The organism is Micromonospora sp. NPDC047740 (assembly GCF_043204735.1).
Taxonomy (GTDB): Bacteria; Actinomycetota; Actinomycetes; order Mycobacteriales; family Micromonosporaceae; genus Micromonospora.
In genome coordinates this window covers 57,672-114,089 of record NZ_JBIDCT010000009.1, presented here as the reverse complement: position 1 = coordinate 114,089, position 56,418 = coordinate 57,672, and the positions used below count along the sequence as shown (strand labels likewise).

Annotated in this window: 52 protein-coding genes, 1 pseudogene and 1 riboswitch (2 of these 54 running past the window's edge); of the genes and pseudogenes, 38 read left to right on the top strand and 15 right to left on the bottom strand. The window is 72.9% G+C overall.

The annotated features are described in order from the left end of the window. Positions 1-495: the 5' portion of a hypothetical protein gene (locus ACGF4F_RS18265; RefSeq protein ID WP_393078586.1), read on the bottom strand. It extends 165 nt beyond the left edge of the window; 495 of the gene's 660 nt are visible here — the first part of the coding sequence; it begins with the start codon at positions 493-495; its stop codon lies beyond the left edge, outside the window. A gap of 406 nt (positions 496-901) precedes the next feature. Here ACGF4F_RS18265 and ACGF4F_RS18260 point away from each other — a divergent pair, with 406 nt between their 5' ends. Together ACGF4F_RS18260 and mqnP are read left to right on the top strand one after the other, a co-directional pair. After that, positions 902-2,362, top strand: a complete 1,461-nt coding sequence (locus ACGF4F_RS18260) for a menaquinone biosynthesis decarboxylase (RefSeq protein WP_393078584.1) — start codon at positions 902-904, stop codon at positions 2,360-2,362. Then, the gene (gene mqnP / locus ACGF4F_RS18255) at positions 2,362-3,276 is read left to right on the top strand and encodes a menaquinone biosynthesis prenyltransferase MqnP (RefSeq protein WP_073834153.1); all 915 of its coding nucleotides are present in this window, start codon (positions 2,362-2,364) and stop codon (positions 3,274-3,276) included. The genes ACGF4F_RS18260 and mqnP overlap by 1 nt, the downstream gene beginning before the upstream one ends. 8 nt (positions 3,277-3,284) lie before the next feature. Here the strand turns inward: mqnP and ACGF4F_RS18250 are convergent, their stop codons facing one another. Beyond that, on the bottom strand, positions 3,285-4,301 hold the full coding sequence (locus ACGF4F_RS18250; RefSeq protein ID WP_393078580.1) for a terpene synthase: 1,017 nt from the start codon (positions 4,299-4,301) through the stop codon (positions 3,285-3,287). Between the two features lie 147 nt (positions 4,302-4,448). Between ACGF4F_RS18250 and ACGF4F_RS18245 the strand changes: the two genes are divergently transcribed. Next, entirely contained in the window at positions 4,449-5,093 is a 645-nt protein-coding gene (locus ACGF4F_RS18245) for a UbiX family flavin prenyltransferase (RefSeq protein WP_073834152.1), read from the top strand. A gap of 30 nt (positions 5,094-5,123) precedes the next feature. Here ACGF4F_RS18245 and ACGF4F_RS18240 read toward each other — a convergent pair whose 3' ends face one another. Beyond that, positions 5,124-5,390 (bottom strand): BldC family transcriptional regulator, encoded by a 267-nt coding sequence (locus ACGF4F_RS18240; RefSeq protein WP_073834151.1) that lies wholly within the window; start codon positions 5,388-5,390, stop codon positions 5,124-5,126. 270 nt (positions 5,391-5,660) lie between these two features. Here ACGF4F_RS18240 and ACGF4F_RS18235 point away from each other — a divergent pair, with 270 nt between their 5' ends. The 3 genes from ACGF4F_RS18235 to ACGF4F_RS18225 all read left to right on the top strand — a co-directional run bounded on the left by ACGF4F_RS18235 (position 5,661) and on the right by ACGF4F_RS18225 (position 8,134). Further along, positions 5,661-6,119: an Lrp/AsnC family transcriptional regulator gene (locus ACGF4F_RS18235; protein ID WP_357434683.1), complete on the top strand. Its 459-nt coding sequence runs from the start codon at positions 5,661-5,663 to the stop codon at positions 6,117-6,119. 70 nt (positions 6,120-6,189) lie between these two features. After that, on the top strand, positions 6,190-7,020 hold the full coding sequence (locus ACGF4F_RS18230; RefSeq protein WP_357434684.1) for an SDR family oxidoreductase: 831 nt from the start codon (positions 6,190-6,192) through the stop codon (positions 7,018-7,020). A 22-nt stretch (positions 7,021-7,042) separates the two neighbouring features. Beyond that, entirely contained in the window at positions 7,043-8,134 is a 1,092-nt protein-coding gene (locus ACGF4F_RS18225) for a PLP-dependent cysteine synthase family protein (protein ID WP_357434685.1), read from the top strand. A gap of 16 nt (positions 8,135-8,150) precedes the next feature. Here the strand turns inward: ACGF4F_RS18225 and ACGF4F_RS18220 are convergent, their stop codons facing one another. From ACGF4F_RS18220 to ACGF4F_RS18205, 4 genes are all read right to left on the bottom strand, one after another. Beyond that, complete coding sequence (locus ACGF4F_RS18220) at positions 8,151-8,771, bottom strand: putative glycolipid-binding domain-containing protein (RefSeq protein WP_357434784.1); 621 nt, start codon at positions 8,769-8,771, stop codon at positions 8,151-8,153. A 149-nt stretch (positions 8,772-8,920) separates the two neighbouring features. Continuing rightward, positions 8,921-10,825 carry a DEAD/DEAH box helicase gene (locus ACGF4F_RS18215; RefSeq protein ID WP_393078574.1) on the bottom strand — a complete coding sequence of 635 codons (1,905 nt, stop codon included), beginning with the start codon at positions 10,823-10,825 and terminating at the stop codon, positions 8,921-8,923. Between the two features lie 184 nt (positions 10,826-11,009). After that, positions 11,010-12,245, bottom strand: a complete 1,236-nt coding sequence (locus tag ACGF4F_RS18210; protein WP_393078571.1) for a hypothetical protein — start codon at positions 12,243-12,245, stop codon at positions 11,010-11,012. 112 nt (positions 12,246-12,357) lie between these two features. Further along, entirely contained in the window at positions 12,358-13,923 is a 1,566-nt protein-coding gene (locus ACGF4F_RS18205) for an NlpC/P60 family protein (protein ID WP_393078568.1), read from the bottom strand. Positions 13,924-14,165: 242 nt separating this feature from the next. On the opposite strand from ACGF4F_RS18205, the gene mqnE reads away from it, so the two are divergent. The 17 genes from mqnE to ACGF4F_RS18120 all read left to right on the top strand — a co-directional run bounded on the left by mqnE (position 14,166) and on the right by ACGF4F_RS18120 (position 33,491). Continuing rightward, positions 14,166-15,335, top strand: coding sequence for an aminofutalosine synthase MqnE (gene mqnE / locus ACGF4F_RS18200; RefSeq protein WP_393078565.1), 1,170 nt, complete (start codon positions 14,166-14,168; stop codon positions 15,333-15,335). Positions 15,336-15,453: 118 nt separating this feature from the next. Beyond that, positions 15,454-16,203 carry a hypothetical protein gene (locus ACGF4F_RS18195; protein ID WP_393078562.1) on the top strand — a complete coding sequence of 250 codons (750 nt, stop codon included), beginning with the start codon at positions 15,454-15,456 and terminating at the stop codon, positions 16,201-16,203. Between the two features lie 334 nt (positions 16,204-16,537). Beyond that, positions 16,538-17,050, top strand: coding sequence for a hypothetical protein (locus tag ACGF4F_RS18190; RefSeq protein ID WP_393078559.1), 513 nt, complete (start codon positions 16,538-16,540; stop codon positions 17,048-17,050). Further along, complete coding sequence (gene pstC / locus ACGF4F_RS18185; protein WP_393078556.1) at positions 17,047-18,093, top strand: phosphate ABC transporter permease subunit PstC; 1,047 nt, start codon at positions 17,047-17,049, stop codon at positions 18,091-18,093. The genes ACGF4F_RS18190 and pstC overlap by 4 nt, the downstream gene beginning before the upstream one ends. 10 nt (positions 18,094-18,103) lie before the next feature. Next, complete coding sequence (gene pstA / locus ACGF4F_RS18180; RefSeq protein ID WP_393078553.1) at positions 18,104-19,369, top strand: phosphate ABC transporter permease PstA; 1,266 nt, start codon at positions 18,104-18,106, stop codon at positions 19,367-19,369. 4 nt (positions 19,370-19,373) lie between these two features. Beyond that, positions 19,374-21,086, top strand: coding sequence for a phosphate ABC transporter substrate-binding protein PstS (gene pstS, locus ACGF4F_RS18175; RefSeq protein WP_393078550.1), 1,713 nt, complete (start codon positions 19,374-19,376; stop codon positions 21,084-21,086). After that, complete coding sequence (locus ACGF4F_RS18170) at positions 21,083-23,710, top strand: hypothetical protein (protein ID WP_393078547.1); 2,628 nt, start codon at positions 21,083-21,085, stop codon at positions 23,708-23,710. The genes pstS and ACGF4F_RS18170 overlap by 4 nt, the downstream gene beginning before the upstream one ends. Positions 23,711-23,897: 187 nt before the next feature. Then, positions 23,898-25,067, top strand: coding sequence for a hypothetical protein (locus tag ACGF4F_RS18165; protein WP_393078544.1), 1,170 nt, complete (start codon positions 23,898-23,900; stop codon positions 25,065-25,067). 97 nt (positions 25,068-25,164) lie between these two features. Continuing rightward, positions 25,165-27,111: an Ig-like domain-containing protein gene (locus ACGF4F_RS18160; RefSeq protein ID WP_393078541.1), complete on the top strand. Its 1,947-nt coding sequence runs from the start codon at positions 25,165-25,167 to the stop codon at positions 27,109-27,111. 79 nt (positions 27,112-27,190) lie between these two features. After that, positions 27,191-28,138 (top strand): sortase, encoded by a 948-nt coding sequence (locus ACGF4F_RS18155; RefSeq protein WP_393078538.1) that lies wholly within the window; start codon positions 27,191-27,193, stop codon positions 28,136-28,138. A 183-nt stretch (positions 28,139-28,321) separates the two neighbouring features. After that, on the top strand, positions 28,322-29,095 hold the full coding sequence (locus ACGF4F_RS18150; RefSeq protein ID WP_393078938.1) for a phosphate ABC transporter ATP-binding protein: 774 nt from the start codon (positions 28,322-28,324) through the stop codon (positions 29,093-29,095). A 156-nt stretch (positions 29,096-29,251) separates the two neighbouring features. Beyond that, a complete protein-coding gene (locus tag ACGF4F_RS18145; RefSeq protein ID WP_357434698.1) occupies positions 29,252-30,442 on the top strand; it encodes an Ig-like domain repeat protein in 1,191 nt (396 codons plus the stop codon). Between the two features lie 114 nt (positions 30,443-30,556). Next, positions 30,557-31,654, top strand: a complete 1,098-nt coding sequence (locus tag ACGF4F_RS18140) for a WxL protein peptidoglycan domain-containing protein (RefSeq protein ID WP_393078535.1) — start codon at positions 30,557-30,559, stop codon at positions 31,652-31,654. Further along, the gene (locus ACGF4F_RS18135) at positions 31,651-32,088 is read left to right on the top strand and encodes a hypothetical protein (protein WP_393078532.1); all 438 of its coding nucleotides are present in this window, start codon (positions 31,651-31,653) and stop codon (positions 32,086-32,088) included. Before ACGF4F_RS18140 ends, ACGF4F_RS18135 begins: the two co-directional genes overlap by 4 nt. Before the next feature lie 56 nt (positions 32,089-32,144). After that, a complete protein-coding gene (locus ACGF4F_RS18130; protein WP_393078530.1) occupies positions 32,145-32,567 on the top strand; it encodes a hypothetical protein in 423 nt (140 codons plus the stop codon). Between the two features lie 36 nt (positions 32,568-32,603). Further along, positions 32,604-32,882, top strand: a complete 279-nt coding sequence (locus ACGF4F_RS18125) for a DUF4229 domain-containing protein (RefSeq protein WP_357434702.1) — start codon at positions 32,604-32,606, stop codon at positions 32,880-32,882. A 123-nt stretch (positions 32,883-33,005) separates the two neighbouring features. Continuing rightward, complete coding sequence (locus tag ACGF4F_RS18120; RefSeq protein WP_357434703.1) at positions 33,006-33,491, top strand: hypothetical protein; 486 nt, start codon at positions 33,006-33,008, stop codon at positions 33,489-33,491. A gap of 72 nt (positions 33,492-33,563) precedes the next feature. On the opposite strand, the gene ACGF4F_RS18115 is transcribed toward ACGF4F_RS18120, so the two are convergent. Continuing rightward, on the bottom strand, positions 33,564-34,907 hold the full coding sequence (locus ACGF4F_RS18115) for a C39 family peptidase (protein WP_393078527.1): 1,344 nt from the start codon (positions 34,905-34,907) through the stop codon (positions 33,564-33,566). Between the two features lie 27 nt (positions 34,908-34,934). Further along, positions 34,935-36,272: a C39 family peptidase gene (locus ACGF4F_RS18110; RefSeq protein WP_393078524.1), complete on the bottom strand. Its 1,338-nt coding sequence runs from the start codon at positions 36,270-36,272 to the stop codon at positions 34,935-34,937. A 205-nt stretch (positions 36,273-36,477) separates the two neighbouring features. Here ACGF4F_RS18110 and ACGF4F_RS18105 point away from each other — a divergent pair. The 4 genes and pseudogenes from ACGF4F_RS18105 to ACGF4F_RS18090 all read left to right on the top strand — a co-directional run. Beyond that, positions 36,478-37,794: pseudogene (locus tag ACGF4F_RS18105) on the top strand (M14 family metallopeptidase); the annotation flags it as partial. A gap of 119 nt (positions 37,795-37,913) precedes the next feature. Then, positions 37,914-38,007, top strand: a riboswitch (cobalamin riboswitch). 112 nt (positions 38,008-38,119) lie between these two features. Next, a complete protein-coding gene (locus ACGF4F_RS18100; RefSeq protein WP_393078522.1) occupies positions 38,120-39,058 on the top strand; it encodes an ABC transporter substrate-binding protein in 939 nt (312 codons plus the stop codon). Positions 39,059-39,200: 142 nt separating this feature from the next. Continuing rightward, positions 39,201-40,289, top strand: coding sequence for an iron ABC transporter permease (locus ACGF4F_RS18095; protein ID WP_357434787.1), 1,089 nt, complete (start codon positions 39,201-39,203; stop codon positions 40,287-40,289). Beyond that, positions 40,286-41,125, top strand: coding sequence for an ABC transporter ATP-binding protein (locus ACGF4F_RS18090; protein WP_357434707.1), 840 nt, complete (start codon positions 40,286-40,288; stop codon positions 41,123-41,125). The genes ACGF4F_RS18095 and ACGF4F_RS18090 overlap by 4 nt, the downstream gene beginning before the upstream one ends. 44 nt (positions 41,126-41,169) lie before the next feature. Here the strand turns inward: ACGF4F_RS18090 and ACGF4F_RS18085 are convergent, their stop codons facing one another. The 3 genes from ACGF4F_RS18085 to ACGF4F_RS18075 form a co-directional block, all read right to left on the bottom strand. Then, entirely contained in the window at positions 41,170-41,943 is a 774-nt protein-coding gene (locus ACGF4F_RS18085; RefSeq protein ID WP_357434708.1) for a VOC family protein, read from the bottom strand. Between the two features lie 94 nt (positions 41,944-42,037). Next, a complete protein-coding gene (locus ACGF4F_RS18080) occupies positions 42,038-42,775 on the bottom strand; it encodes an ABC transporter permease (RefSeq protein ID WP_393078518.1) in 738 nt (245 codons plus the stop codon). Positions 42,776-42,787: 12 nt separating this feature from the next. Next, entirely contained in the window at positions 42,788-43,675 is an 888-nt protein-coding gene (locus ACGF4F_RS18075) for an ABC transporter ATP-binding protein (protein ID WP_393078515.1), read from the bottom strand. Positions 43,676-43,860: 185 nt separating this feature from the next. On the opposite strand from ACGF4F_RS18075, the gene ACGF4F_RS18070 reads away from it, so the two are divergent. The 4 genes from ACGF4F_RS18070 (at position 43,861) to ACGF4F_RS18055 (ending at position 46,165) form a co-directional block, all read left to right on the top strand. Further along, entirely contained in the window at positions 43,861-44,181 is a 321-nt protein-coding gene (locus tag ACGF4F_RS18070) for a type VII secretion target (RefSeq protein WP_073834123.1), read from the top strand. Positions 44,182-44,271: 90 nt separating this feature from the next. Further along, on the top strand, positions 44,272-45,198 hold the full coding sequence (locus ACGF4F_RS18065) for a WXG100 family type VII secretion target (protein ID WP_357434711.1): 927 nt from the start codon (positions 44,272-44,274) through the stop codon (positions 45,196-45,198). Positions 45,199-45,207: 9 nt separating this feature from the next. Beyond that, positions 45,208-45,561 carry a YbaB/EbfC family nucleoid-associated protein gene (locus ACGF4F_RS18060; RefSeq protein WP_357434712.1) on the top strand — a complete coding sequence of 118 codons (354 nt, stop codon included), beginning with the start codon at positions 45,208-45,210 and terminating at the stop codon, positions 45,559-45,561. Between the two features lie 4 nt (positions 45,562-45,565). Beyond that, a complete protein-coding gene (locus ACGF4F_RS18055; RefSeq protein WP_393078511.1) occupies positions 45,566-46,165 on the top strand; it encodes a hypothetical protein in 600 nt (199 codons plus the stop codon). Between the two features lie 125 nt (positions 46,166-46,290). Here the strand turns inward: ACGF4F_RS18055 and ACGF4F_RS18050 are convergent, their stop codons facing one another. Then, the gene (locus ACGF4F_RS18050) at positions 46,291-48,498 is read right to left on the bottom strand and encodes an AAA family ATPase (RefSeq protein WP_357434714.1); all 2,208 of its coding nucleotides are present in this window, start codon (positions 48,496-48,498) and stop codon (positions 46,291-46,293) included. Positions 48,499-48,681: 183 nt separating this feature from the next. Between ACGF4F_RS18050 and ACGF4F_RS18045 the strand changes: the two genes are divergently transcribed. The 3 genes from ACGF4F_RS18045 to ACGF4F_RS18035 are packed head-to-tail and all read left to right on the top strand — an operon-like array spanning position 48,682 to position 51,558. Then, the gene (locus tag ACGF4F_RS18045; protein ID WP_393078508.1) at positions 48,682-49,263 is read left to right on the top strand and encodes an ArsR/SmtB family transcription factor; all 582 of its coding nucleotides are present in this window, start codon (positions 48,682-48,684) and stop codon (positions 49,261-49,263) included. 42 nt (positions 49,264-49,305) lie between these two features. Continuing rightward, a complete protein-coding gene (locus ACGF4F_RS18040) occupies positions 49,306-50,673 on the top strand; it encodes an MFS transporter (protein ID WP_393078505.1) in 1,368 nt (455 codons plus the stop codon). Between the two features lie 33 nt (positions 50,674-50,706). After that, the gene (locus ACGF4F_RS18035) at positions 50,707-51,558 is read left to right on the top strand and encodes a menaquinone biosynthetic enzyme MqnA/MqnD family protein (RefSeq protein ID WP_073834117.1); all 852 of its coding nucleotides are present in this window, start codon (positions 50,707-50,709) and stop codon (positions 51,556-51,558) included. A 72-nt stretch (positions 51,559-51,630) separates the two neighbouring features. Here the strand turns inward: ACGF4F_RS18035 and ACGF4F_RS18030 are convergent, their stop codons facing one another. Then, entirely contained in the window at positions 51,631-52,575 is a 945-nt protein-coding gene (locus ACGF4F_RS18030; RefSeq protein WP_393078502.1) for a hypothetical protein, read from the bottom strand. Next, complete coding sequence (locus ACGF4F_RS18025; RefSeq protein WP_357434718.1) at positions 52,575-53,528, bottom strand: hypothetical protein; 954 nt, start codon at positions 53,526-53,528, stop codon at positions 52,575-52,577. The genes ACGF4F_RS18030 and ACGF4F_RS18025 overlap by 1 nt, the downstream gene beginning before the upstream one ends. 368 nt (positions 53,529-53,896) lie before the next feature. On the opposite strand from ACGF4F_RS18025, the gene paaA reads away from it, so the two are divergent. The 4 genes from paaA to paaD form a co-directional block, all read left to right on the top strand. Beyond that, complete coding sequence (paaA, locus tag ACGF4F_RS18020) at positions 53,897-54,967, top strand: 1,2-phenylacetyl-CoA epoxidase subunit PaaA (protein WP_393078499.1); 1,071 nt, start codon at positions 53,897-53,899, stop codon at positions 54,965-54,967. A gap of 76 nt (positions 54,968-55,043) precedes the next feature. Beyond that, positions 55,044-55,331, top strand: a complete 288-nt coding sequence (gene paaB, locus ACGF4F_RS18015) for a 1,2-phenylacetyl-CoA epoxidase subunit PaaB (protein WP_357434720.1) — start codon at positions 55,044-55,046, stop codon at positions 55,329-55,331. A 67-nt stretch (positions 55,332-55,398) separates the two neighbouring features. Continuing rightward, entirely contained in the window at positions 55,399-56,124 is a 726-nt protein-coding gene (gene paaC / locus ACGF4F_RS18010; protein ID WP_357434721.1) for a 1,2-phenylacetyl-CoA epoxidase subunit PaaC, read from the top strand. A gap of 55 nt (positions 56,125-56,179) precedes the next feature. Next, positions 56,180-56,418, top strand: partial view of a 1,2-phenylacetyl-CoA epoxidase subunit PaaD gene (gene paaD / locus ACGF4F_RS18005; RefSeq protein ID WP_393078495.1) — the 5' portion only. The gene runs 238 nt beyond the window's last position; only the first 239 of its 477 coding nucleotides appear in the window; the start codon lies at positions 56,180-56,182; its stop codon lies off the right edge, out of view.

The following is a 56,418-nucleotide window of genomic DNA, read 5'->3' as shown; positions in this document are numbered from 1 at the left end:
CGCCACCATGTAGGGCATGTCGAGCCCGACCCCGGCCGCGCCGCCGGTGAAAGCCCGCTCCTTGACCCACCTGGCGGCGGGCGTGCCGGGAACCGCTACTGGACGGACCAGCGGCCCGGGGTCCTTGGCCCAGAAGAACTTTTCCTCGAGGACGGGCTCGGCCTCGTCAAAGGAATCGAGCACGATGACCGCGACGGTCGCCGCTGTGTCCCCGCCGATGTGAATGTAGGTGGCGCGCAGTGCGGTCTTGCAGTTCTCTGCCGTGAGGGCCTCGGCGAAATCCTTGCGGAGCGCCTCCTTGCAGGACGTCTCCTCGACGATCCCCTGTCGCGACCACGCGCGGGTCTCCTCGTCGCGGCGGGGCCAGCCGAGGTGGTCGGGGAAGATCTCGTCGGTCTTCAGGTTGTGCCAGGCCACCGGGTTGAAGGCGTCGTTCGAGACCTGGATCTGGTGGTTCTTGTATGCCTGTAGGACGACGACACCGCCGATCAGCATGGGAAAGATGCTGAGCGCCGCGATCAGGATGCCGAAGACCTTGCGCTTCGTGCCCTTCCGCTTGACCGGCGGTGCCGGAAGAAGGCCGGGTGGCGCCCCGGGCAGGGGCGGTCCTGCGTGTGGATGCGGGTGTGGCACCGCGGGATAGCCCGGCTGGGGCGGCGGCCCCGGGAACGACTGGGGTGGCTGAGGGTATGACAAAACGATCCTTCCTGCATGCAGGGAGCACGCTATGACGCGGCATCCTGCCGGAGCTACCGTGCACGATGCTCAGATTTCCCATCGAGGTGTGCACGGTGCCCACCCACGGCGCGGAGGAGGTTGATCAGGGTGGCCGGCGGCCAACCGTGCCATCCAGGGACCCCGGCGGGGCCGGGCCGGTGGCCGGTGGGGGACACTGGCGGTCATGGCGGCTCGTGGCTTCCCGTACACCGATCTCAAGGACTTCCTCGCGGCGCTGGAGCGCGCGGGCGAGTTGCGGCGGGTGAGCGTCCCGGTCGACCCGACGCTGGAGATCAGCGAGGTGGTCACCCGGACCGTGCGGACCGACGGCCCGGCGCTGCTCTTCGAGCGGCCGACCCGGGGCGAGATGCCGGTGGCGATCAACCTGTTCGGCACCGAGAAGCGGATGGCGATGGCGCTCGGCGTCGACTCGTTGGACGAGATCGGCGAGCGGATCGGCGGGCTGATCAAGCCGGAGCTGCCGGTCGGCTGGTCCGGCATCCGCGAGGGCCTCGGCAAGGTCATGCAGCTCAAGTCGGTCCCGCCGCGCAAGGTGAAGACCGCGCCCTGCCAGCAGGTGGTCTACCGGGGCGACGACGTCGACCTGAACCGGCTGCCGGGCCTGCAGGTCTGGCCGGGGGACGGCGGGATCTTCCACAACTTCGGGCTGACCCACACCAAGCACCCGGAGACCGGCAAGCGCAACCTCGGCCTCTACCGGCTCCAGCAGCACAGCCGGAACACCCTGGGCATGCACTGGCAGATCCACAAGGATTCCACCGCGCACCACGCCGTCGCCGAGCGGCTCGGCCAGCGGCTCCCGGTCGCCATTGCGATCGGCTGCGACCCGGTCGTCTCGTACGCGGCCACCGCGCCGCTCCCCAGCGACATCGACGAATACCTGTTCGCCGGCTTCCTGCGCGGTGAGCGGGTGGAGATGGTCGACTGCCTGACCGTGCCGCTGCAGGTGCCGGCGCACGCCCAGGTGGTGCTGGAGGGCTACCTGGAGCCCGGCGAGCGGCTGCCCGAGGGGCCGTTCGGCGACCACACCGGCTTCTACACCCCGGTCGAGCCGTTCCCGGTGCTGCACATCGAGGCCATGACCATGCAGCGCGACCCGGTCTACCACTCGATCGTCACCTCGAAGCCGCCGCAGGAGGACCACGGCCTGGGCAAGGCCACCGAGCGGATCTTCCAGCCGCTGCTCAAGCTGCTGATCCCGGACATCGTCGACTACGACCTGCCGGCCGCCGGGGTCTTCCACAACTGCGCGATCGTGTCGATCCGCAAGCGCTACCCGAAGCACGCGCAGAAGGTGATGAACGCGATCTGGGGCGCGCACCTGATGTCGCTGACCAAGCTGATCGTGATCGTCGACGAGGACTGCGACGTGCACGACTACAACGAGGTCGCCTTCCGGGCCTTCGGCAACGTCGACTACGCCCGCGACCTGCTGATCACCGAGGGGCCGGTGGATCACCTCGACCACGCGTCGTACCAGCAGTTCTGGGGCGGCAAGGCGGGCATCGACGCGACCCGCAAGCTGCCCGCCGAGGGCTACACCCGGGGCTGGCCGGAGGAGATGACCATGTCGCCCGAGGTGGTCTCGCTGGTCGACAAGCGCTGGAAGGAGTACGGGATCTGATGGCCGCCGTCGCCGAGGCCCCGGTGGCACGCCCGGGCAAGGTCAAGTCGTTCCTCAAGCTGGTCACGATCGAGCACTCGGTCTTCGCGCTGCCGTTCGCGTACCTGTCCGCGCTGACCGCGATGCAGGTCCACGGCGGCCGGGTCCGCTGGGTCGACCTGCTGCTGATCACCGTGGCGATGGTCGGGGCGCGGACGTTCGCCATGGCCGCCAACCGGATCCTCGACCGACGGATCGACGCGCGGAACCCGCGTACCGCCAACCGGGAACTGGTCACCGGGGCGGTGAGCCTGCGGACCGCCTGGACCGGCGCGGCTGTCGCGGTGGTGGTCTTCCTCGCCGCCGCCGCCCTGCTCAACCCGCTCTGCCTGGCGCTCGCGCCGCTCGCCGTGATCCCGCTGGTCGTCTATCCCTACGGCAAGCGGTTCACCAACTGGCCGCACGCCATCCTGGCGGTCGCCCAGGCGGTCGGGCCGGTCGGCGCCTGGCTGGCGGTCACCGGCACCCTCGCCGGCTCGGGACCGGCCTGGCTGCTCGGCGCGGCCGTCGGCCTGTGGATCGGCGGCTTCGACCTGATCTATGCCTGCCAGGACGCGGACGTGGACCGGACCATCGGCGTGCACAGCGTCCCGGCGCGCTACGGGCTGCGCTTCGCGCTGCACGCCTCCACCGTCGCGCACGTGGTGACCTTCGCGCTGTTCATCTGGTTCGGCGCGCTGGTCGGCTTCGGCTGGCTCTGGTGGATCGGGCTGGCGTTCACCGCGCTCGCCTTCGGCTACCAGCACCTGGTGGTCAGCCCGACCGACCTGAGCAAGGTCAACCGGGCGTTCTTCACCGCCAACGGATTCGTCGGCATCGCGCTGTTCGTGTTCGCCCTGCTCGACCTCGTGGTCCGCCTCGGCCTGCGGGCCTGAGTCGAAGGTCAGCGGGCGGCGGTGCCCGTGAGCCCGGGTCGGCGGGTGGAACCGGCCGGGTAACGGGCGCTCTCCAAGGTCCAGTCGACCGTGCCGCGGACCGCGTTCGAGAAGCCGTCGAGGTGGACGGCGACCGACCCGTCCAGCGCCGGGCCGAACGACGGTACGGCGGCGCGCAGCGCCATGAAGCGGGCCATCTCGGCCCGCCAGCGGTCGGCGACCAGCGCCACCGCGTCCGCCGCCGGCACGCCCCGCTCGGCGGCCAGCGCCAGCACCAGGTTGTGGCCGCCGGCGGTGGCCCGGTCGCGGTCCAGCGAGGCCAGGTCGTTGAACCAGGAGAGCAGGTCGTTGGCGAGCTCGGCGAGGCGGCGCAGCGCCGGATGGTGGTAGACCGGGTCGGGCAGCGGCCGGCCGGTCGCGAACTCGATCAGCGGGTACGACACGTACGCGGCCGAGGTGGCCCGGCGCAGCGCCACGTACTCCTCGATCCCGGGCGGGCGGCCGGCGGCCTTGGCGGCCGCCTCCCGCCAGGCACCGTCGAGATGGTCGGCGACGGCGTCGGAGAAGCGCAGCCGCCAGCGGGCCGGCATCCGCCGCCGGGGCTCCCGCCACGCCTGCACGAGCAGCCGGCGCAGGGGACCGGAAAAGCCGGGGTGGCGGGCCCGGGGGCCCTCCCGGAGCAGGGCCAACGTCCCATCCCGCAGCGCCCGGATGCCCGCCGGGTCGGGCCGCCCCGGCCCGTCGCACAGATCGTCGACCAGGAAGAACCAGGCGAACAGAGCGGCCAGCGCGCGCAGGTCGGGCTCGGTGGCGTCCGGGTAGAGCCGGCCGGCGTACCGGGCGAAACCGGCCCGGGCCAGCCGCTCCCGGGCGGCGGCGTCCCGGAGCAGGCCGAGCTGGTCGAGCTGGTCGCCCAGCCACTCCTGCACCCCGTCCGCATACGGCGAGAGCCGGGGCCGGATCGGGCAGTCGGACCGCAGCGAGCGGAGCACCGCCTCCGTCATCACCGATCCCTTCATGGACATGAATGATCGTCGGAAGCATGGCAGGTCGACGAGGCGCCCGCCGCCCCGGTCGGACAACCGCGCTTGTCGTGGGACAAGCAGGACGGCCCAGGCGTGCCGTGGGGGGTCCCCGCCCGGTCGCCCGGCCGACCAGGCACGCTTGACGGTATGCGCGAACCATGGGTGGTCGGCGTCTCCGGGGCCTCCGGCACGCCGTACGCGGCCGCGGTCGTCCGGGGCCTGCTCGACGCCGGCGAGGCCGTGGACCTGATCGTCTCCCGGGCCGCCCGGCTGACCATCCTGGACGAGACCGGCCGCGCCTTCCGGGACGCGCACTGGGCCGACGACCTGGCCGCCTGGCTGGGCCGCGACCTCGCCGACGCGGACCTGCGGCACTGGCCCGCCGGCGACCTGGCGGCCGGCCCGAGCAGCGGCTCCTACCGGGTACGCGGGATGGCGGTGGTCCCGGCGAGCACCGCGGCCTGCGCGGGTATCGCGATCGGCCTCTCCAAGGACCTGTTGCAGCGCGCCGCCGAGGTGAACCTCAAGGAACGGCGGCCGGTGGTGGTGGTGCCGCGGGAGACTCCGGTGACCCGCAGCCACCTGGAGCACCTCATCGCCCTGCACGACGCCGGTGCGGTCGTGCTGCCGGCCAGCCCCGGCTTCTACGGTGCCGGCGCGGCGGCCTCCGCCCAGCAGTTGGTCGACTTCGTGGCCGGCAAGGTGCTGGACGCGCTCGGCGTACCGCACACGCTCTTTCGTCGTTGGTCAGGTGAGCTGGCCGCGGCCCGGCGGGACGCGGACCGGGCCTGACGGCCGGCCCGCGTGCCGATCGTTACCGACTCAGTACATGCCGGCGTTCGCCGGTCCGGGGCCGGTCGAGGCGGTCGGGCCCATGTTGCGCGACTTGCCCATGTCCTCCGCCTCGTCCAGCATGCCCTCCCCCTCGAGCAGAGCTCGTACCTCCGATTCCCGAAACCGGCGATGCCCGCCTGGAGTCCGGATGCTGCCTATCCGGCCGGCCGCTGCCCATCTCGTCACGGTCTTCGGGTCAACCCGAAACAGCGCGGCGACCTCACCCGGTGTCAGCAGGCGATCTCCAGTGTCCACAGCCCCCTCCTCGCATCGACGAAGCCCCCGGCTGAACACACTGCCCCCGGCCGGTGCGAGCCCAGAGCCGTCATGAGGGACGTATGGCAATTACAGCACCAGCGACCTGGCCTGTCCGCCAAAACGCGAAAAACGCACGGAAGTGAGAAGTTAGTAAATGGTACCGGCCGAGAACTGCCCTGACTGCTGGTTTGTGAACCGTTACATGACGTCATGTTCAACTGTTGCCGACCGTCGGGCGTTACGCCCGAACGGATAGGGTGACACTCCGTGGACGCGATCGACCTGAGCCTCGTGGAGCTGCTGCGCGGCAACGCCCGTTTGTCGTACGCCGAGCTGGCCCGCCAGGTCGGGCTCTCCGCCCCGGCCGTGCACGAGCGGGTCGGCAAGCTCGAGTCGAGCGGGGTCATCCGGGCGTACCGGGCCGAGGTCGAGCCGGAGGCGATCGGGCTCAGGGTCACCGCGCTGATCGGCATCGTTGAGGACTCCAACGCCGACACCGACGACGTGCTGGAGGCGTTCCGGCAAATGCCCGAGATCGAGTCCTGCTACTTCATGGCCGGGGTCGAGTCCTTCCTGCTCAAGGCCCGGGTAGGCACCATCGCCGAGCTGGAGCAGCTCATTGTCCGGCTGAACCGGACGCCCGGGGTGGCCTCCACCCGTACCGGGATCGCCCTGTCGACCAAGTGGGAGAACCGGCCACAGCCGATCGAGCCTTCCGCCTCCTGACCGGCTCGCACCGGCCGGCCGGTCCCTGAGACCTCTGGTCCTGACCTGGCTGCGGAGATACGGTGCGCCGATGACGATCTCGGCGCGGGGAGCGGCCGTGGTGACCGGGGCGGCCGGCGGGCTCGGCCGGGCCATCGCCGCCGCGTTGCACGCCGACGGATGGCGGGTCCTGCTCACCGATGTGGCCGCCGAGTCGGTGGCCGCCGCCGCGGCACCGCTCGGCGGCTGGTCCCGACGGCTCGACGTCCGGGACGCGGCCGCCTGCGCCGAGGTCGCCGCCACTGCGGCAGGGGCGGCCGGCGGGCTCGGGCTCTGGGTGAACAACGCCGGCCTGCTGGCCACCGGACCCGCCTGGACGCACGACGCGGCGACCCGCCGGCGGCTGGTCGAGGTGAACGCGCTCGGCGCGATGACCGGGACGCTCGCCGCGCTGGCGGTCATGCGCCGACAGGGCCACGGGCACGTGCTCAACGTCGTCTCCCTGGCCGGGCTGGTCGCCGCCCCCGGCGAGACCGTCTACGCGGCCAGCAAGCACGCCCTGCTCGCGTTCAGCCTGGGCACCCTGGCCGACCTGCGGATGGCCGGCATCCGGGACGTACACGTGTCGTGCCTCTGCCCGGACGGGATCTGGACGCCGATGCTGCACGACAAGCTCGACGACCCCGGGGCCCTGGCCTCCTTCACCGGGTCGCTGCTCACGCCGGAGCGCGTGGCCGCACGGGCGGCGCGGCTGGCCCGCCGCCCGCGCCCGGTGGTCAGCCTGCCACGCTGGCGCGGTGCCCAGGTCCGGCTCCTCGACACCTTCCCCCGGCTCGCCCTGGCCCTCACCCCGGTGATCCGGGCCGCCGGTCGGGCCGGCCAGCGCCGGCAGGCGCGCCGGGTCCCCCCGGGCGTGAGCTGACCTCGCTTGTAACGTTGCCGGCGTGACTCATCTCGACCGGTGTGACGAGGCCAGCCGAGCCTGGGTGACCGAGGCGATCGCCACGGTCGAGGCGGACGCCAACCGCTCCGCCGACACCCACCTGCTCCCCTTCCCGCTGCCCCGCGAGTGGGGCATCGACCTCTACCTCAAGGACGAGTCGGTGCACCCCACCGGCTCGCTCAAGCACCGGCTGGCCCGCTCGCTCTTCCTGTACGGGCTGTGCAACGGCTGGATCGGGCCGGCGACCACGATCATCGAGGCGTCGTCCGGCTCGACCGCGGTCTCCGAGGCGTACTTCGCGCGGATGCTGGGGCTGCCGTTCATCGCGGTGATGCCGGCCAGCACCTCGCCGGAGAAGATCGCCCAGATCGAGTTCCAGGGCGGGCGCTGCCACCTGGTCCCGGATCCGGCCAAGGTGGTGATCGAGGCCCGCTGGCTGGCCGAGGACACCGGCGGGCACTTCATGGACCAGTTCACGTACGCCGAGCGGGCCACCGACTGGCGGGGCAACAACAACATCGCCGAGTCGATCTATGCGCAGCTCGCGCTGGAGCGGCACCCCGTACCGGCGTGGATCGTGGTGGGCGCCGGGACCGGCGGCACCAGCGCCACCATCGGCCGGTACGCCCGCTACCGCCGGCTGCCCACCAAGCTCTGCGTGGTCGACCCGGAGAACTCCGCGTTCTACCCCGCCTGGCAGGCCGCCGACTGGTCGGTGCGGACCGGCCGGGGCTCCCGGATCGAGGGGATCGGGCGGCCCACCGTCGAGGCGTCGTTCGTGCCCTCGGTGGTGGACCGGATGGTCCAGGTGCCGGACGCCGCGTCGCTGGCCGCCATGCGGGCCGGTTCGGCGGTGCTCGGCCGCCGGGTGGGCGGCTCCACCGGCACCAACCTGTGGGGCGCGTTCGGGCTGATCGCGGAGATGGTCGCCGCCGGGCGGACCGGGTCGGTGGTGACCCTGATCTGCGACGCCGGCGACCGGTACGCGGACACGTACTACGCCGACGACTGGGTCGCCGGGCAGGGCCTCGACCTGGCCGCGCACCACGCCACCATCGACCGCTTCCTCGCCACCGGCGCCTGGCCGGCCTGACGGACCGCGGGGCAGGTCAGCGGGGGAAGACCCGCTCGGCCAGCCCCGGGTAGCGCACCACGAAGCCGTTCGGGTCGAGGTCCAGGTCGGCGGTGTAACTGTCGCTGGCGAAGCGGATCCGGGCCGGCCCGAGCGAGGTGTAGATCTGCTCGGCGGGGATCACGGCCAGGCCCGGCACCAGCACCCAGGCGACGGCGATCCGCCGGGCCTGCTCCGCCGGAGCCCGGCTCAGCCCGAGCCGGCGGATCGGAAGGGTGTTGAACAGCGCGGCACCGCCCAGGTCGACGTCGAGCGCCGCGGCCAGCCGGTCCGGCTCGTCGGTGCCGGGCAGCCCGGCGGGCGGATGCCCGGCCGCGGCCAGCACCGCGTCCAGGTCGCCCTCCTCGCCGGTGCGCACCCGCCACCCGTCCCCGTCGCGTTCCAGGCGTACGCTCCGCGCCCAGCCGGCGCCGTCGGCCTCGACCTCCAGCCGGGTCGTCGACCAGTCCGCGCCGGCCGTCAGTCGGTACCGGCAGGTGTAGGGGATCGGGTCCACGGCCAGCATCACGCCCTGCGCGGTGAGGCCCTGGCGGTCGTCGAGGACGGCGTGCTCCGAACCGGCGGTGTCGGTCCTGGACCAGAAGAACGACTTCGGCATCGTGGGCATGAACCGGACGTTACGCCACCCGACCGACGCCGTCGCGGGATGCGGCGACGCCGCCGCCGAGCAGTCGCTCGACGGCGGCGTCCATCAGGCTGGTGGTGCCGGCGGGCGGGATTCCCGTCTGGCCGGCGATTCTCGCCCGGTCAGTGGGTGCGGGCCGGCGGCCGCCCGCCGAAGCCGCGCCGGTCGTCGCGCGACCGGTCGTCGCGGCCCCGGCCCTCCGGCCGGAACCCGCCCCGGCGGTCGGTCGGCCGGAAGTCGCCCCGGCCGTCGCGGTCGCCGAAACGCCGCTCGCCCCGCCCGTCGCGGTCGCTGAAGCGTCGCTCGCCCCGGCCGTCGCGGTCGAAAGCGTCCCGGTCCCGGTCGCCGAAGCGCCGGTCCGCGGCGGGCTCGCGCCGCTCCCACGAGGGCCGGCCGGAGCGCTGGTCACCACGGTCGCCGTACCGTTGCTCGCCGCGCCCGTCGCCGGAGCCCCGCTCGCGGCGCTCGCCCCGGTCCGTGAAGCTGCGCTCGCCGCGGTCCGTGAAGCTGCGTTCGCGGCGCTCGCCCCGCTCCGGGTAGCCGCGCTCGCCCCGGTCTTTGAAGCTGCGCTCGCCCCGGTCCGCGAAGGTGCGCTCGCGGCGGTCGCCCCGGTCCGTGAAGCTGCGCTCGCCCCGGTCCGCGAAGGTGCGCTCGCGGCGGTCGCCCCGATCCGCGAAGCTGCGCTCGCCCCGGTCCGGGTAGCTGCGCTCGCGGCGGTCGCCGAAGCGGCGCGGGCCGGACGGGCGGTCGCCGTGCCGGCGCGGCTCGGGTTCGTCGCGGACCGGCACCCCGCTCGGCTCGCGGGCGCCGGTCAGCTCGGCCAGCGCCGGGTCGCCAGCGCGGACCCGGGTCTGGGCCGGCTCGACGCCCGCCTTCTCCAGCATGGCCAGCGTGGTCCGGCGCTGCTTCGGCAGCACCAGGGTCGCCACCGCACCCGACTCGCCGGCCCGGGCGGTACGCCCCGCCCGGTGCAGGTAGTCCTTCGGGTCCTTCGGCGGGTCCACGTGCAGCACCAGCGACACCCCGTCGACGTGGATGCCCCGGGCCGCCACATCGGTGGCGACCAGCACGTTCATCCGGCCCTCCCGGAACTCGGCCAGGGTCCGGGTACGCATCCGCTGGGTCTTGCCGCCGTGCAGGCCGCCGGCGCGCACGCCGACCGCGGCGAGCTGTTCGACCAGCCGGTCCACACCGAGCTGCGTACGCGCGAAGAGCATGGTGCGGCCGTCCCGGGCCGCGATGGAGGCCGCCACGGCGAACTTGTCGTGCGGCGGGATCAGCAGCAGGTGGTGGTCCATGGTGGACACGGCAGCGGTGGGCGGCGCGGTCGAGTGGGTGACCGGGTCGGTCATGAACCGCTTGACCAGCGTGTCCACGTCGTTGTCCAGGGTCGCCGAGAAGAGCAGCCGCTGGGCGCCCGCCGGGGTCTTCGCGAGCAGTTCGGTGACCTCGGGCAGGAAGCCCATGTCGGCCATCTGGTCGGCCTCGTCCAGCACGGTGATCTCGACGTCGTCGAGGCGGCAGACCCCGCGCTCGATGAGGTCGCCGAGCCGCCCCGGGGTGGCCACGATGATCTCCACGCCCCGACGCAGCGCGTCGATCTGGCGGTCGTACGGGACGCCGCCGACGGCGGTCTTGAGGAAGATGCCGACGGACTTGCCGAGCGGCACCAGCGCGTCGTTGACCTGCATGGCCAGCTCGCGGGTGGGCACCAGGACCAGCGCGCGGGGGTGCAGCGGCCGGGCCCGGTTGCGCTCGGCGAGCCGGGCGATCACCGGCAGGCCGAAGGCGAGGGTCTTGCCGGAACCGGTCTGGCCCCGGCCCAGCACGTCCCGGCCGGCGAGGGCGTCCGGCAGGGTGGCCCGCTGGATCTCGAACGGGGTGGTGATGCCCTGGCGGGCCAGCGCGTCGACCAGTTGCCGGGGCAGGCCCAGGGCGGCGAAGTCGGGGGTCTCGGTGGCCGGAAGCTCCGGCATGGGGGTGAAGTCGGCGGACGGGGACGTGCCAGGGGCGGCGAAGGTGGTCAAGAAATGCCTTTCGAGCGGGGCGCATCTTCGCGATGGCCTGCCGCAGCGCTGCACGCCGCCGAATCGCCCGCAAGATCGCCCATGGGCGCGCAACGGCGCGCCGGGTCAGTGATCTCCACAAGTGTACGGCGGGACGACGGGTACGGCGCGGTGCCGCGAGGCGGTAGTGGGCGGGCTCACCCCGTCACTTGCTCACCGCAGCGTCGGTCAACCCGCTCAGCGCGTCGTTGGCCAGGAACACCACCAGCAGGCTGATCGCGATCAGCAGGGCGAGCGAGGCGGCCAGCACGATCACCACCCTGGTGTTGCTGGACCGGGTCGCCGGGGCGTCCTCGGCCCAACCCTGAGCCAGGATGTGCCCGGTCAGCGAGCCGGAGTTCTCCAGCGGGCTGCCCTGCGGGAACGACACCGTGGTGAAGCCGGGCCCGTCGGTGCCGCCGTACGCCGTGCCGGCCAGGTCGGGACCGCCCTGGTAGGGAGGCCGGCTCGCCGGGTACGCCGGGGCGCCGCCGCGATCGGCCGGCCCGGTCGCGGTGGTCGAGGGCGGCCAGGTCGGCAGCGCGGGTGCCGGCACCAGCGGCGGGGCTGCCGACGCGGGCGGCGCCGAGACCGACGCGCTCGCCCGGGCGGTCGGCGCGGACGGGGACCCGAGGACACCGGCAGTCGCGGGCGGTGGCGGGAACGGCGGGGCCGGCATGGGGCCGGGCGGCGGCGGGGGCGCGGGCACCGGCGGGGCCGGTGGCGGCGCCGGCGGCGTCGGCATCGGCGGGACCGGTCCCGGCGGGGTGGGCCCGGGCGGCGGGTTGGGCACCGGCGGCGCCGGGCGGAACGGCGGCTCCGGTTCTGGTATGGGCGGGGCCGGCGACGGTGGGGTCGGGCCCGGTACGGGGGTCGGCGCCGGCTCGGGTTCCGGCGTGGGCGGCGTCGGTGGTTGAGCCGGCTCCGGTGGCTGTGCCGGCTCGGGCGGCTCCGGGTTGACCGGATTTCCGCGGTAGACCTTGGCCACCCCGGCCTTCGCCACCACCGCGTCGGCGACCTCGCCCGGCGAGACCCGGTTCAGCCCCGGTACGGCGGCGCTGGCCCGGGCCTGTTCCGCCTCGGCGCGCGGCGCGGGCGGCACCGGTGCCGGCGACTTTCCCTCGGGGACGGGCACCCGTGCGGAACCGGAGACCCGTGGCGCGGGTGGGGCGCTCGTCGGCGCCGGTCCGGGACCGCCGGCCGCCGCGCCGTCCTGGCCGGACGGGCGGTCCGGGTCCGCCGGGCCCGCCGCCGGGGCGGGGACACCCACCCGGGCCCGGGCCACCACGACCGCGGCGGGCGCAGCGCCGGCCCGGCCGGTCTCCGTCCCGGCCGGCCGGTCGGTGCGGTTGGGCTCGGATCCGGGGTGGACCGTCTCCGCCGGAACTTCGTGCTCGCCCATGCTCGCCCCTCCGCGCCCGCGCTCGCCCCCGGGCCGTGGCGCCGGCCGGGAGTGCCTGAGTCTCACCGTGCCACATTCCGGCCCGGCCGCACAGCCGGAGTGGACGGTTGGGTCAGCTCCCGGTGCTCGGGCTGGCCGACCTGCTCTCCACCGCGCTGTTGGACGGATCGGCGGCGTTCGTCGTCGAGGCCGGCGCGCTGCTGGCCGCGTCGCTCGGCGCGGTGCTCGGCGAGCCGCTCGTCGCCGAGGGGGACGGCGAGTCGGACGGACTGGGCGACGGCGAGGTGCTCGGCGAGGTCGACGGGCTGGGGCTGGGCGAGGTGGGCTGCGGCGTCGGCGGCTTGGTCGGCTTCGGGGTGGCGGTCTGGGTGGGCTTCGGGGTGGCCGTCTGGGTGGGCTTCGGCGTCGCCGGAGTGGTCGGCTGGGTCGGGGCCGGCGTGGGGGTGGCCGGGGCGGGGACCGCGCCGACCACCCGGGTGGCGGCGTAGAGCCGGCTCCAGCGGACCACCGAGATCTTGACGACGTCCCCGGTCCGCGGCGCCTCGACCATCTTGCCGTTGCCGATGTACATGGCGACGTGGTGGATGGTCGTCCAACTGCTCCCGGAGGCGAAGAAGAGCAGGTCACCCGGGAGAAGCGCGTTCGGGTCGACGGTGCGGGAGCGGGTGGCGTAGTACTGGTCGCGGGAGACCCGCGGCAGGCCACGGTAGCCGGCCGACCGGTACGAGGCGAGCACCAGCCCGGAGCAGTCGAAGCGGTCCGGCCCTTCCGCCGCCCAGAGGTACGGGTCGCCGAGCTGGGCGAGGGCGTACCGCACGGCGGCCAGCGCCGTCGGGTGGGCGACCATCCCGCTGACGCTCTGGTTGCTGACGTACGAGCTGCCGATCTGCTGTTCGGCGGCGTCCTCACGCCGGGCCGCCTCGAGCAGCAGCGCGGCGTTGTCCTTCCGCAGCTTGAGCAGCGCGGCTTCCTGCTGGCGCAGGTCGGCCTCGGCCTTGGTGTACGCCGCGGCGGTGTCGGTGGCGCGCTGCTGCGCGGCCGTGTACGCCTCCCGGGCGATCTTCTCGGCGGCGGTGGCCCGGGCGACCTCGCCGTCCACGGCGCCGGTGGCGCCCTCGGCCTTGTCGCCGCGGATGATGCGCTGCAGGGCGTTCAGGTCGCGCAGGTCGGTGCCGAAGTCGCCGGGCGGGAGCGCGGCCGCGGCCTTGACCGCGTCGGCGGCGGTCGTCTCGGCCTTCCGCTGGGCCTGGGCGAGCGCGTCCTCGGCTTCCCTGAGCGTGGCGGTGGCGGCGGCGAGCTGGGCCTGCGCCGCATCGCGGTCGCCCTTCAGCCGGATCAGGTCCTCGCCGAGTTGGGCGACCCGCGTGTCGGCCTGGTTGATCTGGGCGATCAGCGGGCCGTCGGCCGGGTTGGTGACGCCGGGGGTGACGCCGAGCCCGCCCGAGGGGGTGACGCCGGGTATGCCGGGCACCGAGGCGGGCAGCTGGAAGGTGCCCGTGACCTCCGGCCGGGAGCCGGCGTTGGGGATGGTGTCGGGAAGCGGATCGGCCCAGACCGGGGTGGCGAGCGCCGCGGCCGCCACCACGCCGAGCAGAGCGGACCAGAGCTTCGGCCGCAGCACCGGAGAGATCACCGGGCTCCTGCGTCGTTGCCGTCGGCCCTGCTTGCTGTAGCCCATTCCGCTCCCCGTCCGGTGTGGCGTCTTCCGCGCGAGGTGGGCGCGGTGAACCGGGACGGTGCCAGTGTGTGTTCCGCCCCATCCTGTCTTACCTCACCGGCGCAGCTATGTCGATGTGCGGAGGGTGACGGCCGAACGGGCGGCCGGTGAACTTGGTCGCTGCGGTTGACCGCGTCGCCGGTTCGTCGGAGGGCCGACGTACGCTCGACCGGGACAGCGGGTGGAAGGGACGTGGCTTTCGGATGGACGCCGGACTCAAGCGCGAGCTCGAAGCGAAGGTCTACGCGGGAGAGCGGCTGAGCCGCGAGGACGGTGTCGCCCTCTACGCGTCCGACGACCTCGCCTGGCTCGGGCGACTGGCCCACCACAAGCGCAGCGAGCTGAACGGCGACCGGGTGATGTTCAACGTCAACCGGCACCTCAACCTCACCAACGTCTGCTCCGCCTCGTGCGCGTACTGCTCGTTCCAGCGCAAGCCGGGTGAGAAGGACGCCTACACGATGCGTATCGACGAGGCGGTCCGCAAGGCCAAGGAGATGGAGGACGAGCAGCTCACCGAGCTGCACATCGTCAACGGGCTGCACCCGAGCCTGCCCTGGCGCTACTACCCGAAGGTGCTGCGGGAGCTGAAGGCCGCACTGCCCAACGTCAACCTCAAGGCGTTCACCGCCACCGAGGTGCAGTGGTTCGAGAAGATCAGCGGCCTGAGCGCGGACGAGATCCTGGACGAGCTGATGGACGCCGGCCTGGAGTCGCTGACCGGCGGCGGCGCGGAGATCTTCGACTGGGAGGTCCGGCAGCACATCGTCGACCACGCCTGCCACTGGGAGGACTGGTCGCGGATCCACCGGCTGGCCCACTCGAAGGGCATGAAGACCCCGTCGACCATGCTCTACGGCCACATCGAGGAGCCCCGGCACCGGGTCGACCACGTGCTGCGGCTGCGTGAGCTGCAGGACGAGACGGGCGGCTTCCAGGTCTTCATCCCGCTGCGCTACCAGCACGACTTCGTCGACTCCGCGGACGGCAAGATCCGTAACCGGATCCAGGCCCGCACCACGATGGCGTCCCCGGCCGAGTCGCTGAAGACCTTCGCCGTCTCCCGCCTGCTCTTCGACAACGTCCCGCACGTGAAGTGCTTCTGGGTGATGCACGGTCTCTCGGTGGCCCAGCTCTCGCTGAACTTCGGGGTGGACGACCTGGACGGTTCGGTCGTGGAATACAAGATCACCCACGACGCCGACGCGTACGGCACGCCGAACACCATGCACCGGGACGACCTGCTGCACCTGATCTGGGACGCCGGCTTCCGCCCGGTCGAGCGGAACACCCGCTACGAGACCGTCCGCGATTACGACCCGGCCCCGTCGCTGGCGGAGCGCCGGGCCGAGCCGCAGCAGGTCTGGGCCTGACCTCGGCGCCGGCCCGTGCGGGCCGGTGCAGTTGTCGCCGTCGCCTGTTCACCTGCTGGCTGTCCGGCGCGTGGCTTCCGGTGTCCGGGCGGTTCCACTGTGGGCCTAGACCGGCGGTGTGCTTCGAAAACTGTCTGTCCTCGCCGCGGCCGCGAGCACTCTGGCGGCCGGCCTCGTCCTTCCCACGCCGGCCCGGGCCGCCCCGCTCGGCGGGGTGCAACTCTCGGCGACCAGCGGGAGCGTCGACGCCGCCCCGGTCTTCGCCAGCGCCACCACATCGGCGCCCTGCCCGGCCGGGTTCGGCCGTAACGCCCAGCTGCGGGTGGGGCCGCCCGGCGGGCCGTACAGCAACCTGGCCCGGCCGCTGACCGCCGGCGGGTACGACCGGCAGCCGGTGACCGCGACGCCGAACCGGTCCTTCGCCACCGCGTTGGGCGGTGCGCCGGTCGATGGGGAGTGGTGGGTCGTCGTCGAGTGCGTCAGCGACACCCAGGGCGTACACCCGGAGCGGTTCATCACCCCGATCACCGTCTCCGGGCGGCAGTGGCGCGCCGGTCGCCCGGCCGGCGCGCCCCCGGCGACGCCTCGCGCTGCCGGGGCTCCGCTGGTGGTGCCCGGGTCGACCGGGGCGGCCGGCGCCTCGCCGGTGGGCCCTCCGCCGGCCGCCGCGCCGGCTGCCGGTGCCCCGACCCACGGCAGCGCCGGGCCGGAGACCGGCGTGGCCCGGCGGCTGACCGGCAACGGCGGTGTCGGCGGCGCCTCGGTGGCCAACATCTGGTGGATTCTCGCCCTGCTCGGGGCGCTGGCCCTGGTCGGCACGGCCTGGCTCACGACGCGCCGCGGGAAGCCGGGCGGCACCCGCCGCTGAACCGACCCAGACCGGTGCGATGGCCGGCCGCGTCCACCCGGACGCGGCCGGCCATCGCCGTTCCCGGTGATGATCGAGCCGGCGGCCGTCGCCGTTCACCACCGGATCCGGGTGACGAATCGGTACGAACCGATGTCGGGTCAGCCCCGTGGCGGCTCGGTGTATCCGAACGGTGGATGCCTCGGTACTCGCTGTTCACATGCTGCACGTCTGGCGTGAGCGGATGGCTGCGTACCGAGTCACCGATGCTGCCGACGCTGATCCCGTCAGTCCGGAAGTCCTGGGGAAGCGGCAACCAGCGCGCGTAGGCGCGCCGAAAGGGAAGGGAATCGAGGTGCAGCGTTCACGGTTCGTGTTCCTCGCCGCGCCGATGCCCGGGGCGCCGCAGGGACAGCCGAACGACGGCGTCCTGTGGATGCTCGTCTCACCGAACAACCGCCCGCTGGGGCGGGGCGCGGTCTACCACGCGGCCTACGCCGGGTGCCGGGAGTCGGTACTGGCACTGCAGGCGAGCATGGACCGGATCGTGCCGGTCGAGGGCACGGTGCCGGCCAGCGGCCAGTGGACCTGGCGGATCGAGCTCGACGAGGTGGCGGTCGCCCTGTCCAGCCGCTCCTACCTGCGCGCCCGCGAGTGCCGCTACAACCTGGACCGGTTCCTCGAGGCGTTGCCGCACGCGGAGGTGGTCCCCGGCACCCGTGCCGTCCGGCGCGGCCGGCGGGCCGCCTCCGAGCCCACCACGCCGTCGTCCGGCGGGACGCTCGCGGCACCGCTGGTCCCGCCGACGCGCCTGGCGTACCGGCCGGCGTCGGGCATCGAGCCACGAAGGCGGGATGCGAGCCGATGACCGTCGTCGTTTCGCCGCCCGACCCGGCGGAGACCGCCGCGCGGCCCGCGGCCCCGCGCCGCGTACGCCAGCGCCGGACCCCTTCCGACCTGGTCTTCCGTGGCGTGATCCGGGTCGGCGGCATCGTCGTGCTCGCGGTGATGCTGCTGGTCGGGATCTTCCTCACCCTGCGGGCGGGGCCCGCCCTGCGCACCATGGGCTGGCGCTTCCTCACCGCGCAGGAATGGGACCCGGCGGGCGGCGACTTCGGCGTCGCGGGGGTGCTCATCGGCACCCTGCTGATCGCCGCGGTGGCGGTCGTCATCGCGGTGCCGCTGGCCACCGGCGCCGCCCTCTACATCGCCGAGTACGCGCCCCGGCGGATCGCCCCGGTGCTGGTCAACCTGGTCGACCTGATGGCCGCGGTGCCCAGCGTGGTGTACGGCATCTGGGGTCTCTACCTGCTCCAGCCGCACCTGCTCGTCCAGGGTGAGCACGGTGCGGGCCTGCCCCGCTGGCTCGCCACCTACCTCGGCTGGTTCCCGCTGTTCCGGGTGGACGGCTTCGACCCGAGCGACCCGTTGGGCAGCAACAGTTCCCTGACCAGCTCCACGTTCATCGCCGGGATCATCGTCGCGATGATGGTCACGCCGATCATCTCCTCGGTGATGCGGGAGGTCTTCTCCCAGGCCCCGGTCGGCGAGCGGGAGGGCGCGTACGCCCTGGGCGCGACCCGCTGGGGGATGATCCGCTCGGTGGTGCTCCCGTTCGGCCGGGGCGGGATGATCGGCGGCACCATGCTCGGCCTCGGCCGGGCGCTCGGCGAGACGATCGGGGTCTATCTCGTCATCTCGTTCGTGTTCGTCATCCAGCCGCACATCCTGCAGGTCGGCGGCGGCTCGATCTCGTCGCTGATCGCGCTGCGCTACGCCGAGTCCAACCCGATCGGCATCGCCGGTCTGATGGCCGCCGGCCTGGTGCTGTTCGGGATGACGCTGCTGGTCAACTTCGGCGCCGGCCTGATCATCAACCGCAGCCGCTCCGGCGCGACCAGTGACGCGTGAGGAGCCGCAGGTGACGCCGAGACCCAACGCCTACGCCGAGGACCTGGCCGCGCCGCCGGCGCCGGAGCAGCCCCCCGCGCCGCCCAGGCCGATCACCACCATCCCGGTACGCCCGGACCACCCGGGCGCGGAGCGGCGCCGCACGACCAGCACGGTACGCCGTACCGACGTCTTCGCGGTGCTCGGCGCAGCGGTGGCCGCGGTGTGCCTGACCGCGCTGCTCTTCACCGCGCTGACCCCCTTCGACGGCGCGCTCGGTTTCCTGGTCGTGGCGTACCTCCTCTTCCTGGCCTGCTATCTGGTGCTGGTCCGGCTGGACGAGGCCGGCCCGGTGGTCCGGGACCGGCTCGCCGGGGTCCTGGTGCACAGCCTGGCGGTCACCATGCTGGTGGCGCTGGTGGTGGTGATCGGGTTCACCCTCTTTCGCGGGCGGGAGCCGCTGGCCTGGGCGAACTTCTACACGCAGGACATGCGGTCGGCGGGGCCGCTCGACCCGTTGAGCGTCGGGGGCATCCGGCACGCCATCATCGGCACGCTGGAGCAGATCGGCATCGCACTGGCGATCACCATCCCGCTCGGCCTGCTCTGCGCGGTCTTCCTCAGTGAGTTGCCCGGCGCGTTCAGCCGGTTCGTCCGGATCGTCGTGGAGGCGATGACGGCGCTGCCGTCCATCGTGGCCGGCCTGTTCATCTACGCCACGGTGATCCTCGCGCTCGGCCGGCAGAAGTCCGGGTTCGCCGCCGCGCTCGCGCTGAGCGTGATGATGCTGCCGATCATCATCCGCGCGGCGGACGTGGTGCTGCGCCTGGTGCCCGGCACCCTGCGGGAGGCGAGCCTGGCGCTGGGCGCCTCGCAGTGGCGGACCATCTGGCACGTGGTGCTGCCGACCGCCCGCTCCGGGGCGATGACGGCGATCATCCTGGGCACCGCCCGGGGCATCGGCGAGACCTCCCCGGTGCTGCTGACCGCGGGCTTCACCCAGTTCACCAACGCGAACCCGTTCCAGGCCAACCAGGTCTCCCTGCCGCTGTTCGTCTTCGACTCGATCCGCCGGCCGGACGCCACGATGGTGGCCCGCGGCTTCGGTGCGGCAGCTGTGCTGATGGCGCTGGTGCTGCTGCTGTTCGTGCTGGCCCGGCTGCTCGGCGGGCGGGCCCCCGGCCAGCTGAGCCGGGCCCAGCGCCGCCGCCGGGCGCTGGCCTCGCGCCGGGACGCCATGCGCTTCGCCCGGCGAGCCGCCGCCGGCTCCCCGCCCGATCACCCGAACCAGAGGTAGCGACATGTTCAAGCAATGGATCCGCCGTCGACCCCGGACGACCTCCCGCCTGGCCCGGGTGGTCGCTGCCGCAGCCGCCGCGGCCGTGTTGCTGACCGCCGCGCCGCCGGCGTCCGCCGCGCCGCGGCTGGTGCCGATCGTCGGGATCGGCTCGACCTGGAGCGCCAACGCGATCACCGCCTGGGCGCGCAACGTGCAGGCCAGCAACATCCAGGTGGAGTACGAGGCTGCCGGCTCGACGCAGGGCCGGGTGCAGTTCCGGGAGGGCAAGGCCCACTTCGGCGTCTCGGAGATCCCGTACGGGATGAAGGACATCTTCAGCGGCACCGACAGCAAGGGCTCCCGGCAGTCGGCGTACATGCCGATCGTGGCCGGCGGCACGGCGTTCATGTACAACCTCAAGATCGGCGGCCGGCGGGTCACCAACCTGCGGCTCTCCGGCGAGGTGATCGCCAAGATCTTCACCGGCGTGATCCGGAAGTGGAACGACCCGGCGATCAAGGCGGACAATCCCGGGCTGGCCCTGCCGGCGCGCTCGATCATCCCGGTGGTGCGGCAGGACGGCTCCGGCACCACCGCCCAGTTCACCCTCTGGATGAGCAAGCAGCACCAGGCCATCTGGGACAACTACTGCCGCAAGTGGAACAAGCCGACGCCGTGCGGCATCACCTCGGTCTACCCGCGCCAGTCCGGGTCCGGCTTCGTCGGCGCGACCGGCTCCGACGGGGTGTCGGGCTACGTCCGGCAGGAGAACGCCGAGGGCGCGATCACCTACGTCGAGTACTCGTACGCGATCAACGCGAAGTTCCCGGTGGTGAAGGTGCTCAACGCCGGCGGCTACTACGTCGAGCCGACGGCCAGCAACGTGGCGGTGGCACTGACCCGGGCGCGGATCAACAAGGACCAGAAGTCCGACGACTACCTGACCCAGATCCTGGACCACGTCTACCGGTCCAGCGACCCGCGCGCCTACCCCCTCTCCTCGTACTCGTACATGATCATTCCGACCAGGCTCGAGTACAACCTGACCGCCGACGCCGGATACACCCTCAGCAAGTTCGCCTACTACTTCCTCTGCGAGGGGCAGCGGCAGGCCGAGGTGCTGGGCTACTCACCCCTGCCGATCAACCTGGTGCAGGCCGGCATGGAGCAGGTCCAGAAGATCCCGAGCCATGAAACGATCGACATCGCACAGAAGCTGCGCAGCTGCAACAACCCGACCGTCTCGGCGGACGGCGGCAACGCGCTGGCGAAGAACGCCCCGCAGCCGTCGCCCTGCGACAAGCGGGGGCCGACCCAGACCGGCACCGGCACGGCCGGCGCGCGCCAGGAGACGCCCGTGCTGGCGGCAGCCCGGTGCGGCGCGGCCGGGAACACCGCCGGCGGCGGGAACACCGCCGCGGGCGGCGGCACCACCGGCGCCGGCACCCCCGGCGGCACCGCGGCGACCGCGGGCCCGACCGGCGGAGTTCCGGTGCCCGGCGCCGCTCCCCAGGTCGACCCGGACACGGGCGAGGTGGTGGGCGGCACCGCGGGTGTGGCGGCCGGCGAGCAGGTGGCGGCGGTGCCGGTGGCGCTGGACGGCACGGACGGCTGGCGGCTGCGGCACACCCTCATGCTGCTCGCAGCGGTGCTGCTGGTCGCACTGATCGTCGGGCCGCCGCTGGTCTCCCAGGCGCTGCAGGGCCGCCGCGACGACCACCGGGGCGACCGGTGAACCCGCGCCGCTGGCTGGCCGGGACCGCCCTGCTGCTGGCCGTCGGGGCGCTCGCCCCGGTGCCGCCGGCCGCCGCCCCGGCCCGCGCCGACGACACCGGCTCCACCGCGATGACCGTGCACGGCGTCAAGGTGGACGGTGGGTACGAGGACTTCACCGGCCTGTCCGTGACGGTCGACCAGACGAAGGACCTGGTCAACCAGGCCGTCGTGGTGACCTGGACCGGCGGGACCCCGACCCCGCGCAACCGTCCAATCGGGGTGGACTTCCTCCAGGTCATGCAGTGCTACGGCGACCCGCACGCGTCCGACGACCCGGACGGGTTGAAGTTCCGGGAGACCTGCCAGTTCGGCACCAAGCTGGACACGCCGGTGATGCCGTTCGAGGTGACGGCCGCCGCCGCGGCCAACGCCAACTCCCGGGAGCTGCACCTCGACGCGCCGGGCTACCCGGCGAAGGATCCCCGGGAGACGCTGCCGGAGGACGCCCGGATGGTGCCTTTCCGGCCGGTCTCCTGCCCGGTGGGGACCACCTCCTGCGAGCGTCCGCGTACGCCGGACGGCAGCCAGGCGCAGCCGTTCCCGGTGATCGCCGACCCGCAGACCGGCGCCGAGCGGGAGGCGTACCCGGACGAGGTGCTGTCCGGCTACTTCAACAAGTCGGTGACCAACGAGTACCCGTACGCGCTGACCGCGGCGAACGGCACCGGCCGGATCTCGTTCGAGGTGCAGAACTCCGCCCTGGCTCCCGACCTGGGCTGTGGCGATCCCTACACCGACGCCACCGGCGCGATGCGCCCGTCCCGGCCGTGCTGGCTGGTGATCGTGCCGCGCGGTCACCACCACCCCTACACGGGCCAGGACGTGTCGGCCACCGGCTCGCCGCAGGGTTCCCCGCTGATCGTGCCGAACTGGCAGTACCGGATGGTGGTGCCGCTGGAGTTCGAACCGGTCACCGGTTACTGCGCGAGCGACCAGCAGGAACGGCTGACCGCCGGCACCGAACTGGCCGCCGAGGCGGCCGCCGCCTGGCGTCCCGCGCTCTGCGCGGCGGCGAGCGGCCCGTCGATCAGCTACTCGCCGATCGGCGACGACGAGGCCGCCCGTCAACTCCTCTCGACCTCGCCGAACGCGCCCGGGCTGATCTACAGCTCGGACCCGGTGACCGCCACCGCCGACGACCCGCCGGTGGTGCACGCCCCGGTCACCCTGAGCGGCCTGGTCATCGCGCTCAACATCGACGTCAACCTGGAGAACGTGCCGCTGCCACAGCAGGTGGCCGAGCTACGTGGCACCGCCCTGAACGAGCTGAAGCTCACCCCCCGGCTGGTGGCGAAGCTGCTCACCCAGTCCTACCGCCGGGACGTGCCCGGCGGTGGCGGCCAGGCGTTGGCGACGAACTACGACAGCATCAAGCAGGACCCGGAGTTCCTGGGCCTCAACCCGCTGTTCAAGGACTGGGACCGGCGGGCCGGGGTGACCTTGAACGGCCTGATGGTGCCCAACGGCAGCTCGGTCGCGGCCCGCGCGCTCTGGCAGTGGGTCCTCGCCGACCCGGCGGCGAAGGAGTGGCTCAGCGGTACGCCCGACAAGGACGAGGCGTCCGGCAAAGAGATGATGGTGAACCCCGCCTTCAAGCCGCTGTTCACCGGCGAGACCCCGGACTACTTCCCCAAGGCGGACCGCTCCTGCTACGAGGAGACGTTCGCGGGCGAGACCTACCAGCTCTGCTCGCAGGAGCTGCGGCCGTACACCGGCGGTTTCGGGCGGGGCGCGGCGCAGACCCTGCGCGGCGACACCGGGGCGTTCGGGCAGTCGCTGAACACCAATGTGACTCCGCCCCGGTTCGACCGGCTGCCCCGGGAGCAGCCGGGCTTCCGGTTCACCATGGCGGTCACCGACTCCGCCTCCGCCGCCCGGTACGGCCTGTTCACCGCCCAGCTCTGCAAGGCGGCGAAGGGCACGGACGGGGCGTGGACGGCCAGCGACTGCCGGGGCGCGACGGACGAGGCGATCAGCGCCGCGGCCGGCACCGCCGCGCCGAGCCAGGTGGCCGGGGTCTCCGTGATCGACCCGGCGAAGGCTTGGGCGACGGCGGGTGCGTACCCGCTGTCGCTGCTCACCTACGCGGTGGCGGACCGCACCGACCCGGCGGACGCCCGCCGCGACTACGCCAAGCTGCTGCGGCACGCCGCCGACCAGGGCCAGCGGCGGGGCGTCGGCCGGGGCATGCTCCCGGAGGGCTACGTGCCGCTGCCGCCGGCCCTGCGGGAGCGCACCAAGGCCGCCGCCGCCCTGCTGGAGGTGGACCTGCCGGCCCCGTCAGCCTCGGCGTCGTCCGACGGGTCGGGTGCCACGGAGCCGCCGCCCGCGGCGCCGCCCGCCCCATCCGTCCCGGCCCCCGGTGCGGTGCCCTCCGTGGGTGCCACGCCGTCGCCCGGTGGTACGGCGCCGTCGCCGCAGCCGCCGGCCCGGCAGGCGTCGAACGCGACTCCCGGCAGCCCGGTGGGTGCCCTCCGGTACGTGCTGGTCGTCATTTTCGCGGCCGGCCTCGTGGGCGGGGTGATCGGGCCGGTGTTGCGCCGGTTCGGCACTCGAAATAGGCCGGCGGGTGGCGCGGAATGAACCCGGAAATGGCGCTGGATTCGATTGTCGACTGTTGTTCATTCGGCCTACGTGTTGGCGAGAAGTCGCACGTCGAAACGTTTGTCTACGCGCGGTTTCGAATGCCCGCTCGACGCCGCGACGATGACTGCGGCTCACCCGCCCATCGGGTGGGCGGAACTGTCATGCCCCGCAGAAAGGGAGCAGCATGAAGGTCAGATCCATCAGCAAGGTGGCCGCGGTCGGCTTCGCCGCCGTGGTCGCCGCTGGCCTGGTGGCCGCGCCGGCCGCGGCCGACCCTTCGCCCGTGACCGAGTACCGCACGCTGGCCGGCGTCGGCTCGGACACCACCCAGGACGTGATGAACGGCCTGGGCAACGCCATCACCAGCGGTGGCAACAAGGTCATCGCCTCCTGGGACGCCCGCGGCACCGCCAACGTCCGGACGAAGGCCGCGAACTGCGACTTCCCCCGGCCGAACGGCTCCAGCAACGGCCGCCGGGCGCTGCGGGCCTCCGAGGGTGAGGACATCGGCCAGGGCGGTCCCGGCTTCTGGTCCAACGTCAACGTGGTGGGCTGCGTCGACTTCGCCCGCTCGTCGAGCTACGGCGGCGGCAGCACCCCGTCGAGCACCGGCAACTACACCTACATCCCGTTCGGGGTGGACGCGGTGACCCTCGCCCGCAACGTCACCGGCGACCTGCCGGTCAACGTGTCGTTCGCGCAGGTGCAGCGGGTGTACCGGTGCTTCGACCGGACCATCGCCGGCAATCCGGTGAGCCCGGTCATGCTCCAGGCCGGCTCGGGCACCTGGGACTTCTGGTCCTCGAAGGTCGGCATCACCGAGGTCGAGATCAACCTCGGGGACTACCCCTGCCTGGCCGCGGACACCGACAGCAACCCGGCCACCGCGGCCGTGCCGCTGATCCCGCGGGCTCAGGAGCACGACGGCACGGTGCTCACCGGCTTCCCGACCCGGGTGGCCCCCTTCTCGGCCGGGCAGTTCATCGCCCAGGGCAACGCCGCGAAGATCGCCAGCCTGACCGGCGTCACGGTGGCCGACCGGCGCGGGGAGGCGGCGCTGTCCGGCATCCGCCCGACCGGCGGCGCGGTCCAGCAACCGGTGGTCAACGGCGTCCTGAACATCAACTTCCCGCTCCGCCGGGACGTCTACAACATTGTGCCGACCGCGGACCTGACCAACCCGACCGTCGCCGCCACCTTCGTCGGTGGCAGCTCGGCCGTCTGCACCGCCACCGTCAACGACGGCGGCACCCAGCGATCGGTCGTCGAGCTGTTCGGGTTCGGCGTCCGGAGCACCCTGGTCTCGCCGCTCGACGCCAACTGCGGCTACACCAACCTCCGGTTCGGCAACTGACCTCCCATCCGGTGGCCCGGGCCAGCGCCCGGGCCACCGGCCCCGTTCCCATCCACCGGCGTTCGCGGACGCCGACGACCAGCAGAGGACGACGCAGATGAGCAGGCCCGGCTTCGCCCGCGCGATGGCGGCGGCTGCGGTGTTCGCGCTCTCGGTGAGCGCGTTCGTCACCGGGGTGGTGCTGACGCTCAGCGGACCGGCGCAGGCCGCGTCGCTCGGCACGCTCACCCTTTCGCAGACCAGCGGCAGCGTCACCGACAAACCGATGTTCCTCAGAGCCACCACCCCCACCCCCTGCCCGAAGGGGTACGGCGAGAACGCCAACCTGCGTATCGGGCCGGCGGGTGGGCCTTACACGAACCTGGCCGTCGCGCTGGGTGGTGGCGGGTGGGATCTGGAACCGTTCACGATCGATCCGAACCGCTCGTTCGAAACGGCCGCCGGCCGCGTCCCTGAGGACAAGAGCAAGTGGTGGGTCATAGTCGACTGCTACAGCCTCACCGAGGGCCGCCACGCCGACGAGTTCCGCGCCCCCATCCAGGTCTGCGGCAGCACCTGGACAACGGAGGCGACCTGCCCCAGCGCCGCGCAGACCAGCACCATGCTGACCGTGACGCCGACCGGCACCGCGTACGCCGGTGCGCCGGTGACCCTCACCGCCACCGTGACGCCGGCCGCCGCCGGCACGGTGCTGTTCCGGCGTACCACCGGGACGGAGACGGCCGACGTCGGCAGTGCCCCGGTCAGCGGCGGGCAGGCCGTGCTGACCACCTCCGATCTGCCGGGCCCGGCCGGTGCCGAACTGGAGAAGGCGCACAAGTTGACCGCCACCTTCCAGCCGGCCGACCCGAACGCCTTCCTGACCTCCACCTCCGCGCCGGCAGACCTCACCGTGGTCCCGGCCGGTTCGGTCACCGTCACGTTGAAGACAGACAAGGTCAGCCCGCAGCCGCCCGGCACCGCCCTGGCGCTGACCGCGGAGGTCAAGCCGCGGGTCGAGGGCGAGCAGCCGGCCACCGGCTCGGTGTCGTTCGTCCGGTTACCCGCTGGGGGAAGCAACGGCGAGCAGGCCATCGGCTCGGCCGAGCTGGCCGCCGGCGCGGCGACGGTCACCGTCGCTGACCTGCCGAGCGGGGCCTACGACCTCAAGGCTGTCTTCACCCCGGCGACCGGCTCCGGCTGGCAGGCCGCGGAGTCGGCCCGGACCCGCTTCGTGATCGGTACGCCGACGCAGACCACCACCACCCTGGCCGTCACGCCGGACGGCCCGAAGCCGCAGGGCACCGAGTTGACCCTGACCGCCAGGGTCACGCCGACCGACGCGACGGGCAGCGTGCAGTTCATGGACGGCTCCGCCGCGCTCGGCGGCGCCCAGCCGGTCGCAAGCGGGGTGGCCAGCCTGAAGACGACTCAGCTGGCGGCGGGCAGCCACCCGCTCAAAGCGGTTTTCACTCCACAGAACGAGGTGGACCACTCGGGCTCCACCTCCCAGGCGGTGACCTACCAGGTCACCGCGCCCGGCCAGGTGGACGGCCTGGAGGTGACCGACGCCGACGGCAACAAGCTGGGCGTCAACCCGACGCTCAGCCCGGGGCAGAAGGTCACCGTCGTGGCCCGTGGCTTCGCCGGCAACGAGACGATCACCGTCACCTTGAACGACGCCGAGCCGACGACCGTCACCGCCGCCGACGGGACCGCCCGGTACGAGCTGACCGTCCCGGCCGACGCGCCGGACGGCGCCGCCCGGCTCACCCTCGCCGGCGCCGCGCACCGGGTCGTCTTCGATTTCACCGTGGTCGGCAACGGCGATGACGACGGCGACGGGGACGGTGATGGCGACGGGAACGGCGACGGTGGCGACGGGAACGGCGACGGCGGGACCGGCGGCGGTCAGCTGCCCCGGACCGGCCTGCCCCTGATCGGCATCGGGCTGACCGGGATGGCGTTGGTCGGGGCCGGCAGCGGCGCCGTGGTGTCCACCCGCCGTCGGCGCCCCGAGCCCGCGCCGGTGGTCTGGCCGGACAACGAGAACCCCACCGACTGAGCAAGGTCGTCACGCCCGCCGGGCGGTACGCCGACCCGGCGGGCCGCCCGGTCCGGGTGCCAGGACGAGGAGAGAGAGCATGTCGACGGTCACCATCGACCCCCAGGGACCGCGGCCGTCCGCGGACGCCCCGACCGGGGTGCCCCGCGGGGCGGCGTCCCTGGCCTACCAGGTGCCGGGGACCGCGTTGAGCATCCTCGCCGCACTCGCCCTGGGCCTGGTCTGCCACCTGGTGCTGATCTCCCAGCTGGCGTACGAGCGGGACCAGCAGACCGCGTTCGCCGACTTCCGCGCGGAGTTGGCGCTCGGCACCGCCCCGGTGGGCCAGTTCCGGACCGAGTTCGTCAACGGCGTTCCGGGTCCGGAACGGCTCGTCGAGCCGGGCTCGCCGGTGGCCGTGCTGAGCGTGCCCCGGGTCGGCCTGAGCACGGTGGTGCGGGAGGGCACCAACGGCGGGGTGCTGCGTTCCGGCCCGGGGCACCGCCGGGACACCGTGCTGCCCGGGCAGGCCGGTAACAGCGTGATCATGGGCCGGCGGGCCGCGTACGGCGGGCCCTTCCGGGACCTGGACCTGCTGGTGCCCGGCGACACGATCACCGCGACCACCGGGCAGGGCAGCCACACCTACGTGGTCACCGGGCTGCGCCGGCCCGGTGACCCGGCGCCCGCCCCGCCCGACACCGGGCAGGGACGGCTCACCCTGATCACCGCGCTCGGCACCGAGTTCATGCCGACGGACGTGCTGCGGGTCGACGCGGCCCTGGCCAGCCCGGTCCAGCCCGCCCCGGCCCGGCGGTTCGGCGCCGCCGCCCTGCCCGCCAGCGAGCAGGCCATGGCCAGCGACGCGGACGCCTGGACGCCGGTGCTGCTGTGGGGGCAGGCGCTGCTGCTGGCCGCGCTCGGCACCACCTGGCTACGGGCCCGCTGGGGCCGCTGGCAGAGCTGGATCGTCAGCGTGCCGGTGCTGCTCGCGCTCGGCGTCGCCACCGCCGACCAGGCCGTCCGCCTGCTGCCCAACCTGCTGTGACCGCCGGACCCGACGAGTGTGCACCCCGAGACGAGTGAAGGACCGACCGTGACGCAGCACATCGAGAGCCCCGCCCCGGCGACGTACGCCCCCGGTCGTGCCGGCGCGACCGGCCCGGCGATCGCCGCCCCCACCCGGGTCGACCTGCCACCGGTGCCGGCGCACCGGGCGCCGGCCGACCACCTGGCCACCCTGGACGCGCGGTCCATCTCGGCCTGGTTCGGCAGCCACAAGGTGCTCGACCGGGTCTCGCTGACCATGCCGGCCGGCCAGGTGACCGCCCTGATCGGGCCGTCCGGCTGCGGGAAGTCCACCTTCCTGCGCATCCTCAACCGGATGCACGAGCTGGTCCCGTCGGCGTCGCTCGCCGGCGAGGTGCTGCTCGACGGTCGCGACCTGTACGCGCCGGACCGGCGGATCACCGATGCCCGGCGCCAGGTCGGCATGGTGTTCCAGAAGCCGAACCCGTTCCCGGCCATGTCCATCTACGACAACGTGCTGGCTGGGCTGAAGCTGACCGGCACCCGGGCCTCCCGGGACACCAGGGAGGCGCTGGTCGAGGAGACCCTCACCAAGGCGGGCCTGTGGAAGGAGGTGCGCGACCGGCTGCGCCAGCCCGGCGGCGCCCTCTCCGGCGGCCAGCAGCAGCGGCTCTGCATCGCCCGGTCGCTCGCGGTGCGGCCGCGGGTGCTGCTGATGGACGAGCCGTGCTCGGCGCTGGACCCGACCTCGACCCGCCGGATCGAGGAGACCATCGCGGAACTGGCCGCCGAGGTGACGATCGTCATCGTCACGCACAACATGCAACAGGCCGCCCGGGTCTCCGACCAGTGCGCATTCTTTCTGGCCTCGCACGGCGCCCCCGGCGCCATCGTCGAATACGGCCCGACCGCAGCGATGTTCGACAATCCACAGGATGAGCGGACGCACGACTACGTAAACGGCCGATTCGGCTGATCGCCCCATTTTCCTGATGCTCGGGCACCCAGAATTCGCTTTGCGCACGTTCGGCGGAGAGGTTGGCCTGCATGTCGGGACACAGCGCCTGTGGAGCCTGATCGAGGCCGGTCCAGGGGGACCGACCGGTTTCACCCTCACGAGAGGAAGTGATTCATGAACAAGCGTCTGCTCGCCCGCGCCGGCGCCCTCCTGGGCGCCGCGGTGCTCTCCGCCGGCCTGGTGGTCGCGGTCGGCGCTCCGGCGCAGGCGGCTTCGCTCGGTGACGTCACCCTGTCGCAGACCAGCGGCACCGTGACCGACACCCCGATCTTCGCGAGCGCCACCACCGCCAAGTGCCCCACCGGGTACGGCGAGAACGCCAACCTGCGCATCGGCCGCCCGGGTGGCCCGTACTCGAACCTGGCCGTGGCGCTGGGTGGCGGCGGGTACGACCAGAACCCGATCACCATCAACCCGAACCGGTCGTTCTCCACCGCCATCGGTGGCGCGCCGGCCGCGGGTGAGTGGTGGGTCGTCGTCGAGTGCTACAGCCTCACCGAGGGCCGCCACGTCGACGAGTTCCGCACCTCCATCCAGGTGACCGGCAACACCTGGCGGGTCCCGGTGGCCGAGGACACCACCACCTCGCTCGCCGTCAGCCCGGCCAGCCCGGTCTCCCAGGGCACCGAGGTCACCCTGACCGCGACCGTCTCCCCGGCCACCGCCACGGGCACGGTCGACTTCCGGCGCGGCGCCTCGTCGCTCGGCACCGCCACGGTCAGCGGCGGCAAGGCCGTCCTGTCCACCACCGCCCTGCCGGTCGGCACCTTCTCGCTGTCCGCGGCCTTCACCCCGGCCGACGCGACCGCCTACAAGCCGTCCGCCTCGAGCGCCACCTCCTTCCAGGTGACGGCCGCCGCGGGTGCCATCACCGCGCCGGTGGAGATCATCGCCGACGTCGCCCCCGGCGCGTTCAGTCTCGACGTGGCGAACCCGACCGCGTCGCTGACCGGCGGCACCGTCGGTGGCACCGCCGCCGGCAAGCTGCCCGCCGCGAAGGTGACCGACCTGCGCGGCACCAACGTGGGCTGGGACCTCACCGGCCAGCTGGAGGACTTCACGCTGGGCGCGAACACCATCGCCAACAGCAACCTCGCCTGGACCCCGAGTGCCGCCAAGACCAGCGGCTCGGGTGCGGTGACGGCCGGTGCCGCCGCCGACCTCGGTGACACCCGCACCCTCTGCTCGGCGAACTCCGGCGCGAGCGCCGGCGTCTTCACCTGCGGTGCGGACCTCAACCTGACCATCCCCGACAACGTGCCGCCGGGCGAGTACTCCGCGACCCTCACCCTCACCCTGGCCTGACCGGTCCCACCCGGGCGCACCCGCCCGGGGTGGAGCAGCGGCGGAGGCGTCGCGGGCACCCGCCCGTGACGTCTCCGCCGTGTCCGGTGCCAGCCCCGAACCCCGGAGCCCCGCATGACCGACCTCCCCGCACCCCGGACCGTACCCACCTTCTGTTCGCGACTGCGGGGCTCCGCTCCGCTGCACTCCTCGCGCTCACCGGCCCCCGCGCGACGCGTTGGGGCGCTGTTCGTCACCGCACTCGCGCTGCTCGGCAGCCTGATCGCGCCGTCGCCCGCGCGGGCGGCCGCGTCGGACGAGCCGACCTGGACGGTGGTGCCGTCCAGCCCCAGCGGGCCCAAGGGCCGCAAGCAGTTCGACTACGAGCTGTCGCCGACCGAGCAGATCACCGACTGGTTCTCGGTGAGCAACCTGGGCGACAAGCCGATCAAGGTGGATCTGTATCCCACCGACGCCTTCACCGCCCTGGACGGCGGCTTCGCCCTGCTGCCTCGCAGCCAGGCACCCAGCGACGTGGGTTCGTGGATCAAGCTGCCCCGGGCGGCCGTCACGCTGCCCCCGGGCAAGCGGGCGGACATGCCGTTCCGGCTGTCCGTGCCGGCCGGCACCGCCCCCGGTGACCACGTCGGCGGCATCCTCGCCGCGGTGACCGAGGAGCAGGTCGGCAAGGACGGCCAGCGGGTGTACGTCGAGCGTCGCATCGGCGCCCGGGTCTACCTGCGGGTCGCCGGCCCGCTCGGGCCCGCCGCCGCGGTGCGGGCCGTCCAGGTCGAATACGCCAACCCGGTGGTGCCGATCCCTGGTGGGCGGATGAAGGTCACCTACCGGATCGCCAACACCGGCAACGTGCGGATCTCCGGCAAGGCCCGGGTGCAGGTCCGCGGCCCGCTCGGGGTCCGGCTGGCGACGGGCGACCTGATCGACCTGCCCGAGGTGCTGCCCGACTCGGAGATCCGGCTGACCCAGGAGTTCGCGCACGTCGTACCGGCCGGCGCACTCACCGCCACGGTGGTGCTGAACGCCGACACGAACAAGGAGTCGCTGCCCTCGCAGGAGGGCTCCAGCTCCGTCCTCGCGGTGCCGTGGGCGCTGCTCGGCCTGCTGGTGCTGATCCTGGCCGTGGTCGCGTACCGGCTCTGGCTGCGCCGGGCCCGCCGGCTCCTGGCGGCGCCGGTCGCACCGGCTCGGGAACCCGAGCGGGCCGCGCGGTGAGCGGTCCCCGGAACGTGGCCCGCGGCGGTCGGGTCGGCGTGCGGCCGGCCGGCGTGGTGGTGACCGCCCTGCTCGCCGTGGCGTTCGCGGTGGCACTCTGGCCGGGGCGCCCGGCCGGGGCGGTCCCGGACGCCGAGCCGACGCCCGGTGGTCAGGTGTCGATCCGGGTGGGCGTGTCGATCGGCCCGAAGCCCGGCGGCAGCCCGTCCCCGACCGGCCAGCCGTCGCCCACCATCGAGCCGTCCCCGTCCGGGGTGACGACGACCACGCCGATCAGCCCGCCGGCGGGCGGCGGGTCCCTGCCGCGTACCGGCGTGGCGCTGGGCGGGCTGCTCCTCGTCGGCGGTGCGCTGGTCGCCGGCGGCGTGGCGCTGCGCTGGTCGGCCCGGCGGCGGGCCACCGCCGAGGCCTGGTTGAGCCGGACGGGTGGCTGACCCCTCCCGGCCGGCCAGTCGTGCCGCTCAGCGGGTTCGCGTACCCTCGTAGGGTCATGAGCGAGCAGCGGAGCGGTTTCCCCCGGCGGGACGCGGAGGGGCGCATTCTCACCCTGGGCGACCTGCTCGGGGTGAGCCTGGCCGGCCTGGTGATCGGGGTGCTCGCGCTGGTGCTCTTCGAGTGGGCGTTCGCCACCATGGGCGCGGGCGGGTTCGGCCGGACCAACGGCTGGCTGGCGGTGATCCTGCCGGTCTGGCTCTTCTGGGACGACTTCCGGGCCTGGGAGTTCGGCGCGGCCCGGGTGGTGGCGGCGCTGGGCGGCCTCGCCGTCGGGGTGGTCGCCGGGCTGCTCGCGGCCGGCCTGGCCGCCGGGCTGCCGCCACTGCTCTCCGGCGCGCTGGCCGCGGCGGTGTTCACCGTGGTCTACGCGGTGATCTGGTTTCAGGGCGTGCACTGGTTGGCCCGGCGTACGAGTTGAGGCCGCCCCACCGGTGATGGAGAACGGAGTGCGAACGTGAGCGCGGCGGTCAAGTACACGCTGGGCCGGATCGGGCTGTTCGTCGGCGTGCTGGCGGCCCTCTGGCTCGTCGACATGAACCCGTTCCTGCGGCTGATGCTGGCGCTGGTCTTCTCGGCCGCGCTGTCGTTCTTCCTGCTCCGTGGCTGGCGGGACGAGATGGCCGGGGAGATGGCCGAGGCGTCGGACCGGCGCCGGGCCGAGAAGGAGCGGCTGCGCTCGGCGCTCGCCGGCGAGGACCAGCCCGCGCCGGCCGAGCCGCGCCGCGAGGAGTAGGCCGGGCGGTCGTCCGCCCTCCGCGTCGGCCGGGCCGCGACCGCGGCCTCGGTCACCGGCCGGGCCGTGCGGCCCGGGAAACGGGGCAGCAGGATGGCGGCGGCGCCGCTAAGGTCGGCCGCTGTGAGTTTGCTGAACACGATCAACGGGTGGCGGACCAAGGTCTTCGTCTGGATCGGTCTGCCGGTCATCGCCGCCATCGGACTGATGATGGGCGCCACCGACCTCGCCCCGACCTGGCAGGCGAAGAACGGTGGCGGAACGCCGGGCACGTTCACCGCGGTGAACGAGGAGTGCGGCCGGCGCAACTGCGAGTGGCGCGGAGACTTCGTCGCCACGGAGGGCGGCGCCCAGCGCACCGATGTGATCCTCTACGACGCGCCGGACGGGCTGACCGTCGGCGCCACCGCCCCGGCCCGCGACACGGGCGCCCGCGCGGGCGTCTTCTCCACCACCGGCGGGTCGACGTACCTGCTGGTCACCGGCCTCACCCTGGGCGGCGTGATCGCCCTGGTGGTGTGGGTGGTGATCATCGTGCGGGCGATCCGTCGCCGCCGCCAGGCGGCCCGGCCGTCGACCCCGCCCGCCTCGTTCGCGCCGTCCGCGTAGCACCGGGCGGCCCCAGGACCGTACCGACGGGCCCGGCACCGTCCCGAGCGGGACGATGCCGGGCCCGTCCCGTCACCAGTTGGTCGAGCCCGGCACGACCGGCCAGGCCCGGTTCGCCGGCTTGATCAGGTAGGCGATGCCGCCCGAGCCGCCGGCCACCGTGCCGTTCGCCCGGTACCGCTTGGTACGCAGCCAGATCTGCTCGAACTGCGCCCGCTTGTAGACGTTGCGCACCGCGTCGTTCGAGGACGACGCGGGGTCGTTGACGATCACGTCACCGTCGGCGGTGAAGCCGACGATCACGAACAGGTGCCCGGAGGTGCCGTAGTTCGATCCGTCCAGCTCGGTGCCGAGGAAGGACTGCGAGGTGATGACCGGGATGCCGGCCTTGATGAAGCGCTCCACCTCGTCCAGCGAGTGCAGTCGGGTGACCTTGGCGTCGATGCCCGGGAAGCTGGCTGCGTACGCGGTGTTGAACGGCCAGTTGCCCGCGCCCTCGTACTCGAAGTCCCAGGTCATGCGGGCGGCGTAGGCGACCTGCGGGTCGGTGTAGCCGGCGGTGATCCAGGACATGTCCTCAGTCGAGGGCCTCTTGCCGTAGTACTCCAGCACCATCGTGGTCGACGTCGGGCTGCACCAGACCTGGCCGCCGCCGCCCCACTCCGGGTAGTTGCCCCGGTGGATCATCTGGGAACGGGCGGGCACCGGCAGCTCGGTGCCCCAGGCGATCCCGCCCTTGCTCGGCGTGACGGTGAACCGGTCCGGCACGTTGGAGCTCATCGCGCCCAGCATCCAGACCCGCGGCGAGGCGGCCTGCCCCGGCGCCCGGTAAAGGGTCAGCCGGAGCTGGTACGACCGGAGCAACACATCCTTCTTGGCGTCGTCGATGGAGAAGGTGTCGGTCCAGATGGTCGACCAGGGGTCGCCCTGGCCGTCCAGCGTGGTCCGCTTGATGTCCTGGTCCCCGGAGGCCCAGCGGCCCATCACGTACCAGGGGGTCTGCTGGCCGGTGTTGTACGTGCCGTGCAGCTCGACCTGGATCCAGGTGCCGGCCGGGGTCTCCGCGTTCCACGAGGCGACCAGCTCGGTGGCGTCGAAGCCGATCTGCCGCTCCGGCGAGGTCCAGGTGGCGTACTCCCAGGTGCTGGTGGCACCGGTGTGCTTGTCGGTGTACGGGACGGTGCCGACCGGCTCGCCCATGGTGATCCCGGTGCGGTGGCCGGGGATGGCGTGCGTGCCCTGGTGGGTGCCGGTGCGCCAGTCCGGGTACTTCGACCAGTCCTGGAAGGTGATCTGCTCGTCGTGGGCGACCACGGGAAGGTTGTTGTCCGCGTGGGCGGGCACGGCGGTGCCGAGGAGGCTGAGCGCGGCGACGCCGGCGAGGGCGACCGCCGCGCGTAGAGCGGGTCTGATCATGTCATCTCCATGGGTGGGTAGGGGAAATCACCAGTTGGTGGAACCGGCCACCGAGGGCCAGGCCACGGTGGTCGGCTTGATCAGGTAGACGACGCCGCCGGAGCCGGTGGCGGTGCCGCCGTTGGCGGTGGTCCGCTTGGTCCGGAGCCAGATCTGCTCGAACTGGTCCCGCCGGTAGACGTGGCGGACGGCGTCGTCGCTGGGCGAGGCCGGGTCGTTGGCGATGACGTCGCCGGTGGCGGTGAAGCCGATCACCACCATGAGGTGGCCGGCAGTGCCGTAGCCCGCCCCGTCCAGCTCGCTGGCGAGGAAGGACTGGCTGGTCACCACGGGGATGCCGGCGGCGATGAAGTGCTCGATCTCGTCGAGCGAGTGCAGCCGGGTCACCTTCGCCTCCAGCCCGGGGAAGGTGGCCGCGTACGCGGTGTTGAACGGCCAGTTGCCGGTGCCGCCGTACTGGGCGTCGTAGGTCATCCGGGCGGCGTGGTCGACGGTGGGGTCGGCGTAGCTCGGGTCCACCCAGGACGTGTCGGCCGGGGACGGCCGGCGGCCCCAGTACTCGACCACCATCTCCGTGGAGGTGGGCGAGCACCAGGCTTCACCGCCGCCGCCGTACTGCGGGTACTGGCCGGCGTGGATGTTCTGCGAGTAGCGCGGCACGGCCAGCTCGGTGCCCCACGCGATGTGGCCGGGGCTCGGGGTGACCGTGAACCGGTCCGGCACGGTCGAGCTCATCGCGCCCACCGACCGGACCACGGGTGAGGCGGTCCCGGCCGGGTCCCGGTAGAGCGTCAGCCGGAGCTGGTACGCCCGCAGCAGCACCCCGGCGCCCGGGTTGTTGATGGCGAAGGTGTCCGTCCAGATGCTGGAGGTCCGGTCGCCCTGCCGGTCGACGCTGGTCCGCGTCATGTCGGCGTCGCCCGAGGCCCAGCGACCCATGACGTACCAGGGGGTGCGGACGCCGGTGGTGTAGGTGCCCTGGAGTTCGACCTGGAGCCAGGTGCCGGCGGGGGTGTCCGCGTTCCAGGAGGCGACCAGCTCGGTGGCCCCGAAGCCGACCTCGGTCAGCGGCGACGTCCAGGTCCCGTACGCCCAGCTGCGCCGGACGCTGCGGTGCGGGTCCTTGTACTGGACGGTGCCGACCGGGGTGCCCAGCGCGAGGCCGGCGGCGGTGACCGTGGTGCCGGCGGTGGCGCCGGCCGACCAGGCCGCGCCGGACCAGCCCTGCCAGGTGATCTGTTCGTCGTGGGTGGCCGTGGTGGTCCCGGTGGCCGGCTTCGCGGCCCCGGCGGGACTGGTGGTGCCGAGGATGGCGAGCGCGGTGACACCGGCGACGGCGGCCGCGCGCAGGGGTCTCATGGCCATGGCAGCTCCCCAGGGAAACGGGCATCGTTGCCGTTCACTGTCGCGCCTGGAGGGAACTTTCGCCAGAGGTCAAAGGATGGAAAATCATTGCCGGAATGAGGATCCGGTCGGGATGGGGTTAATGCAACGACGGATATTGATATGACCATGTGACTCCTGCTGAAGTGTGCGGACGCGGGATCTCCGTACCCCGAGGAGGTTGTCCATGGCGTTCCGCACGCCCCTGTTCCGCCGCCGGCTGGCCCTCGCCGCCGCCGTCGGCCTGGCCCTCGTCACCGTCACCGTCACCACCGGTCCGGCCGCCGCCCGGCCCACCCCGGACCGGTCCAGCGAGCCGGCCGCCGTCGGCTACCGCGTGCTCGGTCCGCGTACGCTCGCCGACCGGAACGCCGTCGCGCGCACCGGCGCGGCGATCGACTACTCCGAACACGGCGTCCTGCACGTCACCGCGACCAGCGCGGAAGCCGCCGCGATCACCCGGCTCGGCTTCCGGCTCGACAAGGACGTCGCTCCGGCCCCCGCCGCCGGGGCGACCGCCTACGCCTTCCCGCCCGCCGATTCCAACTACCACGACTACGCCGAGTTGACCGCCGTGGTGAACAAGGTGGTCGCCGACCATCCGGCCATCGCCCGCAAGCTCAGCATCGGCACCTCGTATCAGGGCCGGGACCTGATGGCGGTGAAGATCTCCGACAACGTCGGCACGGACGAGAACGAGCCGGAGATCCTCTTCAACGCCCAGCAGCACGCCCGCGAGCACCTGACCGTCGAGATGGCGATCTACCTGCTCGACCTCTTCACCGACAACTACGGCACCGATTCCCGGATCACCAACATCGTCAACTCCCGGGAGATCTGGATCGTCCCGACGCTGAACCCCGACGGCAGTGAGTACGACATCGCCACCGGCTCGTACCGGTCCTGGCGGAAGAACCGGCAGCCCAACAGTGGCTCGTCGTACGTCGGCACCGACCTGAACCGGAACTGGTCGTACCAGTGGGGCTGCTGCGGTGGCTCCTCCGGCTCCACCTCGTCGGAGACCTACCGCGGCCCGTCCGCCTTCTCCGCACCGGAGACGCAGGCGCTGCGCAACTTCGTCAACAGCCGGGTGGTCGGCGGGGTGCAGCAGCTCAAAGCCAACATCGACTTCCACACCTACTCGCAGTTGGTGCTCTGGCCCTTCGGCTACACCACCGCGAACACCCCCAGCGGGATGACCGCCGACCAGTACAACACCTTCGCCACCATCGGCCGGCAGATGGCCTCCAGCAACGGCTACACGCCGGAGCAGTCCAGCGATCTGTACATCGCCGACGGCACCAGCATCGACTGGATGTGGGGTGCGCACCGGATCTGGGCGTACACCTTCGAGATGTACCCGGGATCGGCCTCCGGCGGCGGCTTCTACCCGCCCGACGAGGTGATCCCCGCGCAGACCTCCCGGAACAAGGAGGCCGTGCTGCTGCTGTCCGAGTACGCCGACTGCCCGTACCGGGCGATCGGCAAGCAGACCCAGTACTGCTGACGCGACTCGCGGGTGGGGGCTCCGAGGCACCCCCGGCGGAGCCCCCACCCACCCCTCCCGTCCGGACGATCTCCGCTGGTCATGCGCTACCGTGGCACCGACCAACCCGCAGCGAAGCCGGTGCGAAACCGGCGCTGTCCCGCAACTGTGATGCCCCGCACGCGGCGTCGGCCCACCGGCCGGCGCTGACAACTGCGGGGACGAGCCAGGTCGCCTGCGGCACGGTCGCGACACGCGCTCTCGAGGAAGGGCGCCTCGCGGACGGGCGAGCCCAGGCGGTCCTGTCGGCGAAGCACCAGCTCCTCGACCGACAGGAGGACCAATGTCCAGACGTACCCCCCGGCTCTTCGCCACCGCCCTCGCGGTCGGCGCGCTCCTCCTCGGCGGCTGCGCCGAGAAGACCTCGACCGACACCCCGGCCGCCGGCGGCCGCTCCGCGGCTGCCGCGTTCCCGGCCACCGTCGGCAAGCTGACCCTGGAGAAGCGCCCGGAGAAGATCGTCTCGCTCTCGCCGAGCGCAACCGAGATGCTCTTCGCCATCGGGGCCGGCAAGCAGGTCGTCGCCGTCGACGACCAGTCGAACTACCCGCCGGAGGCGCCGAAGAGCGACCTGTCCGGCTTCCAGCCGAACGCCGAGGCGATCGCCGGCAAGAACCCCGACCTGGTGGTGCTCTCCAACGACATCAACAAGATCGTCGACCAGCTCACCACGCTGAAGATCCCGGTGCTGCTCACCCCGGCCGCCGCCACGCTCGACGACACGTACCAGCAGATCACCGACCTGGGTACGCTGACCGGCCACGCCTCCGAGGCGGCGGACGTCACCAAGAAGATGAAGGACGACATCGCCGCGCTCACCAAGGACCTGCCGCAGCGGGCGAAGAAGCTCACCTACTACCACGAGCTGGGCCCGGAGCTGTACACCGCGACCAGCAAGACCTTCATCGGCTCGATCTACGCCCTCGCTGGTCTGGAGAACATCGCCGACCCGTCGGACGCCGACGGCGCCAAGGGCGGCTACCCGCAGTTGTCCCAGGAGGTCATCGTCAAGGCGAACCCCGACTTCGTCTTCCTGTCCGACACCAAGTGCTGCCAGCAGTCCCCGGAGACCGTCAAGGCCCGCAGCGGCTGGGCCGGGGTGACCGCGGTGAAGAACAACCAGATCGTCGCCCTCGACGACGACATCGCCTCGCGCTGGGGCCCGCGCGTGGTCGACCTGGTCCGGGCGATCGTCGACGCCACCGCCAAGGTTCCGGCGTGACCCACCGGTGACCGTGCGACCAGCGGATTCCGCCGGCCCGGCGGCCGGGACGCCCAACGCGTCCCGGCCGTCCGGCGGGTCCCCGACCGACTCAGCGACCGCGCCGGCCACCCGCACCGGCCCCGGGCGGGCCGGCGGGGCGCTGCCCGGTCATCGGCGCGCCGCGGCCGGGCCCGGTGCCCCGGTCCGGCCGGCCGGGCTACGGAAACGATGGCTGTTCGCCGGCCTCGGGGCGGTGCTGGTCGCGCTGGTGGCCGGGGTGTCGCTGGGCCCGGTCAGCCTGCCGCCCGGCAGCGTCGCCGCCGAACTGCTCAACCTGCTGCCCGGGGTGCACCTGGACAGCGGGCTCACCGAGCGGGAGATCGCCATCGTCACCGAGCTGCGGCTGCCGCGGGCCGTGCTCGGCCTGCTGGTCGGCGCGCTGCTGGCCCTGGCCGGCGGCTGCTACCAGGGCGTCTTCCGCAACCCGCTGGCCGACCCGTATTTGCTGGGCGTGGCGGCCGGCGCCGGGCTCGCGGTGACCACGGTGATCGCGCTCGGCGTCGGGGCGGGCGGGGCGCTGAGCGGCATGCCGCTGACCATCCCGCTCGCCGCGTTCGTCGGCTCGCTCGGCGCGGTGGCCATGACCTACCTCCTCGGCGCGGCCGGCGGGCGCGACCGGTCGCCCGCCACGCTGATCCTGGCCGGGGTGGCGGTGTCCGCGTTCCTCGCCGCCGGGCAGACCTACCTGCTGCAACGCCACGCCGAGAGCATCCAGCAGGTCTACTCGTGGCTGCTCGGACGGCTGGCCACCGCCGGCTGGCAGGACGTCCGGCTGGTGCTGCCGTACTTCGTGCTCACCGCGGTGGTGGTGCTGCTGCACCGGCGGGAGCTGGACGTGCTCTCCGTCGGCGACGACGAGGCCACCAGCCTGGGGCTGCACCCGCGGCGCTCGCGCTACCTGCTGATCGCCGCCGCGTCGCTGGGCACCGCCGCCGCGGTCTCCGCCTCCGGGCTGATCGGCTTCGTCGGCATCATCGTGCCGCACACCGTACGCCTGCTGGCCGGCTCCAGCTACCGGGTGATCCTGCCGCTGTCGATGCTCTTCGGCGGGGCCTTCCTGGCGCTGACCGACGTGGCCGCCCGGACCGTCGCCGCCCCCGCCGAGCTGCCGATCGGCGTGGTCACCGCGCTGCTCGGCGGCCCGTTCTTCGTCCTGGTCCTGCGCACCTCCCGCCGGGTGTTCACATGAGCGCGCGTCCGCGAGCGCATCGTCAGCTGAGCGCGCGGAGCGCCACGACGACGAGCGCCGTCGAGGTGCGCGACCTGCACGTCGACCTGGGCGGGACGTCGATCCTGGCGGGCGTGGACCTGACCGTCGCGGCGGGCGAGTGGGTCACCGTCATCGGCCCGAACGGCGCCGGCAAGTCGACCCTGCTGCGCGCCGTCGGCGGCCTGCTGCCCGCGCCGGGCGCGGTCGCCCTGTTCGGTACGCCGATCCAGTCCCTCCGCCGCCGCGACCGGGCCCGGGTCGTCGCCACGGTGGCGCAGTCCCCGGTGGTGCCGGCCGGCATGTCGGTGTTCGACTACGTGCTGCTCGGGCGAACCCCGTACATCCCGCCGCTGGGCCGGGAGTCGACCGCCGACCTGGCCGCCGTGCACGAGGTGCTGGACGGGCTCGACCTCGGCGCGTTCGGGCACCGGGAGCTGGCCACCCTCTCCGGTGGGGAGCGGCAGCGGGTCTTCCTGGCCCGTGCCCTGGCGCAGGGCGCCACCCTACTGCTGCTGGACGAGCCGACCAGCGCGCTGGACATCGGCCACCAGCAGGAGGTGCTGGAGCTGGTCGACCGGCTCCGCCGCGAGCACGGCCTGACCGTGCTCGCCACCATGCACGACCTCTCCGTGGCCGGCGAGTACGCCGACCGGCTGGTCCTGCTCGCCGACGGCCGGGTGGCCGCGGCCGGCCCACCTCGGGAGGTGCTCACCGAGGACCTGCTCGCCACCCACTACCGCGCCCACGTCCGCGTCATCCAGGGCGACCACGGCCCGCTCGTCGTCCCGGTCCGCCCCCGGCCCCTGGCAGGTTGATCAGAGGTTGTTGCCGCAGCCCGTCGGGGTCGCGCACGACATGATCAACCAGTGTGGTGGGGACGTAGGGTGAGGACGGAGAAGAGGGCGCCCTCGGGGTCGCGGAGGGCGGCGAGGCGGCCCCGCGGGGTGTCCCGGGGCGGGACCAGGACCGTGCCGCCCAGCTCGGCGGCACGGGCGGCGGTGGCCTCGGCGTCCGCCACCGCGAACCACACCGACCAGTACGCGGGCAGGTCGGCCGGCAGCTCCTCCAGCGGTGGCGTCATGCCCGCGACGATCCGGGCACCACACCGCCAGCCCGTGTAGGGGGCGGGCTGCGTCGGCTGCTCCTCCGCGTGCCAGCCGAAGACCAGCGCGTAGAAGTCCCGCGCGCCCTCCGGGTCGGGAGTGACCAACTCGTTCCAGCACATCGCCCCGGGAGCGTTGAACAGCTCCGCGCCGCGCATCGCCATCGGCTGCCAGACGCTGAACACCGCGCCCGCCGGGTCGGAGAGGACCGCCATCCGGCCCTGGTCGAGGACGTCGAACGGGGCGACCACCACCTGTCCGCCGGCCGCCTCCACCCGGGTGGCCACCAGATCGGCGTCGTCGGTCGCCACGTACGTCGACCAGATCGGCACCTGGTCCGGGGCGGCCGGCGGGCCCGCCGCGGCGACCGCCCGCCCATCCTTGAGGAAGATCGTGTAGCCGCCGGCCGTCGGCTCCGGGGAGACGCGGCCGGTCCAGCCGAACAGCTCCGGGTAGAACCGCTTCGCGTCCTCCAGCCCAGGCGTGGCCAGGTCGGTCCAGCAGGGCGTGCCGGGCTCGACGCCGCTCACGCTGACCCCTCTCGCCGGGGGCGGCCCCGCTGGCACACCCTGCCGGCATCGTGGCACCGTCCCGCCGCCCCCCGGGCCGGAATCGGACAAGAGGTCAGGTGAAGCGCCGTCCCTCGTCCCGCCGGTACGCCCATCCGGCGACCCCGGCCAGCACCACGATCCAGACGCCGAGCATGGCCACGGAGACCAGGTTCGGCCGCCAGTCGGTGACCGCCGCCCACATCAGCTCCACCGCGCCCCGGGTGGGCAGGTAGGGGGCGATCGCCTTGATGAAGCTGGGCGCGTCGTCCGGGCCGGAGAGCAGGCCGCCGCCGAAGGCGAGGGGGAAGAAGATGAGCTGGGCGACCACGATCGCCGCCTTGCTCGGCAGCGAGTAGCCGATGGCCAGCCCGAGCAGGGTGAACGGCACCGAGATCACCGCGACCCCGGCGGCACCGAGCAGGAACTCCGCCGGGGTGACCCGGGCCGCCGTGGCCACCGCCGCGATCACCACCACCGGGAGCATGGACAGGTAGGTGAGCGCCAGGCCGGCCAGGATCCGGCCGGCGAGGCGCGGCCCCGGACCGGCCGGCAGCGTCCGGGTGTACGGGTTCCACGGCTGGTCGCGGTCCTCGGCGACGCCGATCCCGTACTGGAAGATGTTGGCGCTCATCACCGCGAAGGTGACCATGGCGCAGGTGGCGTAGGTGGCCCCGGCCGGGTCGTCACCGGCGAACGGCACCACGAAGAAGAGCATCGCGGCGGCTGGGAAGAACGCGCTGCCGAAGATGGCGACCGGGATCCGGACGGTCTCGAGAAGCTGGTAACGGGCGTGGACCAGGGCGAGCGGCACGAGATCTTCTCCTCAGACGGTGGCGGGCGCGGGCCGGTCGCCGGTGGTGATGGCGAGGAACGCCTCCTCCAAGGAGGTGGGCCGCACCTCCAGGTCGCGGAACGCCACGCCGGCGGCGACCAGGTCGCGGACGAGTTGGTCGGCGTCCGTGGTGAGCAGGTGGGTACGCCCGTCGGTGTGCTCGGTGGCGACCACCCCGGGCAGCGGCGGCAGGTCGTCGGCGACCAGGCTGACCCGGCGTACGCCGACGATGCCCCGGATCGCCTCGACCGTGTCGTCCGCGAGCACCCGGCCCTGGCCGATCACCACCACCCGCTGGGCGAGGGCCTCCACCTCCTCCAGGTAGTGGCTGCTGAGCAGCACGGTGCCGCCGTCGGCGTGGAAGCTGCGGATCGCCTCCCAGAGCGTGTGCCGCGCCTCGACGTCCAGCCCGGTGGTCGGCTCGTCTAGGACGACCAGCCGGGGGCGGCCGACGAACGCGAGGGCCACGGCGAGCCGGCGGCGCTGCCCGCCGGAGAGTCCGCCGGTCTGCCGTTTCACCTGGTCGGCGAGGCCGAACCGGTCGAGCAGTTCGCCCCGGGGGATCGGGTCGGGGAAGTGCGCGGAGACGAAGTCGACCACCTCGCCGACCCGCAACGTGCCGGGCAGGCCGGTCTCCTGCGGGGTCACCCCGAGCTGCCGCCGGCTCGCCGGGTCGCGCGGGTCGCCGCCGAACAGCTCCACCCGGCCGGACGTGGGCCGGCGCAGCCCGACCAGCAGGTTGATCAGGGTGCTCTTGCCGGCGCCGTTCGGGCCGAGCAGGCCGACCAGCTCACCGGCGTGGACGGTCAGGTCGACCTGGTCCAGGGCCAGCACCTCGCCGTAGCGGCGGCTGACCTGGTCGGCGCGGGCCAGGATCATCGAGAACTCCTCGGGGGTGCGGGCGACAGCTGTGCCGCCCCATGTGTAGCGCGCCGGCGCCAGTCCCCGCCGCCCCCTGGGACGGGGCGACGACGGATCCGGCGCATCACCTACTGTGGTAATCCCGTCGGCCGCTTCGCCATGGCGACGACGGACGCGTGCCGACTGGACACTGGGGAGGGTCAGTGACGAGTCCGAGCAAGAACCTGGACGTCCAACCGGAGGCGCTGAAGGCCTTCGCCGCAGCCAGCCGGGGCCGGGCGACCCGGTTCAACGAGTTGGCCCGGGTCTTCCGCGACGGGCACGTGCCCCGGCACGCCTTCGGGATCATGCCGGCGTCCTTCAGTCTCGCGGCCGCGTACGCCGAGCAGTTCGAGGCGTGCCTGCAGGGGCTGGAGGAGGGCGCGGAGACGATGGCCGACATCGCCGAGGGGATGAGCGACACGGCCGACGCGTACACCGGGACCGATGTGGCGACCAACGACATGTTCGTGCCGGGCGCCTGAGGGGGATGGCATGAGCGAGCGGAGCGAGCGAATCATCAGGCGCAGTGCCGTGGTGCCTCATGCGGCCGCCGAGCGGAGCGAGGTGGGCGCATGAGCACCGAGGCGCTGCAGCGCAACAAGACCTACTTCGAGCAGGTCGTGTCGGGCACCCCCGACCCGTTCAAGCCGCTCTCCCAGGCCGTCCTGTGGCCGTTCGAGCAGCTGCTGGAACTGGTCGCCGGTGAGCCGGACGACCTGATGCAGGCGGCCCAGCTCGCCCTGACCACGGGCGAGGCGGTGCGGCAGATCGCCGGCGACCAGATCGCCGACCGGGCCCGGCTGCGCGGCGCCTGGGACGGCGACGCGGCGGAGAAGTTCCATGCCTCGATGGAGTCCGTCGAGCAGGCGATCGAGGAGCTGGCCAAGGGGCTGGACGGCACGAAGGAGGTGCTGGTCGATGCGGCGAACGCGGCGGTCGAGGCGTTCAACCTCCTGGTCGAGCTGATCCTGGAGTTCCTGCTCTGGTTCCTGACCGAGGTCATCATCGCCGCGGTGGCCGCCGTGCTCAGCGCGGGCGTGACGCTGGCCGCCACGGTGGTCCGGGTGCTGGCCCGGCTGGCCACCACGGTCGGCCGCATGGTCAAGATCGTCGCGCGGTTCGCCGAGATCCTCACCAAGCTGGTGACCAAGCTGGAGAAGGTCGCCGAGCTGCTCACCCGCTACCGCAAGCTGGTGATGGAGCTGCGCAAGGCCAAGAAGGCGTACAAGGCGTGGAACAAGTCCGGCTACACCAAGGAGGCGTTCGCGTTCAAGATGAAACGCGCCGCCATCCTGTTCCCCGGCAAGTTCGCCATCAACCAGGCATCCCCGGTGAACATCCCCGGCATCGGCGGCACCCTGCTGGACACCGGCGTCGGCCTGCACGACATCTCGGACGGGCACAAGGACCGCAACTACCTGGTGGACGGCACCTACAAGGAGGACCTGGGCCCGTATACCAAGGGCGTCCAGAATGTCTTCGACTCGATCGTCAACTGAGAGGCAGCCATGACCTTCCCCGCCCTGGACCGGATCGAGGCGCTGGCCCGCAACCTCGACGGGTGGCAGCGCGAACTCGGCGCGCGGATGGCCGAGCTGGAGCAGAGCAGCGCCGAGGGGGTGAGCGACTCCGGCCTGGTCACGGTCACCGCGGCCGCCGACGGCAAGATCCTCTCGACCGAGATCAACGCCCGGGCCATGCGCTTCGACTCCTACACCCTCGCGGAGGAGTTCACCGCCGCCGCGAACCGTGCCCAGGAGGCCGCCGCCGCCCGGGTCCGCGAGATCGTCGGCGAGGTGATGGGCAACGCGCCGGCCGCGCCGCGCCCGGCCGCCGACGACTACGGCTACGACCGGTACTGAGCCGATGGAGGAGACCAGGTACCGCGACCGGATCGGTCAGCTCGCCGATCCGGGCGAGCGGGTGCTGACATCCGCGAAGGCCGAGGTCGCCAACGGGGCCACGCCGGCCCCGCCGCGCGACCCGGGCGCACCCGAGGTCTCCGGCCGGGCGACCGTCGGCTCGGTGCTGCTCAACGTGCTCGCCCCGCTGGCCACCTGGGACCGCGGCGACCGACTGGTGGACGTGATCGCCTGGGGGATCGCCGGCCGCGGCGCCCCCGGCTCCGCCGCCTCCCGGCTGCACCACGCGGTGCACCCGGCCCGGCCGGACGGGGCGGTGCGGCACACCCTGCTCGCCGTCACCGACCGGCGGATGCTGGTCTGCGTCACCGGTCCGCTGAAGCTGCTCGCCAGCCGGGGGGACGACGAGCGCGCCCTGGCCGAGACCCGGGTCGCCTGGTCGGCGTCGCGCGCCGAGGTGGCGTCGGCCCGGGTGGGCTGGCACCGGCTCAACCCGAAGCGGCTACGCATCGACTTCACGGACGGCTCGTGGCTCGCCTTCACCGTGCCGATCGCCGAATCCGGCCGCCCGCTCCGCGCCCTCGCCGCCGCCCTCTCGGGCTGAGCCGCCGTCGCCGTCCCCAAGATCGCGCTCGAACCGGGATGTAGTGGCCTACTGGAGTCCGGGAGGCCACTACATCCCGGATACAGGTGCTCTTGCTTGCGGTCGGGCGACGGGCCCAGCCGCCGTCAGCCGGCCAGGGGAGCGGGCAGTGGGTCGTGGTGCAGCACCGCCAGCCGGGACACCGCCCGGGTCAGCACCACGTAGAGGCGGTGCAGGCCCCGCGGCTCGGCCGCCACGATCGCGGCCGGCTCGACCACCACGACGTGGTCGTACTCCAGGCCCTTGACCAGGGTCGCCGGGACCACGGTGACGCGCGCCGCGGTCTCCACGTCGTCGGCGGTCGCGGTCTCGACGCCCGCGCCGGAGAGCGCCGCGCGGAGCCGGTCCACCGCGTCGTCGGCGGCGATCACGCCGACCGAACCGTCGTGCCCGAGCGCCGCGTGCACCTCGGCCACCGTCGCCGCTGTCAGGTCCTCGACCGTACGCACGTCCAGCGTCCCGTCGCGGCGCAGCGACTCGGCCGCGGGTACGTCGACCGCGAGCGCCGGCAGCAGCCGGTTGGCGAACGCGACGACCGCCGCCGGCACCCGGAAGCCGACGCTGAGCGGCACCACGGTGGCGTCCGGCTTGCCCAGGTGGGTCAGGGACTCCCGCCAGTCCGTGGCGGCCCAGGGCGCGGTGCCCTGGGCCAGGTCGCCGAGCAGGGTGATCGAGCCGTGCTCGCTGCGCCGGGCGATGGCCCGGCACTGCATCGGGGACAGGTCCTGCGCCTCGTCGACCACCACGTGCCCGAAGCCGGCCGGCCGTTCGATCAGCCCGGCCGCCTCGTCGATCAGGACCGCGTCGGCGGCCGTCCACTTCGTCGCCTTCGGGGTACGGCCCAGCTTTGTCCCGGTGGCCGCCGAGCCGCGCCGCCGGTCGGTGCCTGCGCGCTGCGGCCCGCCCGCGCCGGCATCTCCTGTTTCGGCGTCTGCCGGGTCCGGTCGCCCGCCGGGGCCTGCGTGCCCGAGCAGCAGGGCCTGCTCGTCGGCGTCGAGTAGGCCGTCGGCCGCCGTGGCGAGGAATTCGGCGTCGGACCAGAGCCGGTGCAGCAGCCCGTCCGGGGTGAGCGCCGGCCAGACCGCGTCGAGGAAGGCGGTGACCGGCTGGGCCTTGCCCATCCGGCGCAGCCAGGCGTCGCTGGGTGACTCCGCCCGGCGGGCCTCGGCCTGGCGTTGCAGCAGCCCCACCACCCGGGCCCGGACGCGCTCCCGGCCGGTCGCGTACGGCAGCCCCTCCCGGCGGGTCTCCTCGACCACCCGGTGCAGCGGGTCGAGGCCGATCCGCCAGCGGAACGAGCCGTCCGACACCATGATCGGCTCGGTGGGCGTACCGATGTGGGCGTCGACCGCGCGGCGGAGCACCTCGGCCATCCGGGCGTCGTGCTTGACGGTGGCGACGGCGGGATCGTCGACCGCGCGTACCGGCACCCGGGCGACCAGGTCCTCCACCGTGGCCTGCTCGACCTCGACCTCGCCGAGCGCCGGCAGCACCGCGGCGATGTACGACAGGAACGCCCGGTTGGGCCCGACGATTAGCACTCCGGACCGGCGTAGCCGTTCCCGGTGCAGGTAGAGCAGGTACGCGGCGCGGTGCAGCCCGACCGCCGTCTTTCCGGTGCCGGGCGCGCCCTGCACGCAGATCGAGTCGGCCAGGTCGGCCCGGACCAGTTCGTCCTGCTCGGGCTGGATGGTGGCGACGATGTCCCGCATCGGGCCGACGCGGGGACGCTCGATCTCGGCGGTGAGGATCCGGCTGGCCGTGCCCAGTTCCTCCCCCCGGTCCAGGTGCTCGTCCTCGAAGCTGGTCAGCAGGCCGGAGCTGAACCCGAAGCGGCGTCGGACGGCGACCCCCTGTGGGTCACGGGCACTGGCCCGGTAGAACGACCGGGAGACCGGGGCTCGCCAGTCCAGCACCAGCGGCTCGCCGAGGTCGTCGGTCACGTGCCGGCGCCCGACGTGGTACACCCCGACGATGTCGTCGGGCTCGGCGTCGCCGCTGTGCCGGCTGTCGGCGGTTCCGCCGCTGTGCCGGCTGTCGGCCGTCCCGCCGAAGTCGAGCCGGCCGAAGAAGAGGGGCGTGGTGGGGTCGTCGGCCAGTTCCTTGACCCGCCGGGCCATGTGGCGGCCCAACTGCTCGGCGGTGTAGGCGTCACCGGCGACCTTGTCGCCGGTGGCGAAGAGTGCCTCTGCCCGCTCCCGCATCCGGCGTAGTGCCGCCCTGGAGGTCTCCAGGTGGGCGCGTTCGGCGGCGAGTTCGAGGTCCAGGGTCTGTTCGGGGGCGTGCAGGGTCATCCACGTACTCCTCGTCACGGGGAAAAACGCTGCCGCTCGCGTTTCCGACCACGGGTCGGCGCGGGGACGTCCGCTGCGGTGCTACTCACCTCGGCCGTCGGGCGGGACAGAGCAGCTTACTCCGACCGGGGTGGCGGGCAACTGAATTTCGTCGGGTCGTGCCCGGCGCGGGATCATGGGGGCATGACCGAGGAGCGCCCCGAACAGCGCCGGGTGACGATCAGCGACCCGCAGGTGATGCGGGCCCTCGCCCACCCCGCCCGTATGGCGATCATGGAACATCTCAGCACGGTGGAGGGCGGTGCGACCGCCACCGAGTGCGCCCAGATCGCCGGCCTCTCCCCGAGCGCGACCAGTTACCACCTGCGGGAGCTGGCGAAGTACGGGCTGATCGAGGAAGCCCCCAGCCGTGGCGACGCCCGGGAGCGGGTCTGGCAGGCGTTCAGCCCTTCGTACTACATCGAATCGGGCCCGGACGCCGACTCGGAGGCCCGCGCCGCCGAGGCGGCCCTGGTGGAGGCCCATATGGCTCGGGACAGCCAGCGCGTCCGGGACTGGATCCAGCGCGCCCCTGACGAGCCGCGCGAGTGGTACGAGGCGGCCTGGTTCAGCGACAGCCTGCTGCAGCTCACCGCCGAGGAACTGACCGAACTCAACAACGCGATCCAGCGGTTGATCGAGCCGTACCGGCGGCGGCTGCGGGCCAACCCGCCCGCCGGATCCCGAAGCGTCGCCGTGCAGTACCGGGCGTTGCCCCTCGACTGACGGGGGTTGCGTCGACCAGTTGTGAAGGATTATTTTCGAAATATGTCCTTCGCATCTGGCCGTTCGCGCTGGTCCGACGTCTGGCTGGTCACCGGCTCCCGCGCCGTCTCCACCTGCGGCGACTTCCTCGCCGCCACCGCCCTGACCCTGGCGCTCCAGTCCGCCGGAGCGGGCGGGCTCGCGGTGTCCGGGCTGATGCTCGCCGCCACCGCGCCGCTGGTGGCGCTCGCTCCGCTGACCGGCCGGCTCGCGGACCGGGTGGACAGCAGGCTGCTGCTGGTGGTCGCCGGGCTCGGCCAGGCCACCGCCTGTCTCGCCCTCGCCTACGCCAGTCACCCGGCCCTGGTCATCGCGCTGGTGGCGCTGCTCGCGTCCGGCCTCGCGGTCACCCAGCCGGTGCTCTCCGCGCTGGTGCCGGCCATGGTCCGGGCCGAGGACCTGCCCCGGGCCGCCGCGCTGAACCAGACCGCCGGGACGCTCGGCGCGCTGGCCGGCCCGGCCCTGGCCGGAGTGCTGGTGGGCGGCTTCGGCACCCGGCTGCCGCTGCTCCTCGACGCCGCCAGCTACCTCGCGCTCGTGGCGGCCGCGCTGCTCATCCGGACCCGCCGGGGTGGCAGCCGGCGATCGGACCCGGCGACGGCACCCGGCGCATCCACCGCGCCCGCGGTCGCCTGGCGGCTGCGCGGCGACCCGATGCTGGTCGCGATGATCGTCACCATCGCCGGCGTGATCGCCGCCGTCGGGGCGATCAACGTGGTCGAGGTCTTCTTCATCCGCGAGACCCTGCACAGCTCCACCACCATGTACGGCCTGGTCACCGGCTCGTGGACGCTCGGCATCCTGGTCGGGGCATGGCTCTTCGCCCGGCTGGCCCGGCGGTTGGTCGACGACCGCCGGCTGCTCGTCGGCTACCTCGTCCTGCTCGCCGGATGCTGCCTGATGATCCTGCTCTCCGCCGCGGTGCCCTCCGCACTGCTGCTGGTGCCGGTCTGGCTGCTCGGCGGTGTGGGCAACGGCGGGGCGAACGTCTTCGACAACGTGCTGCTGGCCCGGCGGGTGCCCGAGGCGAGCCGCGGCCGGGCGTACGCCGCGCTCGGCGGGTCCGTCCAGGGTGCCTCCATGGTCGGCTTCCTGCTCGGCGGTCTCCTGCTCGAGGCGGCCACGCCCCGGTCCCTGGTCGCCGGCTGCGGTGTCGCCGGGCTGCTGGTGATCGCGCTGGTTCTACCCTCGGTCACCCGGGCCGTCCGGGCCGCGCGGGCGCCGGTCGGCGTACCCCCGGCCGGGTCCGCCGAAGCATCGGCGCTCCGGCCCGGCGGCGTGGCCGAAGGCGGACCGGTCGATCCGGCGGCGTCCGGGGCGCGGCAGGTGGCCGCCGGTGCGGAGTTGGCCACTCAACTGCCCTCCCCGTGAGCCGGCGAGGCGGCGCGGCGATAACGTCGGGTCATGGCCGACCGCATCGCCCGCCCCCGGGTGGGACACATCCAGTTCCTCAACTGCCTGCCGATCTACTGGGGGCTGATGCGGTCCGGCGCGCTGATCGACGTCGACCTGCACAAGGACTCGCCGGACCGGCTGAACGCCGCACTGGTCGCCGGTGACCTCGACATCGGGCCGATCTCGCACGTGGAGTACCTGCGGCACGCCGACGAGCTGCTGCTCCTGCCGGATCTGGCGGTCGGCAGCGACGGCCCGGTGCTCTCGGTCAACGTGGTCTCCACCAAGCCCCTCGCCGAGCTGGACGGTGCCCGCGTCGCACTCGGCTCGACCTCCCGTACCGGGGTGCTCCTGGCCCAGCTGCTGCTCGCCGAGCGGTACGGCGTACGTCCGGAGTACTTCCGCTGCCCGCCGGAGCTGACCCAGATGCTCCTGGAGGCCGACGCCGGTGTGCTGATCGGCGACGTGGCGCTGCGCGCGCTCTACGAGGCGCCCCGCAAGGGCCTCCAGGTGACCGACCTCGGGCAGGCCTGGCGGGAGTGGACCGGGCTGCCGATGGTGTTCGCCGTCTGGGCGGTCCGCCGCGACTTCGCCGCCGCCCACCCCGGCGTGGTGAAGGAGGTGCACGAGGCGTTTCTGCGCTCGCGCGACCTCTGCCTGGCCGAGCTGGACCAGGTGGCCGAGGCGGCGGCCCGCTGGGAGCCGTTCGACGCGGCGACCCTGGCCACCTACTTCCGTACCCTCGATTTCTCACTGGGCGAGCGGCAGGTGACCGGGCTGCGTGAGTTCGCCCGCCGGGCGGCCGCGATGGGTGAGGCCCCCGCCCTCCCGGCCGGCGGGCCGGAGTTCTTCCTTGGCTGACGCCGAAACGGCGATGTGGCGGTCTCCCCGGAGCCGGGACACCGCCACGTCGGCGAGCTGAGGAACGGGCGGTTACGTGGCCGGGCGGAGCAACGCCTCGGTGATCTTCTCGCAGTTCTTCATGCCGTAGTCGTAGCCCATGCCGATCGGGTAGCGGACCATCACGCCCATCGTCCAGGTGTCGCCGATGGCCAGGCAGTTGATGTGCATCTCCTGCTCCTTGGTCCGGTCGATCCAGCCGTTCTTGATGGCGATGGTCTTCTGCACCTTGGCCGGGAACGCCTTGCGGATGCCGAAGTCGCCGGCACCACGGACCAGCCGCATCTCGTTGAGCAGCCACTTGGTCCACTTCGGTCCGGCCGCCCGGCCGTCGTCGATGCACAGACCGAGCCGGGCGGTGTCCCGTGGGGACAGTTTGGTCCGGCTCCAGCCGCCGTCACTGGCGACCTTGCTGTCGGTCAGCCCGCACATCGAGATCAGGCGTTTGATCGAGGCGGACCGGCCGACGCTGTTGTAGAACTGCTCGGCGCGGGTGTTGTCGCTGTCCCGGATGATCTTCGTGGCGTCGGCCAGCTTCGCGTCGCTCGGGGTCTGCCCGTTCTCGGCCGCCCGCCGCAGGTAGTCGGCCACGATCCACGACTTGATCATCGAGGCGGTGGTGCTGGTCTCGGCCATGTTCTCCGAACCGATGATCTTCCCGGTCCGCTTGTCCAGGACACTCCACGCGTACCAGCCCTTGATCCCGAGGTCGTCGAGGTCCTGCGCGGCGAACGGCAGCGGCTCGAGGGACGGGGAGGGTGAGGGCGAGGCAGACGGGGCGGGACGGGTGTTGCGATCGGTCGGCGTACCCGCGGACCGGCCGCCCGCCGCGGCCGGCTGCGAGGCGACGGCGGGGCGCAGCGGCGAGCCGGGCACCAGCCGGAGCGCCACGAGCGACAGGCCGACCAGGATGACGGCGACAGCGGCGAGGGCCAGCGGGCGGTGATTGCTGCCCGGGCGGCGGCGGGTGCCGGCCATCAGAGCTTCCCGAGCGGCTGCTGCGGCACCTTCAGGGCGGCGCCGGGCTGCGGGGTCACCAGCTGGGTGGCGACACTGGCGCAGACCTTCGCGCCGTACTCCAGGCCGGCCTTCTGCGGGTAGCGCATCATCACGGTCAGGGTCCAGTCGTCGGTGATCGCAAGGCAGTTGACGTGCCACTGGACGTCGGCCCAGAGCATGGTGAAGCCGTTCTTGATGCTGACCGGATGCTGGGACGTGATCGAGTCGGGCAGGCCGTCGATGATGCCCCAGCGACCACCCTGAACGGTCGTGCTCTTCTGGTCCTCGACGCCACCGCGGACCTTCGTCATCTCGCCGAGGACGAACTTGGTCCACTTCTTTCCGGCGGCGGTGCCGTCACCGATGCAGTCGCCCATCCGCACCGCGTCGCGCGGCGACATCTGGGTGTACGCCCACTTCGCCCGGGTGGGCTCGATCGTCGTGTCGGTCAGCTTGCACATCTTGATCAGCCGCTCCAGCACCGGCCGCCGCCCTCCGGCGTTGTACAGCGCTTCGGCGGCCACGTCGTTGCTGTCCCGGATGGCGGTGACAACCTGTTGCTTCCGCTGCGTGGTCAGCGGCTTGTTGCCGAGCTGGCGCAGATAGTCCGAGACGATCCACGCCTTGATCATCGACTCGGTCGAGTTCGTCTCGGTCATGTTCTTCGCGCCGCTGATCTCCCCGGTCTTGCGATCCATCAGCGCCCAGGAGAAGAACTCGCCCGTGAAGTTCACCGAGACCGGTGCGGCGGCCAGGGTCGGCAGGGCTGGCGCGGTGGGCTCGGGCGCGGGGACCTTCTCGCCGCCACCGATGCCGCCGAGGCTGGCGATGGCGTCGCCGCCACTGAGGCGGGCGTACGCGGCGGGCACCAGCATGACGCCACCGAGGAGGACCGTCACGATGGCGAGCACCATGATCACGCGATGTCGCATGAGTGGGTGAACTCCAGATGTCTGGCCGGGGGGACCGGCTTTTCCGAATGTGTTCGGCCTGATCGCCGGGGCCGGGGGAGTGGCCTGGAGCCGGTGGCGATCGTCAGCAGCCGATCGGTGTGCCGGGGGAAGTCTACTTCCGGACAGGCCCGATGCCAGAACTCGCGTGGTGGCAACTCGCCGTGAAGGCGGGGTAATTCGCCGTTGTGCCGTGCTTGCGAGGATTCACCTTCTGGACGTGGCCGACATCACAGCGCGGTGGCAGATCGGCGCCACTGACCGTAAGCGGTCATCGGGTGACGGAAGGTGTGTCCGGAAACCTGTTACACCCTCTGGTGTCATCGGTCGCGAGCTGTAACACTGGCCTCATGTATGGCAACGACTTCGCCCCGCCCGAGGAGGGTCCGGGCGGCGGCCTGCTCGGCGAGGTGGAGGCGGCGGAAGCAGCGCTGCGGGAGGCCGCGGCGCGGGCCCGACGCGGCGGTCCGGCGCCCGACGAGGACCTCGAGGCGTACTTCGCGGACGTGATCGACGCCGATCAGAAGATCGAGCCGCGGGACTGGATGCCGGAGGCGTACCGGAAGACGCTGATCCGGCAGATCGCCCAGCACGCGCACTCCGAGATCATCGGCATGCAGCCGGAGGGCAACTGGATCAGTCGCGCCCCCTCGCTCAAGCGCAAGGCGATCCTGCTGGCCAAGGTGCAGGACGAGGCCGGCCACGGCCTCTACCTCTACGCGGCGGCCGAGACGCTGGGCGTGAGCCGGGACGAGCTGGTGGAGCTGCTGATCGAGGGCCGGCAGAAGTACAGCTCGATCTTCAACTACCCGACCCTGACCTGGGCCGACGTGGGTGCGATCGGCTGGCTGGTGGACGGCGCGGCGATCGTCAACCAGGTGCCGCTGTGCCGCTGCTCCTACGGTCCGTACGCGCGAGCGATGATCCGGGTCTGCAAGGAGGAGTCGTTTCACCAGCGCCAGGGGTACGAGATCCTGCACACCCTGGCCCACGGCACGCCGGAGCAGAAGGCGATGGCCCAGGACGCGGTGGACCGCTGGTGGTATCCGTCCCTGGCGATGTTCGGCCCGCCCGACGGTGACTCGACGCACAGCGCGCAGTCGATGGCCTGGAAGATCAAGCGCTTCTCCAACGACGAGCTGCGCCAGCGCTTCGTCGACATGTGCGTGCAGCAGGCGGAGATCCTCGGGCTCACCATCCCCGACCCCGACCTGCGGTGGAACGAGGAGCGGCAGGCGTACGACTTCAGCCAGCCCGACTACGACGAGCTGATGCGGGTGATCAAGGGCGACGGTCCGTGCAACCGGCAGCGGATGGCGCACCGGCGCGGCGCCCACGAGGAGGGCGCCTGGGTACGCGAGGCCGCCGCGGCGTACGCCGCCAAGCGGGCGGAGACGCAGAAGGAGAAGGTGGCGGCATGAGCGAGCGTCAGCGAGCGAGTCATCAGCACAGCGCGGAAGTGCCTCATGCCGGCGCCGAGCGGAGCGAGGTGGCGGCATGAGCAAGGAACAGACCCCGCTCTGGGAGGTGTTCGTGCGGGCCCGGCGCGGGCTGTCGCACACCCACGTGGGCAGCCTGCACGCCCCCGATGCGGAGCTGGCCCTGCGCAACGCGCGGGACCTCTACACCCGCCGGCAGGAGGGCGTCTCCATCTGGGTGGTGCCGGCGAGCGCGATCACCGCGTCCAGCCCGGACGAGAAGGATGCCTTCTTCGACCCGGCCGCCGACAAGGTCTACCGCCATCCGACCTTCTACCAGGTGCCGGACGGGGTGGCCCACCTGTGAGCGAGCGAACCATTCGGCTCAGCAGCGTGGTGCGAAGCGCCGCCGCCGAGCGAAGCGAGGTGGCGGCGTGAGCGCCCCATTCGACTTCGCCCTCGCCCTCGGCGACGACGCGCTGATCGCGGCGCAGCGGCTCGGCGAGTGGACCTCCCGCGCGCCGGAGATGGAGGAGGACGTCGCGCTGGCGAACATCGCCCTCGACCAGCTCGGTGCGGCCCGCCTCCTGCTCACGTACGCGGGCGAGCTCGAGGGCGCGGGGCGGGACGAGGACGCCCTGGCCTACCTTCGCGGCGACCGGGAGTTTCGCAACTGCCTCCTGGTCGAGCTGCCCAACGGCGACTTCGCGGTCACCATGGCGAAGCTGTTCTTCCTGGCCGCGTACCAGCTCCCGCTCTACACCGCGCTGGCCGGGTGCGGCGACGAGCGGCTGGCCGCGATCGGCGCGAAGGCCCGCAAGGAGTCCGCGTACCACCTGGACCACGCCTCGCTCTGGGTGCGGCGGCTCGGCGACGGCACCGAGGAGTCGCACCGCCGGATGCAGGCCGCGGTCGACCAGGTGTGGCCGTACGTCCACGAGCTCTTCACGGCGGACCCCGGGGCGCCGGTCGACCCGGCCACCCTGCGGGCCGACTTCGACGCCCACGTCTGCGCCGTGCTGGCCGAGGCGACGCTGACCCGCCCGGCGGACGGCTGGGCCCCGGGCGGTGGCCGGGACGGCGTCCACACCGAACACCTCTCGTACCTGCTGGCCGAGATGCAGGTGCTGCACCGCGCCCATCCCGGGGCGAAGTGGTGAGCGCGAGGAGTGCAGCGGAGCGGAGCCCCGCAGTCGCGAACGAAAGGTGGCACCGGTGAGTGACCCCAGGGCGGCCGTGGCGGCGGTGGTGGACCCGGAGATCCGGGTCGTCACCATCGACGAGCTGGGCATCCTGCGGTCGGTCGACGAGGACAAGGCCACCGGCCGGCTCGTCGTCACCATCACCCCCACCTACACCGGCTGCCCGGCGATGGACGTGATCCGGGCGGACATCCGCCGGGCGCTCGCCGCCACCGGCCACCCCGACGCCGAGATCCGCACCGTGTACTCCCC

Excerpts from the sequence above, each read along its gene's own strand:
- ACGF4F_RS18260 (WP_393078584.1), top strand. The coding sequence starts at position 902 with ATGGCGGCTCGTGGCTTCCCGTACACCGATCTCAAGGACTTCCTCGCG.
- mqnP (WP_073834153.1), top strand. The coding sequence starts at position 2,362 with ATGGCCGCCGTCGCCGAGGCCCCGGTGGCACGCCCGGGCAAGGTCAAG.
- ACGF4F_RS18250 (WP_393078580.1), bottom strand. The coding sequence starts at position 4,301 with ATGTCCATGAAGGGATCGGTGATGACGGAGGCGGTGCTCCGCTCGCTG.
- ACGF4F_RS18245 (WP_073834152.1), top strand. The coding sequence starts at position 4,449 with ATGCGCGAACCATGGGTGGTCGGCGTCTCCGGGGCCTCCGGCACGCCG.
- ACGF4F_RS18230 (WP_357434684.1), top strand. The coding sequence starts at position 6,190 with ATGACGATCTCGGCGCGGGGAGCGGCCGTGGTGACCGGGGCGGCCGGC.
- ACGF4F_RS18220 (WP_357434784.1), bottom strand. The coding sequence starts at position 8,771 with ATGCCGAAGTCGTTCTTCTGGTCCAGGACCGACACCGCCGGTTCGGAG.
- ACGF4F_RS18210 (WP_393078571.1), bottom strand. The coding sequence starts at position 12,245 with ATGGGCGAGCACGAAGTTCCGGCGGAGACGGTCCACCCCGGATCCGAG.
- ACGF4F_RS18205 (WP_393078568.1), bottom strand. The coding sequence starts at position 13,923 with ATGGGCTACAGCAAGCAGGGCCGACGGCAACGACGCAGGAGCCCGGTG.
- mqnE (WP_393078565.1), top strand. The coding sequence starts at position 14,166 with ATGGACGCCGGACTCAAGCGCGAGCTCGAAGCGAAGGTCTACGCGGGA.
- pstC (WP_393078556.1), top strand. The coding sequence starts at position 17,047 with ATGACCGTCGTCGTTTCGCCGCCCGACCCGGCGGAGACCGCCGCGCGG.
- pstS (WP_393078550.1), top strand. The coding sequence starts at position 19,374 with ATGTTCAAGCAATGGATCCGCCGTCGACCCCGGACGACCTCCCGCCTG.
- ACGF4F_RS18165 (WP_393078544.1), top strand. The coding sequence starts at position 23,898 with ATGAAGGTCAGATCCATCAGCAAGGTGGCCGCGGTCGGCTTCGCCGCC.
- ACGF4F_RS18160 (WP_393078541.1), top strand. The coding sequence starts at position 25,165 with ATGAGCAGGCCCGGCTTCGCCCGCGCGATGGCGGCGGCTGCGGTGTTC.
- ACGF4F_RS18155 (WP_393078538.1), top strand. The coding sequence starts at position 27,191 with ATGTCGACGGTCACCATCGACCCCCAGGGACCGCGGCCGTCCGCGGAC.
- ACGF4F_RS18145 (WP_357434698.1), top strand. The coding sequence starts at position 29,252 with ATGAACAAGCGTCTGCTCGCCCGCGCCGGCGCCCTCCTGGGCGCCGCG.
- ACGF4F_RS18140 (WP_393078535.1), top strand. The coding sequence starts at position 30,557 with ATGACCGACCTCCCCGCACCCCGGACCGTACCCACCTTCTGTTCGCGA.
- ACGF4F_RS18130 (WP_393078530.1), top strand. The coding sequence starts at position 32,145 with ATGAGCGAGCAGCGGAGCGGTTTCCCCCGGCGGGACGCGGAGGGGCGC.
- ACGF4F_RS18115 (WP_393078527.1), bottom strand. The coding sequence starts at position 34,907 with ATGATCAGACCCGCTCTACGCGCGGCGGTCGCCCTCGCCGGCGTCGCC.
- ACGF4F_RS18110 (WP_393078524.1), bottom strand. The coding sequence starts at position 36,272 with ATGGCCATGAGACCCCTGCGCGCGGCCGCCGTCGCCGGTGTCACCGCG.
- ACGF4F_RS18100 (WP_393078522.1), top strand. The coding sequence starts at position 38,120 with ATGTCCAGACGTACCCCCCGGCTCTTCGCCACCGCCCTCGCGGTCGGC.
- ACGF4F_RS18090 (WP_357434707.1), top strand. The coding sequence starts at position 40,286 with ATGAGCGCGCGTCCGCGAGCGCATCGTCAGCTGAGCGCGCGGAGCGCC.
- ACGF4F_RS18075 (WP_393078515.1), bottom strand. The coding sequence starts at position 43,675 with ATGATCCTGGCCCGCGCCGACCAGGTCAGCCGCCGCTACGGCGAGGTG.
- ACGF4F_RS18065 (WP_357434711.1), top strand. The coding sequence starts at position 44,272 with ATGAGCACCGAGGCGCTGCAGCGCAACAAGACCTACTTCGAGCAGGTC.
- ACGF4F_RS18060 (WP_357434712.1), top strand. The coding sequence starts at position 45,208 with ATGACCTTCCCCGCCCTGGACCGGATCGAGGCGCTGGCCCGCAACCTC.
- ACGF4F_RS18055 (WP_393078511.1), top strand. The coding sequence starts at position 45,566 with ATGGAGGAGACCAGGTACCGCGACCGGATCGGTCAGCTCGCCGATCCG.
- ACGF4F_RS18050 (WP_357434714.1), bottom strand. The coding sequence starts at position 48,498 with ATGACCCTGCACGCCCCCGAACAGACCCTGGACCTCGAACTCGCCGCC.
- ACGF4F_RS18045 (WP_393078508.1), top strand. The coding sequence starts at position 48,682 with ATGACCGAGGAGCGCCCCGAACAGCGCCGGGTGACGATCAGCGACCCG.
- ACGF4F_RS18040 (WP_393078505.1), top strand. The coding sequence starts at position 49,306 with ATGTCCTTCGCATCTGGCCGTTCGCGCTGGTCCGACGTCTGGCTGGTC.
- ACGF4F_RS18035 (WP_073834117.1), top strand. The coding sequence starts at position 50,707 with ATGGCCGACCGCATCGCCCGCCCCCGGGTGGGACACATCCAGTTCCTC.
- ACGF4F_RS18030 (WP_393078502.1), bottom strand. The coding sequence starts at position 52,575 with ATGGCCGGCACCCGCCGCCGCCCGGGCAGCAATCACCGCCCGCTGGCC.
- ACGF4F_RS18025 (WP_357434718.1), bottom strand. The coding sequence starts at position 53,528 with ATGCGACATCGCGTGATCATGGTGCTCGCCATCGTGACGGTCCTCCTC.
- paaA (WP_393078499.1), top strand. The coding sequence starts at position 53,897 with ATGTATGGCAACGACTTCGCCCCGCCCGAGGAGGGTCCGGGCGGCGGC.
- paaB (WP_357434720.1), top strand. The coding sequence starts at position 55,044 with ATGAGCAAGGAACAGACCCCGCTCTGGGAGGTGTTCGTGCGGGCCCGG.